Genomic DNA, 56,710 nt, shown 5'->3' with positions numbered 1-56,710 from the left:
GCCAACACCCTGTGCCACATCCCCTATCTGGAGTCGATCTTCCGGGGCCTGGACGCCCTTCTCACCGACGGCGGCGTCTTCGTCTTCGAAGACCCGTACCTGGGCGACATCATCGAGCGCACCTCCTTCGACCACATCTACGACGAGCACTTCTACTTCTTCACCGCCCACTCGGTCTCCGCCCTGGCGGAACGGCACGGCTTCCAGCTGGTCGACGCCGAACGCCTGGCCGTGCACGGCGGCCAGGTCCGCTACACACTGGCCCGCAAGGGCGCCAGAACCGCCTCGGCGGCGGTCGCCGCGCTCCTCGCCGAAGAGGTCCGCCGCGGCCTCACCGACCCGATCACACTCTCGGCCTTCGCCGAACGCGTCACCGCCATCCGCGGACAGCTGACCGCGCTGCTGCACAAGCTGCGCGAGGAAGGCCGCCGCGTCGCCGCCTACGGCGCCACCGCCAAGAGCGCCACCGTCGCCAACCACTGCGGCATCGGCCCCGACCTGATCTCCTTCGTCACCGACACCACTCCGGCCAAGCAGGGCAGGCTCACCCCCGGTTCGCACATCCCCGTGGTCGGCCCGGAACGCTTCGCGGACCCGCACCCGGACTACGCGCTGCTCTTCGCCTGGAACCACGCCGAGGAGATCATGTCCAGGGAGCAGGAGTTCCGGGCAGCGGGCGGCAAGTGGATCCTGTACGTCCCCGATGTACATCTGGCCTGACGCCGACCGCCCCAAGCTCCAAGCAAACAGGCCAGGTCACGGGCTATGTGACCTGGCCTGTTCCAGAGTCCTCTGTGTGGCGCCGTCGGCGCCTTGTCGATGGGTGAGCGAGCCGTCGCGGCGGCCGCTCTCAACACCGGGGTGTTCACGCAGCCACCGGATGAGCCGTTCGGCGTCTCTGCCTTCCCAGAGCGTCAGCGGGAGTCTGGTCTCGGCATCGACCAGGAGGGTGCCGTAGGTGTCGCCGTACAGCCGATGAGCGCGAGGCGTTGGGGCGCTCACGGTCCGTGCCGCCGGCCACAGCCAGATCCGGCAACAGCGCACCACCAAGACACCGCCGGTTCATTTCTTCCTTGTCAGGTCTGTTACCGAAAGCATGGTCGCCACTTTCTGGTGAGCCGACACACGGGGCGTGGGCAGTTCGCTGTACGTCATGTAGCCGCCGTAGCAGTCGCTCTGGGATGTCGCAGCCATGTTGAAGACGGTGCCGAGGATGCGGCTTCCGACGCGTTCCAACGCCTCGGTGGCGGTGCGAACCTGGTCGCGACTGGTCTTGGAGGCACGGACGACCAGTAGCGAGCCCTGGGTCAGTGGGGCGAGTCCGACCGTGTCGGCGACCGGCAGCAACGGGGCGGTGTCGACGATCACCGCTTCATAGGTGGTTGCGAGTTCGCCCAGGACCTCGCCCATGCGGGCGGAGGCGAGCAGTTCGGTGGGGTTGGGGGGCGCGGCGCCGCTGGCGAGCACGGAGAGGCAACTGCCGACCTGCTGCATCACTTCTTCGACGCGGCTCTGCCCGATGAGCACGGTGGTCAGTCCGGCGTCCTCGACGAGGCCCAAGGCCTTGGCTACAGCCGGGCGACGCAGGTCGCAGTCCACCAGGCAGGTGGACATGCCCGCCTCGGCGAGGGAGAGAGCCAGGTTCACCGCGGTGGTGGTCTTGCCTTCGCCGGGCACCGAACTGGTCACCATGATGATTCGGGGGCGGTCGTCGACCTGCGCAAACTGCAGATTCGCGCGCAGTTTACGGAACGCCTCGGCGCGCCAGGAGTGCCCGTCGGCGGTGACGAGCGGCTGTTTGGGTGCGTTCCTGTCGTACGGGATGGATCCGAGGCCTGGCAGCCCGGTGGACTCGCTCAGCGCCTGGCTGGTTTTGATGCTGGTGTCAAGGTTCTCGCGCAGGACGACGAGTCCGGCACCCAGCAGTAGTCCGCCGAGCACTCCGGCAGTCAGGTTGAGCAGCGGGCGTGGCGAGACGGGATCGGCAGGCGGGACCGCCTGCTGGGTGATCCCCAGCGAGACCGGGGAGACAGACACATCCGGTTGGTACGGCAGGCGTGCCGCGCGTTGCGGATTCATCTGCGCAGGCCTCTCCAGTTGCTCGACGACGGCCGTGAAATGCGCGGCGACGGCGTTGGCGATCCTGGCGGCTCGACTGGGGACGGTGTCCCGGACGGTGATGTTGATGAGCACTGTGTCGAGCGGGGCCTCGGCGGTGATCCGGGATGCCAGCTCCTCCGGTGTGGTGCGCAGCTTCAGCCCGCGCACCACGGACTTGGTCACCTGACGGGTCGGGACGATGGCGGCGTAAGACTGCACGCGGGCCTGCGAGAACGTCTGCCCCTGGCTCAGTTGAGTGGTGTCCTCACCAGTGCGGGTGGCGACGAAGAGCTGAGTCCTGGCCTCGTAGACGGGGGTGGTCAGGTTAGTGGCGGCGAGCGCCGCCCCGACCGCGAGAACCAGGCAGACCAACACGGTCGGCCAGCGTCTGGCAAGAACCTTCATAAATCCGTGGAGATCCAACCTGCACCCCTCACAAAACCGAGAAAAAATGCCCCGATGGTGACGTTTTATTCCCTATATGCACTGCTGAAGATAGGTGCTCGAGCACGTCAGTCCGGGTAGCCACCCCATGTCGGCCCGACAAACAGCTCTGGAGGCAGACCCATGTCTGTCGGCGGCCCCTGTCCGCCCGTCACAAGCGGTGCGCACGCCGCGGGAAAGCGAGTGCTACACCATCTGGTGGTTTCTGGGCAACGCCGCACCGTTCGGCAGTCATGCGCGCTGATCGCCCGTGTATCCAGTCTTGGTCAAAGGCCGACGCCGCGCCGCCCGGCCCGTACACGACCAGGGAGAGTGAAGAAGATGGATCGCTTGCCCGCTTCGAACTGCTCGCGGCCTCCCTTCCTCGGTGGCCCGATCCGGACCGTGCGCGGTACCGCACACGCGGCGGAATGGCCCGCCGGCGACGTGCTGGCGCCACTGATGGGCGCCGTTGCCTCCCTCACGGCGAGTACATCAGGCGGCGAGCCTCAAGGTCTTATTGGTCTCTCGGCGTTGCAGAGGCTCGCTCCGGAACCGGAGCGAGCCCCCTGCATCACAGCAAGGGGGCAGGCCGAGCCCCGTCGGCTGTCGCGTGCCATCCGGGCTGCCGGCGGCCGACCGGACCGGTGTGCGGCTCTGGCGGCAGTTCGACCGCGTCACGCCGTCCATGACCGGTGCGGCCGTCGTGCCCCGGATCCTGCCGCTGATGCGGGTGCATGCGGTGTTTGAACGCGTACGAGTCGCTGTGGCAGCTGTGCTCTCGGGGGTGCTGCTCACCTCCTGCGCGGCGGAGGACGCGATGGACCACCCCGCGTCCGCGGGGAGGAGGGCAGCGGAGAGCGAGTCCGTCCCCGCGGACGACGTCGAGCAGTTGCGGGTCGAGGTGCTCGAGGATCTTCCGCATGATCCGCAGGCGTTCACCCAGGGACTGGAGATGGCCGGCAGCACGCTGTACGAGGGCACCGGCCTGGCCGGTCGGTCCTCGGTGCGGGCGGGCCCGCCCGGCGGGCGCCCGACTGTCCACACGGCGCTGCCCGCGCCGTTGTTCGGCGAGGGGATCACCGTGCTCGGCCGGAATCTCTGGCAGCTCACCTGGCGGAACCGGATCGCCATCGAACGCGACGCGCGGACGCTGTCGGAGGTGCGCCGTGTCCCGTACCCCGACGAGGGCTGGGGGGTGTGCCACCAGCGGCCCGGGAACCGGCTGGCGACAAGCGACGGATCGTCCCAGCTGACGTTCCGGGACCCGAGGACGCTTGCGAAAACGGGCGACATCACCGTCACTCAGGACGGCCTCCCGGTGACAGGGCTGAACGAACTGGAGTGTGTCGACGAGGCCGTGTACGCCAACATCCTGCCCACCAACCGGATCGTGCGCATCGACTCCACCACCGGTGCGGTGACGGCGAGCATCGACGCCTCGGGCCTGCTGCGCGAGGACGAACGCGTGCACGGATCCGTACTGAACGGTATCGCGGCCGTCCCCGGTACCGACCAGTTCCTGATCACCGGCAAGTTGTGGCCCAAGACGTTCCGCGTCGTGTTCGTCCCGGCAAAGCCCAGGGCGCGCTGATTCGCTGACGGGCCAACAGCTCGAACACATGACAACCACCCGGCCTGAGGGGCCGTCACACCATGGGCGATCAGCCCTCACACGGACCGTACGGCCGCACCGTGGCGCGCAGCGGACGGACCAGCGGCTGACGCAGCACGGTCGGGGCGAGGTCGCTGCGCGGCTCCCGCAGCCGCAGCACCAGGGTGCGGGTGGAACCCGCAGGGTGCTCCAGATCCAGGGTATAGACCGGATGTCCCCGCTCGGTGGCGGGATGGAGCTGCGCAGGCCGACCGTCCAGGGTGGCTTTGATCAGCTGAGCCTGCTCGCTGGCAAAGTACGACACCAGCAGCCGGTTGTCGCCGGGCCGGGTCGGGTAGGGCGGCCTGTCCACTCGCTGGGTGACGTACGTGGGCAGTCCTGAGGCCGGTGCCCGGTTGGACAGGCGTACGGTCACAGTGACTTCACGGCCTTCCGCCGTGCACCGGCCCGGTTCCCACACCAGGTTGCGATCCAGGTAGTAGTCCAGTTTGGTGCCCGCCGCGTTGGTCACCACCAGCCCGACGAGCGGTGCGGGCGCGTCCGGCAGAGCACCCCCGAAAGGACGCTTCCGCACCTCACGCTGCTCGTCGGGGTGAGCGCTCCACACCTTGATCCGCCCATCCTTCATCTGCTCTCGCAGGGCCGTGAACAGTGCCAGGCGGCGCGCCGGATCGTCCATGGCTCCCATCAGCCGATCGGCGACGGCACGCGCGACATCGAGGAAGAACGCCTTGCGCTCCGGGATGCTCTCGTATGCCGCATAACTGGTGCGCTGAGTGAGAGCGACCACGTTGGCGGCGGAAACGACGGTCCCGTCGGCCAGCGAGGCGGATCCGGACTTCGCGAGCAGACCGGACAACGCACCGGGATCGAGGGAGAGAGCGCCGTCCAGTCGCTGGTCGGCGTGTGCGCGCCAGGCGGCGGCCCAGATACGGGCGGCGTACGGGAAATGCGGGCTCAGATTCGAGTTGACCCACGTGCTGGTCGGAGCGTTGGGGCCGTAGAGCCTGGCGTACTCGTCCGGCAGATCGACCGCGGCACGGATGTCGGACAGTTCGGTGTCGTTGCCGAAGTCCTCGAAGCGCAGCCGGCCCCCCTCCGAGGTGAGCACCGCGAACGCCCCGGGAAGCCCGCCGGTGCCCCGGGCCTCGGCGGCGTTCTCGAACACCACCAGATAACGCCTCGGCCCGTCTGCTCCGAGCATGGGCGGAACCACCCTGGCCGCCATGGCGGCGTCGTCCGTGACGGTGCTGATCGAGCCGAGCTGCTCCGCGAGTCGGGCCCGGGCGGTGTCAGCGGCCGGCAGCCACGTACCGCTGGGCAGCTCGTCGACTTCTGTACGCACTTCCGAGGCGTTACGCGCGGCCCGTGTCAGAAGGGGAGCCGCGCGGCCCAGCGCGGCGAGGTCGAGGTGTCCGCTGTCGCCTCCCGTGGTGGCTCCCAGGTGGGCGGCGGTGCGTGTCAGTGGAGGGAGCACCTCGTGGGTCAGCCGGTCGGATGCTTCGGCGATACCGCGTGCGGTGCGCAGCGGTCCTCCGAGGAGAGGCACATGGGCCGCGGGGTACCAGGCCGGCCCGGTGGTGAGGCGGTGTGCCCGGGCCGCGTGTCCCGCGGCGCGCTGCACGGCGGCCTCGACAGTCCTCAGGTGCGGGGCGGAACCCCAGGTCGGGGCGGCGGCACCCTGCCCCCGCAGAGTCTCCAGACTCCGTTGGGCGGCGAGCAGTTCGCTGCGCGCGAGCACAGCGGTAACGGCGATCCAGCCGACGCCTGCCAACAGCAGGCCCACGACGGTGCACACGGGCAGGAGGACGCGGCGATGGCGAAGCAGACGGCTGACAGTCCGGAGGTCCGGGCTCTTCAAGCGGGGCATTTTCACACGCTGCCCCTAGTAGGCACCGTTACCGCGCAGCACTGCGGGCAAGGTCCGCAAGAGGATCGCCAAGTCCAGTCGGATGGACCACGCGTCAACGTATTCCAGGTCAAGGCGCAGGGCGTCCTCCCAGCCCAGGTCGGACCGGCCGCTGACCTGCCACAGCCCGGTCAGCCCCGGCCGGACCTGAAGGCGACGTCGGGCCTCCCCCCTGAACGCCGAGTCCTCCACTGGCAGCGGCCTGGGACCGACCAGGGACATCTGCCCCTTCAGTACGTTGATCAGCTGCGGCAGCTCATCCAAGGAGTAGCGGCGCAGCCAGCGCCCGACCGCGGTCACACGCGGATCCTCACGAATCTTGAACAGGTGCCCGTCGGCCTCGTTGCGAGCCGCCATGGCCTCGCGCATCCTCTCGGCCCCGACCCGCATCGTGCGCAGCTTGAGCACGCGGAATTCCTCGCCCCGCCAGCCCGTTCGTCGCTGCCGGAAGAGCAGGGGGCCCGGAGTGTCGGCCTTCACGGCGACGGCGGCCGCCAGAAGAACCGGCGCCAGCACCAGGAGCAGAACACTGGCCCCCACCAGGTCAATGACACGTTTGGCCGCGCGACCTCCCCGCGCCGACTGCCGCCGCTGGCTCGGCCGATGGTGTGCCGTCTCTCCGGTAGATACGAACATTCCATACCTCTTTTGCCACAGAACGGGTGAAACGCAATCTGACCAGGTGACATATGACGGAGAAAGGCGGTAATCGACGCATAACTGAGTAATAGATGGAAACACGACACCAACCTGAGCTTCGGCAATGACACTGCTACTTGCCACCCGTCCCCCTGGGGCGGGGCGGCCGAGAGGACGCGCATGCGTGCGGTAGTGACGGGCGGGGCCGGCTTCATCGGTTCCCACCTGTGCGAGCGGCTGCTCCGTGAGGACCACGAGGTGGTCTGCGTGGACAACTTCCTGACATCCAGCCCCGACAACGTCGAACACCTCACGGAAGACCGGCGCTTCCAGCTGAACGACTGGGACATCACCCAGGGACTGGAGGTGCCGGGCCAGGTGGACGCCGTGTTCCACCTGGCCTCCCCCGCCTCGCCCGCCGACTACCTGCGGCTGCCCCTGGCGACGCTTCGTGTGGGGTCGGCCGGCACTTGGCACGCCCTGGACCTGGCCGCCGCGAAGGGCGCCCGCTTCCTGCTGACCTCGACATCCGAGTCGTATGGAGACCCGCTGGTCCACCCCCAGCCGGAGAGCTACTGGGGCAACGTCAACCCGGTCGGCCCCCGCTCGGTGTACGACGAGGCGAAGCGCTTCGGGGAGGCTCTGACGATGGCCTACCGCAGATGCCGAGGCGTGGATGCCAAGATCGTGCGCATCTTCAACACGTTCGGCCCGCGGATGCGCGCGGACGACGGGCGGGCCATCCCCACCTTCATCAGCCAGGCACTGCGTGGCGTGCCCATCACGGTCACTGGCGACGGCAGCCAGACCAGATCGCTGTGCTACGTGGACGACGTGGTCGACGGACTGCTGCGCATGCTCGCGAGTGACCACGGCGGCCCAGTCAACCTCGGCAACCCCCATGAGGTCTCCATGCTCGAGCTGGCCCAGTGGATCGGCAAACTGGCCAGGACAGCCCCCGACATCGCACTGATCCCGCGCCCCCAGGACGACCCGGAGCGGCGGCGCCCGGACATCACCAAGGCCCGCGAACTGCTGGACTGGGAACCCACCACCCCGGTGGAACGAGGGCTGTGCGACACGATCACCTACTTCCGGCGCCGGCATGTCTCAGGAGACTTCACCGAACCGTGCAACCGCCCTCTCTCCTCGTCGCCCATCCCGCAAGCCCGCTCATGACGGTTCCGACCCCCATCCAGCGGACCCCTGCGACGCCCGCCGCGCCCGTGGTCGAGTGTCTGGGCGTGCCCATCACGGCGCACACCCGGGAGAGTGCGGCCCGCCATGTGCTGCACCTGTCTCGGCGGATCCGCGAGTCGCGCCATGCGCAGCCCGACCCTTCAGAGACCGTCACCGCCAGGCAGGGCAGCGACGTCCACCTCTCCAATGCCTACACGCTCGCCCTGGCGGACCGGGACACCGAGCTTCGCGGCGTCCTTCGTTCGGCCTCTCTGAACCTCCCCGACGGTCAGTCAGTCGTCTGGGCCAACCAACTGCTCCACCGCGGCACACCACTGCCAAGCACTCGCGTGTACGGGCCCGACCTGCTTCTGGACGTCTTTGCCCTTGGCCAGAACACCGACGTACGCCACTTCCTCCTCGGCTCCACACCTCATGTGCTGGAGGGGCTCCACCGGGAACTGCGCCGCCGATTCCCCAAGGCTCGGATCGTCGGCACGTGCTCCCCTCCGTTCGGCCCGCTTAGCGCCGATGAACTGCGCCGCCAGGCCGAAGAAATCCGTGCCGCCGACGCGGACATCGTCTGGGTGGGCCTCGGCACCCCGAAACAGGACCGCTGGGCCGCCGACCTGTGTACCCAACTACCCGTGGTGGCCGTGGCCGTGGGCGCGGCGTTCGACTTCGTCGCCGGTGCCAAACGTCAGGCTCCGTCCTGGATGCAGAGCAATGGGCTGGAATGGATGTTCCGCCTCGGCTGCGAGCCACGTCGTCTGTGGCGGCGGTATCTGTTCGGCAACGCCCGTTTTCTGCGTGGGGTGGTACGGCAGGCGACTCGGGTCAGAGCTGCCGACACGATGAATGGATCCGGCGCGGGGTGATAAACCCACGGCTACCGCACGTTTGGGGCTGGCCGATTCGTCGCCGGATTTCTGCGGTGCTGAATTCATTCGCCGTCGACGGCTGGCGAAGCTCCACGCGGACAAGGGCTACGACTACGATCACCTGGGCCGATGGCTTCGCCAACGCCGTTTCCGTCACCGCATTGCCCGCAAGGGCATCGAGTCCTCCACACGGTTGGGACGCTACCGCTGGGTGCTCGAGAGGACGGTCTCCCGGCTGTGGATGCTGACGCCTGCACCGCCGCTGTGAACGCAAGACCGAGCACTTCCTCGCGTTCGCCGGCGTAGCCGCCGCCCTCATCTGTCACCGCCGACTCACCAACTGAAACGACGTCCAGGTCCGTACACCCTTCGACCCCGCCGAGGGTGCCGCCCCTTTATCCGCGGGACTCAGCCGCTGTGGCTCCTATCCGAAAGGCCTGCGCGCATGCATTCCGTCCTGAAACCGTCTGGACAAGGTCTCCGCTCCGGCAGCCCGCGCATGACAGGGCTCCTTACGCGCCTCTCGCAGCGGCTCCACCGCTGCTATGCCGTGCGCAGCAATGTCCGTGTGGGCCCTGATGTGCACATCGGTCTCGGCTCGGTGCTCTGGGCGCCCCGGCAGCTGACCGTCGACGGCAACGTACACATCGGCAAGGGCTGCACCATCCAGGTGGACGGCTCCATCGGCACCGGCGTGCTGATCGCCAACCGCGTCGGGATCGTCGGCCGCACCGACCACGCCCTGCGACAGGTGGGCTCACTCATCTGTGACGCCGATTGGGTGGGCCACCATCCGGAGAGGCTCAGCAAACCGGTGCGGATCGAAGACGACGTCTGGATCGGCTTCGGTGCCGTGGTGCTGAGCGGCATCACGGTCGGGCGAGGCGCGGTGGTCGCAGCCGGTGCGGTGGTCACCGGTGATGTGCAGCCGTATGAGATCGTCGCCGGGAACCCGGCCCGGCCTGTGGGACGACGCTTCACCGACGGGGAAATCGCTGCGCACGAGAGGCTGATCTCCCGTCAGCGTGACCGCGCCAGCATCCGTTCCACACCGTCGGCAAAGCGGCTGCTCATCTCCTCGACAGAGTAACTTTCAGCCGCCGCCCGACAGCCGTCCTGAAGCCGCCGCAGCCGCTCACGGTCCCTCAGCAGTCCGACCACTGCATCGGCATACCTCTCGTCGTCCTCGGCCGGTACGACCAGGGCGTTGCGGCCGTGTTCCAGATAGCCGAACTCCACGCCGTGAAAGGGCCAGTGTGTCGTCACGATCGGCGTGCCCAGTGCGAAGGAATCCACCGCGCACAGCCCCACCGCACCCGGCATCAGCATCACCTCGCAGGCGGCTCCGAGCAGCGCCTTCTGTTCGGTGGAGGCCCTTCCCACCCATACGGCGGGGCGTGACTCCTCCACGAGGCCGCGCTGCACCCCGTCACCGGCCACCAACAGCCGAAAGCCAGGCACCCGTGCGGCGATCCGGTCCACGGCGCGGAGCAGAAAGGGGATGCGCTTGGGGGCGTCGAGACCACCGATGAACAGTGCGGTACGGCCCGGGATGAGGCCGTACCGCTCGTTCAGCACGGCGAGCTGAGCGGGCGCGATGAGATCAGCGGCGGCCATCACCGCCCGGGTGTCGGTCGAGTTGCGAACTACAGTGATGCGGTCACTCGGGAAGCCCCAGCTTTCGAGGTCCCGGCGGCCCTGCTCTGTATAGGCGAAGAACCAGTCCGCCAGCCGCGTCATCGCGGTCTTCACGGCTGCCGCCAACGGCAGTGGGCGGTAGCTGTACGCCTTGCCCTGCCCCCACAGTGCCACCGGTGGTCCCTTATCCAGACGGGACCGCAGCAGCGGCGCATACGACTCCGTGCAATGCAGCATGTGCTGCAGCACCAGGACGTCGGACGTGTGAGCCAGCTCGCCGAGCCGCCGCCAGAGCAGTTGCTTGGGGCCCAACCGTAGGACCTGCTGGGGCAGTTGGACCGCGTCGGCGAGAGCACAGGCGTCCGAGCGATGTGCGATCTGCCCGATGGGGGATCCGAGGGCCAGGATCAGCTCGATGCCGCGCGATGCCATGTCCGCGTGAAGGCACTCGTAGAACGGCACCCGGTAGCTGTGCAGATACGGCTGCACGACGGTGACGCGCGGCCGTCGGTTCATGGCCGCTTCGCCTCCTCACTGCGGAACAGCACCAGATCGCACTGGAGCATCTGTCCGCTGCGCGGGTCGGTGAAGCCGGGGATCGTGGCCATCAGGGTAAATCCCAGCTCCTGCTGAGTGAGCGTGAGTGCCTCGCTGATGAGCAGGCCGTCCTCGTAGAGCGGGACGAACGAGGTCTCGACCTGCAGACCGACGCAGCCCTTGGCGTACGGACCCGCGCCGCGCAGCACATGCGCCTCATAGCCCTGCACATCCAGCTTGAGGAAGACCCGCTCCCCCGGCTTGGTGACCTCGAACCAGAGTTCGTCGAGCCGCCGCAGCGGCACGCTCTCCGTTCCGTTGTAGCGGGCGTGCGGCGCCGCGTCAGCATGACGGTCTAGCATCGGCAGCAGTGAGCTGCTGGCGCCTGCGTTCGCGGCGACGTTGACCGTGGCCGTGCCGGACTCGTCACCGAGCGCGTAAGGCAGCACGATCCACCGGGGGTCCGACTTGGCCCGCCGGCGCAGTGCCTCGGCCGGGCCGGCCAGCGGTTCGAAGGAGACGATGCGCCCCCGGTAGCCGCTCTGCCGCAGCATGCCCCCGTACTCGCCGGAGTTCGCTCCGACGTCGAGCACCGCGTCGACGCGGTGGGCCTCCATGAGCTGCACGAGCTGAGGGCCGGACCAAGTGGCCGGGTAACGGGCGATATCGATGCCGAGTCGGCGTCCGGCATTACGCATCCGGTGCAGGATGGTCACAGCGGAGCTCCTATGCAAACGGTCACAGAAAGAGGGGTGGAAAACGGTCCGACACCATGGCAGCCGTGGTTCTCTGCACGAAGAGAACAGCCACTCCACCACGTACTTCCGCAGTCATCACGAGACCCGCGACAGTCTGACACACCATGGCGACATATCCGACATTTCGCCCTATATGAACTAACTTCCCCTCGTGAACCAGTCGGTGTACGCGCGCGCGATATCGTCCAGCGAGAAGTGCGTACGGATCCGGACCCTCCCCGCTGCGCCGAGAGCCATCCGCTGCTCGTCGTCGCGGGCCAGTGCGATCATCGCCTCCGCGATCCGGACAGGGCTGTCGATGTTGACGAGTAGGCCCGCGTCTGCGACCACCCAGGGCACAGCTCCGCTGCGCCGACCGGCCACGATCGGCAGCCCCATGCCCATGGCCTCGGCGCAGATCATGGAAAAGGACTCGAGACGGGACGGATGGACGAGCACATGCACCTCGGTGGCGAGGCGGTCCAGCATCGCGGCGTGCGGCAGTTGTCCGGCGAACTCGATCCCTGCGGTGAGTTCCCGGTCCGCCGCCCAAGCCCGCGCAGGGCCGCCGGGACCGTGGTCCGAGCCCAGAAGCAGCAGCCGGGCGCGCGGGATCCGTATGCGCACCAGGGTGAAGGCCCGTAGCAGCGCCTTGGTGTTCTTCATCGGTCCCCAGCCCTGGAGAGCTGCGGCGAACACGGGGGTGTCACCGGGCGGCGACGCAGAGGAGAGGGGCAGGGCGTCGGTCCGTACTCCATTGGGGATTACCTCGATCGGTCGGCGCACCCCCAGACACCGCCTCAGGTGCTCTGCCGTGTACGGACTGTTGGCGCTGAGTGCAGTGGCACGGTGCGCGGCGGGCAAGGCCTGAGTGTGGCGCACCCAGCGGTAGGTGCTGCGCATCTCCCAGGCGTAGCGCAGAGGGGTGTCCCTCGCAGTGACGAAGGCGGGACGGCCGCTGGCGATGGCGGCGAGCGCGTATTCGTACGTCCAGTGGGCGCTGACCACATCGGTGGGATGCTCGCGCAGTGCGGCTGCCAACTGCCGTCGCTCGTATCTGAACAGATCGCGTGCCCGGTGGGAGGGGCGCATCGGTGTGACAACGAGTTGCAGGCGCCCCGAGCCGAACATCGCGCGAGATGTCACTTCGTCGCTCATCGCGAAGACGGTGACCCGGTGGCCCTGGTCGAGCCAAGTGCGGGCCAGCCAGCCGGTGGAGGGCCCCCGTGGGACTGCGGGAACCTCGCAGTCCATGGCGGGGCGCAGAGGACTGAGGTCCACCGGGCCGGTGAGGCCGATGTGCATAGGAATTCCTCCAAGGCTTCTTCGCAGCAGAGGCACCGGTGCGCAGCCACACGTCCCCGAGCGGACCGAACGAAGAAGTTCGATCATGTGGAACTACTCGGGGCTCGCCATCACATACAGCGACTGGACATCGTCGTTGCGCTCGGGGAATTCTGGGTATGCAGCGAGCAGATCAGCCTCACAAACTCGGCGTACAATCCGGAACCCGGCCTGCCCCAGGGCCCATGTGAGGAGTTCGAGATCGAACAGATTTCGATGCTGACCCCTCTGATGAAAGAAGTCGTTGATGAGGTGCTGGACGGGTGCCCCATTCAGCGTGAAATTAGGAAACCGCTCACAGCGATCCTTCCAAAGCTCCGCCCCCTTGTCCTGCACATATGCGGCACAGACCTTTTCCAGGTCCGGGCACGACAGCCACACCTGACCGTCGGGCCTCAGGATGCGGCGCATCTCACGGAAAAGCGGAATGAGTTGCTCGTGCAGTTCGAGGTGTTCGATGACGTGCTGCGAGACGATTACCTCGGCGCAGTTGTCGGGCATCGGAAGCCGACGTGCCAGCAGATCGATATCGAAATCCGAGCGGGAGATGTCGCAGTTGAGCCACCCTTCAACCCGCCGCATACCGCATCCAAGGTGCACACGGTGAGTCGCCTCCACCGACAGCTTCGGCCCGGGGCGCAACCGGGCCACAGCACGGGTGGTTTCGTATTTGAGCTGAAAAATCGTCCTCGGATCCAGCCTCAGGCTGGATTTCACCGATTTCACTACCGAATTACCCATTCCATGATTTTCGCTTTCATCGGGGCCGGATGAGTCGCACAGCAAGAGGCTCTGGCACCATGCTAATGTCGCTATGCATAATTCCTTTGTCTGCCACGCAACGCCCTGCCAAATTCGACCATCCGGGTAGCTCCCGATTCATCGGCGGGTTTTGGCACCGACCGGTTTCGGGTCCGCTCCGGGATGCGTGCGAGGCCGATGGGAGCCCCCTTCAGGGCGGGGACACCGGCACAGTCATGGGCCGCTTCGCTCGAGACCTGGACGGCGCAGCAGTCCGATCTCGGCGACCGCCCGGTAGGACGAGAGCCGACTGCGCAGCAGCAGACACCCCAGCAGCACCGGAGACATGGCGAGCACCGCGCCGGGCAGGCCGCCCAGCGCTGAGTTGCCCCAGCTGCCGACTACGGCCAGACAGGCCCCGGCCGCAAGGTGCGTGAGGTGGGCGCGGACCACCGCGCCGGCGCCGAGCGTGTCCGTCCCGTGCCAGCGGATCAGCTGAACGGCGTGGCCGACGGCCAGCCCGGCCGCTGCGGCCGCGATGAACGACAGTGGCTCGCGCGAGCCGACGGCGCCGACGAGCCCCACCCCAGTGACGGCGAGCAGAACCAGCTGGGTGCGGATGAGATCGCGCCGGGCCCCGCGGGCCAGGTCCAGCGCACACCCAGCTGCGTATACGACCTGCAGCGCGGCGCTCACGGCGAACGCGGGCACCAGCGCCACGGCCCCTTCCCAGCCGGGGCCGAGCAACAGGGCGAGCGCAGCGGGTCCGGCACCGGCCAGGGCGCCGAAAGCGACGAAGCCGGCGGAGGCGGCGTACAGCAGATGCTGCGCGGGCCGGGTCAGGGGCAGGCCCTGGCTGCGGCGGTCGGCAAGCAACGGTACGGCTGCCTGGTTGAGCCCCTTGATCAGGACGTTCACCGGTACGTCGGACAGCAGCTGGGCACGGGACCAGAGCCCGGCCATGCCGGGACCGAGCAGTCGGCCCGCCACCCACAGTGGGGCACTGGCCCCGAGCGTGCGCAGCAGCGCGAAGCCGGTGAGGAACCCGGACAGCCCCAGCAGCGAACCGGACGGAGCATCCGAGTTGCGGGACAGAGAGAGCTTTGCCCCCGTTCCGCTCACGGACAGACCGAAGGTGGTGAACGCTGCAACCGGAAGGGCCAGGGCAAGGGCGGCCGGAGAGCCGGTGCGGGTGAGTACGACGGCCGCCACCACGCAGCCGGCCGCCTGCCCGGTGAGTTCGGCGACCGTTGCGTAGCCTGGCAGGCCGACCCGGCGCAGCGCGGACACCAGCACGCAGCCTGTCGGCGCCACCAGATACTGGCAGCCCAACAGCCGGAGAAAGAGCGTCAGTTCGGGCATCCCCCACAGCGCCGCGCACCACGGGGCGGCGACCTCGACGACCGCCCAGCAGGCCACGCCGGTCAGCAGCGAGAGCCGGAGTGCGGCGTGGAAGAGGGCGCGGCTGAGTTGCTCGGCACGCAGGACGCAGGTCGCCAGGCCCGCCGTGGCGATCAGCCCGGGCAACTGGGTCACCGTGAGGGCGATCGCATAGGCGCCGAAGGCGCTGTGCGGCGCCACGCGCGCGGTCCAGGCGGTGTAGCCGAGCTGGAGGATGACGGATACGGCGGCGCCGCCGTAGCTCCAGCCCAGCACGGACAGGACTCGGCCTGCGGATTTCGGGGCATCGGTCATGAGGGGGTGAAGGGGGCGGTCGTCAGCAGGAAGTTCTGGTGGCGTCGGGGAGGGACGAACCCGGGAGGCACGGCGACTGGCCCGCGCGGAGCGATGTGGTGGACGTGGTGGTAGCCAAACTCGGCGGCCGCGGAGCGCAGCCGTTCCAGGGCGGGCCGGTCGAGGCACTCGGCGATCACGATCGGACGGCGGGCGTCCAGAATCCGGGACATGCCGCGCAGCACTTCCGGTTCGAGACCTTCCACGTCGATCTTCACCAGGTCGACGGGCCGGTCGCCGACCGCGAGGTCCGCCGTGGTCACTTCCACGTCGACGGCGCTGCGCCCGGGGGCGTCGGCTTCCTCGCGCAGGGTGGCTGTGGTGATGCGCTCGGGCACGGTGAGACGTGCCCGGCCAGGCTCCTGCGAGAGAGCCTTGGCAACGACGTGCACCCTGGGTCCAAAACCGTTGACGTCAAGATTGCGGCGCAGCATCCGGGCCGCGACCGGGTTGGGCTCGACCGCGACGGCGTGCAGCCGCGGGTTGGCCTGACAGGCCAGCAGGGTGTACAGGCCGGCGTACGCCCCGGCGTCCAGGAAACCGCGCGCGGTGCGGGCGAGCCGGTAGAAGAGCGGATGGGTGGCCTCTTCCCACAGCCGTAGGTCCGTCCAGACCACCGGCCCGGCGAGTACGTCGTCCGGGGCGCAGTCGTACCGGAATGTGCTGCCGTCAGGTGCGTGCAGCTGCCAGACGCCGGTGGGGCGCAGATGCTCCCAGACGGTGAGCGGCACATGGCCGCGTACGGTTCCCGCCCGTACCACCCGCTGAAAGGTGTGCGATCGCATCAGCAGGTCACGGACACCGCGCAGCACGGGTTTCACGGTCATACGTGCACCTCCGTCACCGACGGCACGGCTGCCTCCATGGCGGCGATTGCCGCCCAGGGATCGGCGGGTGGTGGAGGCACGTCGAGATGCCAAGAGAGCATGTGACGCAGCGCGTTGAGGTTGGTGAGCCGGGTGCGCACCCAGTTGTGTCCGGCGATCCCTGCCCTGTGCAGCGTGGCCGGGTCGTCGCGCAGCAGCTCGCGGACGAGGCCTACCGCCTCGTCCGGCGTGTCCGCGAGGTACAGGCCCTGCTCTGGTCCTGGCAGCCAGGGGGTGTTCAACGGCCGAGTGGTGACATGAGGACGCCCCGCATAGAGACTGATCGGCAGCCGGTTGGAGAAGTAGCCGTCGCGACCGGGGCAATGCTCCCAGCTCACGCTGAGCCGGGCGGTACGCAGGGCCTCGACCTGTCGGTCGAAAGGAATGGGGCCGAGCACGCCGTGGCCGGTCCACCCATGACCGTGCACCGCGAACCGGCAGTTGGGCAGCCGCTGCAGGGACCGCACGAACCGTCTGCGCTCCCGAGCGCCGTCGAGCCGCTCCAGCACCCTGAACCGTACGAAGCAGTTGCCGATGTGCATCACGTCGTACAAGGCGTCATCGGGTGGCGGCACGGGCCCGGTGTCCCACAGCCGTTGCGGAACCGTCTGCGCCACATACTGTACGGCCCGTGCGGTGTATCTGCCGAGCAACTCGGCCTGCACCCCGAGGCCCGAGGTGAAGACCGTGTCCGCATGCCGGAGCCAGTAGATCATGGAAGACGGCACGGGCTTGCGGCCGCCCCAGGCATCGCCCTCCCATAGGACGACCACCGGGGAACCCAAAGCGCGCAGCAGACCCGCCACATCGTCCTCGGTCCAGGGGAAGTTACCCGGCGATTGCACGAACAACAGGTCGGGGCGGGCCTCCTGGGCGGCGCGACGGACTTCGCGCAGTGCGGCCTCGCGGCCCGCGTCGAGTAGCGCTGCCGGGACGAGCGGCACATGGATGAGCCGCCCATCGGCGGCGAGGGCCGCGAAGGCGCGGCCGAAGGAGAGCTCGGGGCCCAGCTTGCGGTCGTTGCTCAGATGCAGCACTACGGGGGCGGTCATCGCTCAGGCTCCCGTCAGCGAACGCTCGCGGGCCGGGCTGGGGACAGCGGCCAGCTCGGCGTCGACCATGATCCGGGCGAGTTCCGGAGCGTGCACGGTGGCCCGCCAGCCCAGTTCGCGTTCGGCCTTCGAGGCGTCACCGACCAGGTCGGGAACCTCGGAAGGGCGTAGATAACGCTCGTCGAAGCGGATGTGCCTCTCCCAATCGAGGCCCGCGTGCTCGAAGCAGAAGCTCAGAAAGTCGCGGACGCTGTAGCTGGTGCCGGTGGCGACCACGTAGTCGCCGGGCTCGTCCTGCTGGAGCATGCGACACATCGCGTCGACGTACTCGGGCGCGTAGCCCCAGTCGCGGCGGGCCTCCAGGTTGCCGAGATGGAGGACGTCCTGCTCGCCGCGGGCGATACGGGCAGCGGCGCGGGCGATCTTGCGGGTCACGAAGGTCTCGCCGCGGCGCGGGGACTCGTGGTTGAAGAGGATCCCGTTGACGGCGTGGACGCCGTACGCCTCACGGTAGTTGCGGGTGATCCAGTACGCGTACACCTTGGCGGCCGCGTACGGCGAGCACGGGTGGAAGGGCGACAACTCCGATTGCGGGGGCACGGTCGCCCCGAACATCTCAGAACTGGAGGCCTGGTAGAAGCGGCACGGCAGCCCGGTCATCCGGATGGCTTCGAGGAGACGGGTGGTGCCCAGGCCCGTGGTGGTCCCGGTGAACTCGGGTTCATCGAAGGAGACCCGGACGTGCGACTGGGCGGCCAGGTGGTAGACCTCGTCGGGCTGGATGCCCTCCAGCAGGGCGGCGATGCGGGAGCCGTCGGCCAGATCTCCGTAGTGCAGGCGGAGCCGAGCGTCAGGCTCGTGCGGGTCCTGGTAGAGGTGGTCGATCCGCTGGGTGGTGAAGGTCGAGGAGCGGCGGATGAGGCCGTGCACCAGATAGCCCTTGGAGAGCAGAAGCTCCGCTAGATACGAGCCGTCCTGGCCGGTGATGCCGGTGATGAGCGCGGTTCTGTCGGACACGGCGACTCCTGGGGGGTGTAGGGACGACGTGCGCTGCGCGGCTGTGCGCAGGCCGCCAGCAGGCCGAGGATCACAGCCTGTTCGGGGAAAAGCGCGTACGTGGTCATGAAGATCAAGTGGCCGCAGACGAGCAACCGGAGGAGCAATCTGTCATCGCGATCCGCGCCGACCGCGCGCCAGGCCGTGGCGTACATCAGGAGGAGTGCGGCGACGCCGAGGAGGCCGAGGCGCAGCAGGACCTCCAGGTAGTGGTTGTGGGGTGACACGGTGATGAGCATTCCGTTGACCACCCGGTCGTACCCGGATCCGAAGGGCAAGCCCAGTAGCCAGTCAGGCGGCCCTTCGAGTTGGCGCAGCAGCGCCTGCCAGCCCTCCATGCGCCATACCAACGTCCTGTCGTCCTCACTGGAGGCGGCGAGAGTCGAGGTGGCCTCTTTGGCGGCTCCCCAGGAAACGGCCAGCAGACCGAGCACGCCGAGGGAGCCCAGAACGGTCAGTGCCGCGGCTCGGGATCCGACCTGCCTGCGACGGGACAGCAGCCACCCCATGACCATGATGCCGGTGGCCAGCCAGACGGTGCGGTGCTGGACCAGGACAACGACCACCAGGAGCGGCCAGGCCAGGGCTCTGGCCCGCACGAAGCCGTAACCGCACAGCAGCATCACGGCCGCCTGGCTGATGATCAGGGCTTGGGCGGCATCCACCGGGCGGGCGTTGGTGAGCACTCCGTCGACCGTGATCCAGTCGGAGCTGGAGCCGATGCCTGTTCGCAGCCACCACAGCAGGGCAAGACAGGACAGGGCACAGGCAGCTGTGACCCAGATGCGGGCGACCGCGCGCACCAGGTCCCGGCCGGGAAGGACAGCGACGAAGAACGCGACGCACAAGAACTGGACGAAAGTAGTACGGGCTTCGTTGCCCGCCGTTTGGACGCCGAAGAGTCCGAAGCCGCGGATCAGCGCATAGGCGGTCAGGGCCAGCAGAGCGAGAAGCTCGGCCGGTGCCCTGCGGCCTCGATTCCTTCGGAGCAGGATGAGCGCGGCCGTCAGCAGACACACCGTCAGCACGTCCGTGGGCCTCAGATCCAGACCTGCGCTCTGAGGAACCTGACGCACGCTCTGCTGCGACTGCCAGAGCTGGACGGCGGTGTAGAGGCCGATTCCCCAGACGGGCCAGCGGACGAAACTCGCGATGAGCGCCGCGCAGACGATGAGCGCGGCGCAACCGAGCAGCAGTGTCGTCGGATCGCGTAGCAAGGGATCATCCCCCCGCGGGGGAGCGACGAACGGACGCTCGCACCGCGGTCTTCACATAGGGCGAGAACATCAGCAGTGGAGCCCACGGCCAGGAGTGTCGCAGGCAGTAGATCCACCATTGACGGGGCGGCAGTTCACGCTGCGAGGTAATCCGGCGCAGCGCCTCTCGTACGCCGATGCCCGGTTCACGGGATCCCGTGTGCGGTGGGTTGCGGTCGCAGAAGCCGACGTGGTGCGGCGTCACATAAGCGGGGATGCCGGCCCGGCGGACGCGGAATCCGTGATCGTAGTCGCCCATGCCGTGCTGGAACACCTTGTCGATGTCGCCGACCCGTTCACATACCGTCCTGGGCAACAGCACCACATTGCCGTTGTACGTGTCGCAGGGCTCGGGGCGCCCGGTTGGCTCGACCAGCGCGAGCGCACGGCCGCGCCGCCCCGAGTACGTGGTGCGCCCGCCATCCGAGGCGCGTACCGCGCCGACGACGACCTTACCGGGTCCGACCTCGTGTGCGGTGTCGAGCAGTACTGCGAGTGCGTCCGCTTCCAGCGTCACGTCGTCGTTGAGCCAGAGCTGGTAGTCCCAGGCCGGTTCGCCGGTTCGCCGACTGATGCGGCTCGAGATCCGCATACCGTGGCTCCAGTAGACGTCGGTGCCGACCGTGGTGACGTCCACCTCGGGGTGGGCCACTCGGACGGCCTCGGGTGTGCCGTCGGTGCTGCCGGCGTCGACCAGGTAGGTGCGTACGGTGGTGTCCTCCGGCAGCCCGCGCTGTCCGGCGAGCGCGGCGAGCGCGGAAAGTGTTTTGTTGCGGCGGTTGTGACTGGTCATCAGTACGGCGATCCAGACTGGTGGCACGCGGGACTCCTCAAACTCGAGCACCTCATCATTGCCGGATGAATTTCCCATGAGCGCTCAACCAGACCGGGCGCTGATCCGAACGGTCTCAGCCGATTTGACTCCCGACGATCGCCGCTCCTCATCACCGGCGGCAATTGCATGATCCTTTCCTACCGCATTTCCCATACCGAGCTTGGCGCTGTACAGAGGAAGACGGGATCACAGGACCTCGACATGATCCCCTCGGCAGCGATTGCGGGTATCAAAAATGTACGTGCCGGCCTGCTTGACGAGCGCATAGTCGAAATCATCGTGGTCGGTTGCCACGACGACGACGTCGGCCGCCCTGATCTCAGCTTCGGTCAGTTCCACACAGATGATGTCCGGAGGGAGGAGATAGGGATCGGTGTGCGGCTCCACGGCGGCGACATGAGCACCGAGACCTTGCAGTGACCGGGCTAGCACGATGGCCGGTGACTCACGGATGTCGCCGGTGTTCTTCTTGTAGGCCAGGCCCAGTTGCAGGACCCGGGAGCCATTTACCGATTTACCGCGTTCGTTCAGGCCCCGGCTGATCCGCCGGATGACGTGGTCCGGCATGTGATCGTTGATTTCGTTCGCCAGCGCGATAAACCGGACTTCCTGCTTCAGCACTCTCTTGACCTGCCACGACAGGTAGGAGGGATCCACCGGCAAGCAGTGCCCACCAACACCTGGGCCTGGCCTGAAAGCCATGAAACCGAACGGCTTCGTATCGGCGGCCTCGATGACTTCCCAGATGTCGGCCCCCAGCCCCCTGGAGAAGGTGGCCATCTCGTTTACCAGGGCGATGTTGACGTGGCGGAACGTGTTCTCCAGCAACTTGGTCAGCTCTGCAGTACGGCAGGAGGACACGGGCACGGTGCGCTCAACAACGCGCTCGTAGAAGCGTTCGATGCTGCTCAGCGATGCAGGGCCGATCCCGGAAATCACCTTCGGGGTGTTCTCCAGTTTCCAGTGGGGATTCATCGGGTCGATACGCTCGGGGCTGTAGCCGAGGTGGAAATCCGCACCGGCCTTCAGCCCGCTGCCGTCCTCCAGCAGCGGCTGGAGCAGACTCTCCGTGGTCCCCGGGTATGTCGTCGACTCCAGAATCACGGTTGCCCCGCGGGTGATGTGGGGAGCGATACTCCGGGCGGCGCATTCCACGGAACTCAGATCGGGCACACCGTCGCGCAGAGGCGTCGGCACGGTGATCGCACAGATGTCGAAGTCGGAGATCCGGTTGTAGTCGGTGGTCACGTTGTAGCGGCCGCTGTCCAGAGCGCTGATCAAACGTGTGTTGCTGACTCCCCCGATGAACGAGTCACCGGAGCCCAGACGCTTGACCCGCAACTCATCCGTGTCCACGCCGACAACCGAGAATCCCGCTTCCACCGCACGAACGGCCAGTGGGAGACCTACATATCCCTGACCGACGACGGTCAGCTTGCGCTGGTCTCGGCATGGGCGTTGACCCACACTCATCACCCCGGATCTTCAGGAATCGAGTACTACGATGCCAACGTCGCACTCCTGGCCGCTTTGATTTCACCCTCCCTCCGTGTGTCCTTCGGGGATCACTCTGATTCAGCAACCGGGGTCCAATGCCAGTTACGACGGAGTTCCAGTGGGTGAATCCATCCGTGAGGTCGGGCGCGCAACCGAAGAACCGTCGCTGCCCAGCCTTTGCGTTCCGGACGTGGTCAGTGCGAGGGATGTCGGCTCGGCAGCGATGGGCGCCGTGAGCGGTCCACGCTCGATCGGCACGTGAAGAGAATGGCCCGCAAACTGCGAGACTTGATGGCCCGAAGCCGAGTTCTGTTGGCAAGTACCGCCAACAGCAAATTTCTCGGACCGATCTCAGGAGGCGTGCCGCGAAGTACGTGCGCTCCATCTCAGAGCGTATGCACGAGCCCAGGATCGCCAGGCACGTGAGCGAATCCTGATCAGGACCGACGCCGTGGTCGGGCGGTACGACTTCCCCGCCGACTTCCCACCGCAGTTCCGCCGGTTCAAGGCGTTCGGTGAGCGTCATGCATACCGGCTCCAGGATGTACTGGTGAACCCGCACAGCGGGCTCACCTGGCTGCCTGGCGGCCAAAGGCATGCGGTATCCACAAGGGGGGCGGGCTGACCGCCGAACGGCAGCAGTTCCGCGAAGAGTTACGGCTCAAGGCGGCCGAGAGGTTCGCCTAGTGCTCTGACCGGGAAGGTTCACCGGGGTGCAGGTAGGGACGAGTGGATGGGGCCGCAATCTGTCTACCGTCGTCAGGGCTACGCCAGGGCGATGCTCACCGCGTTGGTGCATCGGGCCACTGCCGAAGCCCGAGTCAAGACCGTGCGGGTGACGATCAGTCCTGACAACACCGCATCCCTGGCCACCATTTCCGGGTTCGGCTTCGTGGAGGTCGGAGAGCAATGGGACGAGGAGGACGGCCTCGAACTCATATTTGAAGTTCCTGTCTGATCAAGCTGCTGTTGAAAGCGGTCTGCCGCCCCAGCGGATGCCTTTCTCGCTGCGGATGCGGGCACGTTCCTTGCGCTGGGCGGCGAGTACATCGGGGTGGCGGGCGTTGGCGTTGCGCCAACGCAGGTAACCGTGCAGGGCCCGGGTCTGCGCGGGTGGCTGCGGTGGTTCGAATTCGCCAGGATGAACTGCCGCAGCGGGCCGAAGTACGCCTCGATCGGGTTGGCCCAGGAGGCGTAGGTCGGGGTGAAGCACAGCTCGACCTTGTTCTTCTTCGCCCAGCGGCGGATGTCCGCGCCGGTGTGGGCTGAGAGGTTGTCCAGAATGATGTAGATCGGGGCGCCGTCGGGCCGGGCGGCACGGATCGTCTTCAGCGCGGCCAGGCTGTTGGCGGTGCCCTTGCGACGCCGGTTGACGCCCCACAGCCGGTCGTCGCCGACGGAGTAGCAGCCGTGGAAGTAGGTCACGCCGTGGGTGCGGCGGTAGGTCGCCGGCAGGCGGTTGGGCTTGCCCTGCTTCGCCCAGCAGGAGCCCGCGGTGGGCCGGATCCCCAACGGCCCGAACTCGTCGAAGGCAAAGACCCGGTCCGGGAAGCGTTCCAGCACGTGCTCGATGCGGTCGAGCTTGGTGTCTCGCTCGGGGTCGGGGGACTCCTTCCATGTCCTGGTGCGCTGGAAGGTGATGCCACGGCGCAGGAGCAGGCACCGTAGGGCTTCCCGGCCGATGCGGATGACGCGTCCGTGCACGCGGCGCAGGTAGGCGGCGAGTTTGCGGATCGACCAGCGAGTGAAGGGCTGGCCGAGCGTGGTGGGGCGGGTGGTGGCCGTCTGGACGACGAAGTCCTCGTCGTCAGGCTTGAGCAGGCGGGGACGGCCTCCCGCCCACCGAGGGTCCAAGCAGTCCAGGCCGATCTCGTTGAACCGGTGGATCACCTCCCGGACGGTGTCCTCGTCGGCCTGGACCAGCTGCGCGATCACCGGCACCCGGTTTCCGCCGGCGGATGCTAACAGCATCATCGCCCGCCGATAGCGCACCGAGCTGGTATTGCCCCGACGCACGATCTGCTGCAGCTTCTGCCCTTCCTGATCGGTCAGCCTGCGCACCCGCACAGGCTCGGCCACCACACCTCCAGCAGTCGGAACGAACGTCACCGCCCATCCAACCGCTCCCACCACCAACCCTGCGAACCTTCCCGGTCAGAGCACTAGGGTGAGGCGAGCTCGGCGATCGCGAAGGACCTGCGCGTCAGCGTCCGGTCGGTGCGGGCGTTGTCGAACGAAGCCGACGTCGAGCACATGATGTGGGATGCGGGCGTCACCGTCGTCTACGCCCAGGAACTGTCTTTCGAGGAGCAGCGCACGCTGTTTGCCGGCGCCCGTATGGTCATCCCTCCGCACGGGGCCGGTCTGGCCAACCTGGTGTTGGCTCAACCGGCCCAGCGTGTGGTCGAGGTGTTCCCTGTCGGCTGGTTCAACGACTGCTACGCCCGCTTGAGCCGCAACCTCGGCATCGACTACGAGTACGTCGTTGCCTCGCCCGCAGGCGAGGGAGGGGGCGTCGTACCGCTGGATCGGTTCGACCTGCTGTTGAAAGAAGCCTCGTGTACGGATTACTGAGTGGTACGCAACCGCGGCCATCAGTCGTGGACTGCTCGAGTACGGCGCCGGAGTGAACTCGGGCTCTCACGTACACAACACACCCTACGGGCAAGTTGTGCGTTATATGTCCTGATTATGCTGCCGTCTGTGCCTCCCACAGACTTCCTGCACAGCACATGCGACCTGTTCTTGCGCGTTCCGGGCTGCCAAAGGGCTCTTCGCGCCGCAGCCCTCCGCGGCCTGGTCCCTCGCGCAGTGTGGAGACGCCTGCATCCCACAGGGGAGTGGGGCCTGCGGGCCCCCGACGGAAGCACTTTCCGCTATGTCAGCAGCGACGCGGACATTCTGGCCCGAAGCCTGATCTGGACCAACATGCGGCACTGGGAAGAGACCACTCACCCGCTCGTCCACCAACTCTCCCGACGCGCACGGCGGTTCGTCGACATCGGCGCCTTCTCCGGCATTTACACCCTCCTCGCCTGCAACGCCAATCCGCAACTGGCTGCCGTGGCTGTGGAACCCAATCCGGTCGCAGCGCGCATGCTGAGCCGCAACGTTGCGGCGAACCGCCTCGAGAGCCGCGTCACCATCATCGACAAGGCACTCTCGGACACGCCCGGGCGCACCCGGCTGAGGATCCCCGCAGACGCGACGGCCGCCTCGCTCCTGGCCGCGCGGACCGCTCAACATGTCATCGACGTGGACGTCACAACGGGCGACGACGTGCTCGGCGGACTGCCCGTCGACGTCATGAAGATCGACGTGGAGGGACTCGAGCCACAGGTGCTGCGCGGTCTGGAGAAGACCATCCGCGCCCACCACCCCGCCATCATCGCTGAGTGTCTCGACAAGGCGGCCCTGAGCAGGCTCCGCGAGACCGCTTTCGACCTCGGCTACCGTCACATTCAGCATCTCGGCAGCACGGGTCCGGTGCCCGTGACCGCGGACCTCGTCCCACCGGCTCGCTATGCGAACTTCCTCATCACCCGGGGCTCAGTGGCCGCAACGCGGCTACTGAGCCCTTCCTAACCTTGCGTCTCCGGGCGGGCCCAGCCCGCTGGCCTCTCCTCGTTGGGCCGCCGCCCCACCAGGCATGTCATCTTCTCGCGACCAGTGATTTGGGGAGTCCGACGAAACGTTCGAACCAGATGCTGGAACCGGGGAAGTAGGACCGCATCTCGGTTGCGGACACCAGCTCGACTTCCTGGACGTCGCGGGTTGCCTGTGCTCGCTCCGCGCGTTGGATGTGCCCATGCGGCCAGTGCTGCGAAATGGCGACGCGAGCCCGGAACGGGAGCCAATGCATCCCCGGAAACAGCCAATGGGGCTCGACGGGAAAATAGCGGTAGGGGGTCTGTACCCAATGGTGGCCCGCATGGGCGTGCACCATGTCTGCGAACTGCTTTCGCCGATAGTGTCCTCCCACATGCTCCAGGACGGAATTCGAGTACACGAGGTCGAATCGCTTGGTGGACAGATGTCCTGGCAGGGAGAGGCTGCATGCGTCCCCGACGACCGACGTGATCCCGGGTTCTGCTTGCCGGGCGGTGCGCGGGTCGAGGTTGACGGTCACCACGTGCGCCGGCCGGACCGGCGCGTGACGCCACGCGACCGGGGTGCCACCGAGATCGAGTACGTGCATGTCGCCCAGGTCGGGAAAGCAACGCAGCAGTTCGTCCCAGCGCTTGGCGCGAGCCTTGTGGGCGAGGGTCCCAGGCCTTATCGGGTCGGCGACATTCTTCTTCAGCATAGTGGTTCCTCGCCGTTCGCATATCGCGCGGCGCCGTATTTGAGGTCTCGTTGCTTCAAAACGGGGGTTCCTCACCGACAGAGCTGTCACACAGCGAGAACACCGCCCAAACACGGCGCTCAGACGCTTTGGTCAGCATACGGAAATCTGCTCAGGAGGCTGCATCATGACGGTGTGTCGCATTTACCGACGTGCTGTGACTTCCATTGAGCTCGCAATGCGTTCACTCTCATCAGCCCCTGTGCACAGGCGCCCATGAGGAAGGAGCCACACCCATGAAAACCGGTACGAGAGATGACCACGACGTCACAGACCCGCCCTCCTCGGCACTGAGCGATGCCTGTACGGCACGGGACGGGAGGATCCACCGCCCCCTCGACCGCTCGGCACGCGTCTTCGTAGCCGGGAAGAGCGGGCTCGTCGGCTCGGCGGTGTGGCGGCGCCTGAGGCGGGAGGGGTTCAGCGATCTGGTCGGGCCCAGGTCGGCGGAGTTGGATCTGCGCGAGCGCCGCGCAGTCCTCGGCTGGTTCGCGGCCGCGCGGCCCAACGTGGTCGTGGTCGCGGCCGCGCGGGTGGGGGGGATCAAGGCGAACGCCAGTCGGCCTGCCGAGTTCCTGTCCGAGAATCTGCGCATTCAGGTGAACGTGCTGGACGCGGCCCTGAAGCACGGAGTCCAGCGGCTGCTGTTCCTGGGGTCCAGCTGCATCTACCCCAAGTTCGCCGAGCAGCCCATCCGCGAGGAGGCGTTGCTGACCGGACACCTGGAGCCGACCAACGATGCCTACGCCATCGCCAAGATCGGCGGCATCCTGCAGGTGCAGGCGGTACGACGCCAGTACGGTCTGCCCTGGATCTCCGCGATGCCGACCAATCTGTACGGGCCCGGCGACAACTTCCACCCCGAGCATTCCCATGTGCTGCCATCTCTGATCCGGCGCTTCCACGAGGCGAAGGAGTCGGCGGCGCGGAGTGTTGTGAACTGGGGAAGCGGGTCGCCTCGTCGTGAGTTCCTGCACGTCGACGACCTGGCCCGGGCCTGCCTGCACCTGCTGGAGCACTACGACGCGGACAGTCCGGTGAACGTCGGCACCGGCACGGACCTGACCATCCATGAATTGACGCAGCTGGTCGCGGATGTCGTTGGGTACCAGGGCAGCATCGAGTGGGACAGAGAGCAGCCGGACGGCACCCCGCGCAAGCTCCTCGACGTGTCCCGGCTCACCGCGCTCGGCTGGGCTCCTCGTATCGGCCTGCGGGAAGGAATCTCCCAGACGTACGCCTGGTACGTGAAAAATCTCGAGTCCGGCACGCTGCGGCACTGACCGACTCCGTGGCCCGCGTCGGGGTCGGGGGCCGGAGGCGAATCACCCGTGCGGTGCGCATCCGTAGTAGATCTACGGCACACTTCGGCCCAGCCTCGGCAGCAAGTGGCGGCCGGTCAGAGAGGCCTGGACGGTGCGGCTCTTGCCAGAATCCCGGGTGATCGGGCTGGTGCCGGGGTAGTTCTTGCGGGTCTTCGCGCTGGCGTAGCGGGGGCGGGCGTCTCGGAACTCGTGGAGCATCCGGGCGCCGGTGATCGGCCCCACCCTGGGCAGGGAGAGGTAGATCCCAGCTCGTTCAGCGGGATGATCAGCTTCGCGTACGCCCCCGTTGCAGCCGTGTAGGCACGGGCTACCGGCTCAGGCAAGGCCAGGTGCGGCGCACGCAGGGGGCCTGGATCGACAGCAGCCGACAATACGCAACTGCAGTAGCCGACTGTCTGTCAGCCATGCACTTACATAGGCTGCTTGTTGTGCCGCACTGGGCTCCGGCTGCCTGGGCTTCGACCGCCTGTCCCGGAGGTCTTGCTTCGAGGCGGTCCGAGCGGCAGCGGCCGACAGCGGGCACCTGTCGACGCCATGAGGTCATGCGTCGGGTGATCCGCCGTCGGCCGCCGGTATTGCTACTTGGCTTCACAGCTGCCCGATGGAGCCGAGTGGTCAGTTGCGCTTCAGTCGCCGGACGGCCATCATCGTGCCGCCTCCGAGCAGGAGCAGCCCTGCCGCTCCGCCCAACAGAACGGTCGAGCGGTCCTCACCGGTCTTGGCGAGGTGAGGCTTGTGCGAGCGTACGGTGATCTCGGCTGAGAGGGTCCGCTTCGATTCCTCTCCCTTGAGACGGAAGGTGTGCTGGCCCGGGTCGATCCACTTGGGGATGGTGACGGTCCCCTCCACTGTGCCGTTGCTGTCGGCGGTGAAGCGGCCCAGCTTGATCGGTTTCGAGAGGAGGAATGCACCCACCCCCTCGCCCGGATCGAATCCGGTTCCTGTGAAGCTGAGGTCGTCTCCTGCATCTGCGGTGGTGGCGCTGAGGGTCAGGCCCGGGGATCCGGGTGGATACGGCTGGGAGTGGGCAGGCTGCGCCCCTACAAGTGGGACTGCGGCCAGGACAGCAGAGGCTGCCGTGGCCGCGAAGGCGGCACGCCACCTCGATGAGGCCGTCATCGCATTCACGCTCCTCAAGTGGAATCAGGCCGACGGCATGGTGCGACCCGCGAGTACGGTATGTGCATAGATGGCACTGAATGGCGCTTGTTAAGCGCATTCGGGAGATAAGGCGCTGTATGGCTTATGTAGATCACTGGGTCGGCTGCCAGTGCCCGCACGGCACGAGGGGCAGCGATGCGCTCGGCGCACTCCGCTCGAGGAAGAAAGTGGCCAGCCATGCGGTGCACCATGGGCCGGGGAACCCGCGGTCTGGCATGTACCTCCGCTACCCAGCTTCGGCGCGATGGTGTTGGCATCCACCCCCGCCCATAGGCCTCGTCAGCGGTGACCCAGGTGACGGGCAGGCTGGCAGCCAAGCACGGGCAGCGTCGCGCAGCGCCTCCGTTGCCCAGACCTGCCGTCAAGCAACCGCTGCAAGCCGTCCGAAGTAAACCCGCCCCAACTGGCGCGATCCCGAACCTCGGTCCAACATCACAGCCGGGAAGAAACGCTATTTGGCGTCCCCGTCCGGAGGAGGTGTCGAGTGAATACTGGCGCCGCGTCGCACGTCTTGGTCTCTCTTCTTCCCTCCTGGAGGGTGTGTGCCCCCGTTCCGCGTACTCGTGGTGTGCACCGGCAACCTCTATCGCTCTCCGCTTGCCGAGTGCCTGCTGCGACACCGGCTGCTCGAGCACCGGCAGGTGGTCCATTTGAGCAGTGCCGGCACCCGCGCCGTCGCGGGTATGCCCATGGCGGCTGCTGTTGCCTCCTTCCTCCTCGGCCGTGGCGTGCAGCCCTGCGTGATGGGCTCCCGCCGACTGACCAAGGAGATGGTCGAAAACGCGGACCTGGTGCTGGGCGCTGCGACGGAACATCGAGAGGCTGCTGTACGGCTGTCCCCTGTGCGTGCGTTGTCCCGTGCCTTCACCTTCCGCGAATTCGCCCGGTTGGTGCGTTCAGAGGACGCCGCAGGAGTGGTGGATCCGGCCGAACGGTTTGTGACCCTCGTCCGGGGCGCGGCTGCTCGCCGTGGTGCCGTGTCGACACGCACGGGTGACGTAGACGTGAACGACCCACTTGGCGCGCCTCCACAACAAGTACATGAGTGCCTGGTTCAGATCGAGGAGGTTGTGGAGCGGATCGTCGCGCCCATGCGGACCGGATAACATCCGCCTTCGTCAACCGCGAGCCAAGTCCTACCGGCTCGGTGGCTCCGGCTTCGTACCCGGCCGTCAGCGACTTCATGAGGTGACGTCGTGCGGTCGCAGCTGCTGAGCGGATCTGGAGCACTTCCTGGTGGTGCGCACGGTATCGCCGGCCTGGGCAACAGGCCGGCGGGCCGTTCGAATCGACTCGGCTCCGGCTGCGGCCGGCACCTGGAGGGCCGCGCCCTCCTTCTCGTAAGGGCGGTGCAGATGGGTGGCGACTGGTGACGGGCCGGTCCCCGTTGGCTGTCCTCAGGCGTCCTGTAGTTTCCCAGGGGTGCGCGTCGTGGTTCCGGTCTCGCGCAGCCAGTTGATCACGGTGCCGTTCGACGGCTTGGTGCCGGCAAGGCCGCGACACGCGCGACGAGCGTTGCCTGCTGGCGCCCGAGCAGATGCGTCCTCAATACGGTTGGCCAGCGAACGCCCGGCTCGTCCGCACCGCGGCATCGACCGCCTTGCGGGACGACATGCAGCAGGTTGCCGAGATGGCCATCAGCACCATCACCCTCGCGGAACTCTCCGCGGGCCCCCACCAGGTACGCGGCGGCAGCGAGCAGAGCGACTACGACGAACACGCCGAGCGGGCCCGCCGCATGGACGTCGTGCAGCGCGCCGAGAACGAATTCGACCCCATCCCCTTCGACGTGGAGGCGGCCAGAATCTGCCCGGCCGTCGTCTCCGCAGGCCGTAAGCCCCGTCGCCGTCTGGCCGACCTGATGATCGCCGCCGTCGCGGCCGCCGAGTAACTGCCCCTATTTACCACCAACCCCGACGACTTCAAGGGTCTCGACGACTTGATCACAATCGTGCCCGTAACGGCGGCCCGAAAGCCTGCACGACCGGTAGGACCGCGTCTGAGCGACCGCCGCAACGCGACCTCGATCCGCCCGACATCGGCGAGCGGCGCGCTCCCGCGTCCGGAGTGCCGCGGGGCCCTGCTGCGACTCCGGCGCCGTGGTAAGCCGGGGCAGTTCCCAGCCAATGAGCGCAGGAAGTGACAGCAGGCGCCTTGACGGCTTTCGTTCGCGAGCGATCTGCGTTTACGCCGGTGAGCTCATCGCTAAGGCGCTAAGGCTCTGACACCTTCTAAGCGCTTGGCCGCAGGTTCGAGTCCTGCCGGGACCGCCCTTGTCCGGTCAGGGCACGCTTAGCGCTTTGACCTGCACGAATTCATGGTTTCCGGGGCCGAGTGCCTGGTCCGCCAGTCGTGCACACCTCCAGGTCGGCCATCCGGGCCGCGCCGTGCGCGACGGACGCTCCGAGGCGGTGTTCACCACCGCCGCGCGAGTGGCGCGCATCGGCTCGCGTGACGCCGGGGGCTCGCCACGACTCGTCCCGGTCAGCGCTCCGCCTGCTCCAGTGATCGCCCCCGCCGGTGCGGGCGACGCTTCGGCACGTCTCAGCCTCGCCGACTGCGCCTGCCTCGGCGCCGCCCCGATGCCGCCCGGGTGCCCGCGCCCGCACAGCCGAGGGCGGTCGGTCGCGCTCTCATCGGCGCGGACACGCTGGAGTCGGCTCAGGTCTCCCTTTCCGGTACATAGTCTGCTTCCTCCAGTCCGAAGGTCCAGGCGACGCCCTGACGGGCGGTCCGGGTCCGCGGTGGCACCCGCAGCCAGTAAGTGCGGTGGGTGCCGTCGGGCTCCGGGGTGGAGTTGACCACCTCGACCATCAACAGCGGCTCGTCTCCATCGAGTTCGATCCGCCACAGCACACCGGCCTCGTCCCGCTGCACGGGCTCGGCCCCGGACTCCTCCAGATAGCGGTCGTAGCCGTAGTGCTCCAGCATCACGCGGCGCAGCTCGGCGTTCTCCTCCTCGCGTATCCGTCGCGGGGTCAGCCCGCCCAGTTGGCCGAGGAATTCGGCGGGGACCGGCATGCCGCGCCAGGCGTGCAGCGCGAATCCGTCGGGGAAGGCGAGCGCCGGTCCGTCCCCGCGGTCGAGCCGACCCGCCTCGTCCCGGTGCAGCTCCACGGGGCGTTCGCAGACGACCGCGGTCTTCTCGTACGGCCACCACCAGCCCGCGGCGCGGGCGACCGTAGCGATCCCGTCGAGCTCTTCCCCGCCGTCCTGGCTGTCGAAGGATGCCAGCCACGCCGCGTCATGCTGCCCCAGGACCGCGTCGAGCAGCACCAGCCGGACAGCCTGCTCATCTCCCGGCACACCGGCCAAGGCCTCGACCACGCCGGCCCGTATGCGCTCGGTCAGCATGACCGTGGTGTCCCACAGCTGAGCGCCCGTCAGGGCCCAGCGCTCGGCCCAGCCGATCGGCCCGAGCCGGTCGAGGACGCGCTCCCGCGCGGCGGCCCACGGCCGGGTGCGCACCGCGTCGCGGACGCTTCGGCCGGCCGTGCCCTCCGCCGTGAGCCGTACGGCCAGTGCCGCGCCCTCGCGGGGCGAGCCCGCCCATACGATGCGCTCCGGCTCGGGCAGGCCCGCCAGCCGGTAGGCCAGGCGCACGCCTCCCTCGGCAGCCGCGCGGTCCGCCGGGCCGGTCGCCGCAACCACCTCGCGCCACAGCATCATCGTGTCCACCTGCGCCGGCTCCATCTGCGTCGTCATCGTGCCGCTCCCCTGTTTTCTCAGTCCGCCACGACGCGCACCGCGCCAGGCACGTACTCACGCTGCCGCACCACCCGGTACCAGCCCTTGACCAGCGGTATCGCCGCGTGCTCCTCGTGCACCACCCGCCCACCGTCCGGGAGATGGAGGTAAGAGGCACCGAACGGCCCGGACTCCCGGACCAAAGTCCCTGGCCCGACCACCGCGTGGGCGTGCCCGGTGACCTCACCCAGCGCCAGCACGAGCCTCCCCCGCGTGTCCCGCGGCTGTCGCGGCAGCCGGTCCGTGCCCGGCGGCACGGCCGCCTCCGCGATGGGCACGATCAGGACATCCCCCTGCCGGTACATGCATGTCTCCCTTCGCCGTCGGCGCCTCGCCGACCGATGACCACGACGCTACGCCGGGGGTCTGACAACGCCCCTCGGACCAGGGCCCGCACGGCCCGTCGGCGGTGTTGTCAGAGCGACTTGGTAGAACTCTCCGCACGAGCAGCGCCCGTCCACCTCAGGAGATCCGCGATCATGTCCCACGTCGAGCATCTGCAGGAACTTCACGGCCTCCCGGCCTTCGACTTCCCCGAGCCCGGAGCGGGTCGGGAGCTGCCGGAGGCGGGCGCCGTGGCCTGGCGGCTGGCCGTCGATCCGTACGGGGACTCCTCGGAGGAGGGGTTCGGTGACCTGTGGGACCGCTTCCTCGACTCCGTGGACCCCACGGGTGTCCGCGCGATCGTCGTGGGTCAATGGGGTGAGCCGTACGACAACGACTCCAGCGGCATCGTGCAGCGCCTCGTGGACGCGCGGGACCGGCTGACCACGCTTCGGGCCGTGTTCATCGGGGACCTGGAGATGGAGGAGGCGGAGATCTCCTGGATCGAGCAGTCCGATGTCACGCCGGTCCTCGATGCCTATCCGCTGCTGGAGGAGTTCGGGATCCGTGGCGGCACCGGACTGCGTTTCCCGGCGGTCCGGCACAAGCACCTGCGCACGCTCTGCTTCGAGGCCGGCGGCCTGCCCGGCGAAGTCGTGCGCGGTGTCGCCGCCAGCGAGCTCCCCGGGCTGGAATACCTCGAAATGTGGCTCGGTGTCGAGGAGTACGGCGGCGACACGACGGTCGCCGACCTCGCGCCGCTCCTGGCCGGCGGACGCTTCCCGGCGCTGCTCCATCTCGGCCTGCGCAACAGCGAGATCCAGGACGAGATAGCCGCCGCCGTAGCCGGGGCCCCGGTCGTCGCCCAGCTGAAGTCGCTCGACCTGTCCCTCGGCGTGCTCACCGACGAGGGCGTGACGGCGCTGCTCGGCGGCCAGCCGCTCACCCACCTGACCTGGCTGGACCTCCACCACAACTTCGTTACCGAGCCGGTGACCCAGCGCGTCCGGGCGGCACTGGAGCCGTCCGGCGTCGAGGTCGACGTGTCCGAGCCCGGCGAGACCTGGGAAGACGACGGCGTCGTCCACCGCTTCACCGCCGTCGCGGAATGAGGCCGTCATGACCTTCGCCGATCACTTCGAGACCTTCCACGGCCTGCCCGTCTTCACCCTGCCCGAACTGTCCGAACTGCGCGAACCAGGTGAGGAGAAGCTGCCGGACGCGGACGCCGTGGCCTGGCGACTGGACTGCTACGAGGCGGGGGAGCTGCCGTTCGACGAGCTGTGGCGGAGCTTCACCGACCGGGTGCCGAGCACGGACGTGCGAGCCCTGGTCATCGGACCCTGGTGGGACGACGAGTACAGCGACCTGCGTCCGGCACTGGAACTGATGCTGGCCGACGCGGGGCGCTTCCCCGCGCTGCGCGCGCTGTTCCTCGCAGACGTCACCGGCGAGGAGTGCGAGATCTCCTGGCTGCAACTCACTGATGTCACTCCCGTCCTGGATGCCTTCCCATTGCTGGAGGAGTTCGGCGTCCGCGGCGGCGACTCACAGGGGTCCGGCGAGGAGCCCCTGTCGCTGCGCCCGGTGCGCCACGAGGCGCTGCGTGTGCTGCGGTTCGAGTCGGGTGGCCTGCCCGGGCAGGTGGTGCGGGCGGTCGGCGCGTGCGAACTGCCCGCGCTGGAGCGTCTGGAGCTGTGGCTCGGAGTGCCGCAGTACGGCGGCGACACGACGGTCGCCGACCTCGCGCCGCTCCTGGCCGGCGGACGCTTCCCGGCGCTGCGCCATCTCGGCCTGCAGGACAGCGAGTTGCAGGACGAGATCGCGGCGGCGGTCGCCTCGGCACCGGTCGTGGCACAACTGGAGTCGCTGAGTCTGTCCATGGGCGCCCTCACCGACACCGGCGCCGAGGCCCTGCTCCAGGGCCAGCCCTTGACCCATCTCAAGCGACTGGACCTGCACCACCACTTCCTGAGCGAGGCCGTGGCCGACCGGGTCCATGCGGCCTTCGGCTCCGCCGGGACCGAGGTGGACCTGTCGGGACATCAGACGCCGCACCGCTGGCGGGACGAGGAGTGGCGCTATGTCGCTGTCTCCGAGTAGTTCCCGGGTGCGGCGCCCCGTCCCCGGTGCCGGCCTTCGGTTCGCCGTCGTCGGCAATCCCGAGAACCGGCGGACGACGATGTTCGCCGACGCCGTCCGCGCGGCAGGCCACCCGGCACCACGCGTGCTCGCGTGGCGGGACGTGCTGCGCGGGCGGTACGCCTTCACGCCGGGCGAGTTCGTACGGATCGACTCCCCCGGCGAGAACGCCGAGGTCGACCAGCTGCTCCGGGGCACCGACGATCCCGCCCGGGTCGAAGGAACGGCTCTGTGGCACCGACGTTTCACCGCTGCGGTCCGGGACGTGACGGGCGCGGCGCACCGTGTGGGCGCGGTGCCTTCCGCCGACCCGGAAGATGTCGCGGTGATGTTCGACAAGCGGCGCTGCCATGCCCGGCTCGTCGCCGCGGGCGTCCCGGTGCCCCCGGCCCTGACGGGTCCGGTCGGCGGCTGGGAGGAGCTCAGGGAGCAGCTGAAGGCCGCCCGTATCTCGCGGGCGTTCGTGAAGCCGGCACACGGTTCGTCGGCCTCCGGTGTCGTGGCACTTACCATGGCGGGCCCCAGCCGGGTGAAGGCGACTACCTCCGTGGAGACCGCTCCCGACGGCCGCCTGTACAACTCGCTCCGGGTGCGTCACTACACCTCGGAGCCCGAGGTCGCGGCCCTCGTCGACGCGCTGGCCCCCGACGGGATCCACGTCGAGCGGTGGCTGCCCAAGGCATCGCAGGGCGGCCGGGCCGCCGATCTGCGGGTGGTCGTGGTCGCCGGACGCGCCACGCATGCCGTCGTACGGACCAGTCGGCACCCCATGACGAATCTGCACCTCGGCGGCGCCCGAGGCGACCTCGACACGGCACGCGAGGCAATCCGGGCCGCGGGCGGCGGCTTCGACGACGCGCTGGAGGTGGCCGAGCGGGCGGCGGCGTGCTTCCCGGGCACGCTGTGTGTCGGCGTGGACATCCTGCCGGCCACCGGATGGCGCCGCTTCACCGTCGGCGAGGTGAACGCATTCGGGGACCTGCTGCCCCGGCTGACCGGCCTGCCCGGCAGCGGCGCCGAGGGCCTGGACACCTACGCCGCGCAGGTGGCCGCCGTACCGGCCGCCGTACGGCGCACAGAACGCGAGGAACACGCCCATGACGCCACCGCCTGACATGAACGAGGTCGTGGGCAGCCACGACCTCCTGCTGGTCACCCTCGACACGCTCCGCTACGACGTGGCTCAGGAACTGGCGGCGGCAGGCCGTATCCCGAACCTGGCCCGACATCTGCCCGGCGGCGTCTGGGAGCGCCGGCACGCCCCCGGCAGCTTCACCTACGCCTCCCACCAGGCGATGTTCGCGGGCTTCCTGCCGACACCGGCCACACCCGGTCCGCATCCGCGGCTCTTCGCCGCCCAGTTCGCGGGCAGCGAGACCACCGCGAACGGCACCTTCGTCTACGACACTCCCGATCTGGTGTCGGGTCTGGCCGACGTCGGCTACCGCACCGTCTGTATCGGCGGCGTGGGCTTCTTCAACCAGCAGGGGCCGCTGGGCTCCGTCCTGCCCGGCATGTTCCAGGAAAGCCACTGGGACCCGGAGTTCGGGGTGCCCTCCCCGACGTCCTTCGAGGCGCAGGTGGCCTGCGCCGAAAGGGTGATGGCCGGCCTCCCCCAGGAGCAGCGTCTGTTCCTCTTCGTGAACGTGTCGGCCCTGCACCAGCCCAACTGGTTCCATCTGCCCGGTGCCACCCGTGAGGTGGGCGACAGCCGGGCTACCCACGCCGCAGCCCTTGAGTACGTGGACCGGCACATGGGACGACTCTTCGCGGCCGCCTGCAGCCGCCGTCCGTGCTTCGCCATCGTCTGCTCCGACCACGGCACCGCCTACGGCGAGGACGGCTACACCGGCCACCGCATCGGCCATGACGTCGTCTGGACCGTGCCCTACGCCCACTTCTTCCTGGACTTCACCGACAAGGCTGCCCGATGACCCTCACCGAAACGGCGGCCCCGCCCGCCGTCCGCCCGTACCAGCACTACGTCTACGCGTATCCGCACAAGACGGCGTACCGCCCGCTGAGCCGGGAGCATGCGTCCTTGCGTGAGCTGTGGGCGGACGAGCCGAAGGACGCCCTCTCGCTCTACTTCCACATCCCCTTCTGCGAGGTGCGCTGCGGCTTCTGCAACCTCTTCACCCGGATCGGGGCGCCCGACGGCCTGACCGCCGCCTACCTGGACGCGCTGGAACGTCAGGCGGCCGCGGTGCGCGAGGCACTGGGCGACGGGGCTCGGTTCGCCAACGCGGCCTTCGGCGGCGGCACTCCGACGTTCCTCGAGGCCGCGGAGCTGGAGCGGCTGTGCGATCTCGCCGAGCGTGGCCTCGGCGCCGATCTGACCGCGATCCCGCTGTCCGTGGAGGCCTCGCCGGCCACGGCGACCGCCGACCGGCTCGCCGTGCTGGCCGAGCGCGGCACCACGCGGCTCAGCCTGGGCGTGCAGAGCTTCGTGGACGCCGAGGCGCGAACCGCCGTACGCCCCCAACGCCGGGCGGACGTCGAGGCGGCCCTCGCCCGGATCCGCGACGCCTCCATCCCCGTCCTCAACATCGACCTGATCTACGGCATCGCAGGCCAGACCGAGGAGTCCTGGCGCCACTCCCTCGACGCCGCCCTCGCCTGGCAGCCGGAAGAGCTGTATCTCTACCCCCTCTACGTGCGCCCGCTTACTGGTCTTGGCCGGCATCACGGCCCGGCGCTCGGCGACGCCGAGTGGGACCAGCAGCGGCTGCGGCTGTACCGCCACGGCCGCGACCACCTGCTCGCGCGGGGCTACGAGCAGGTGTCGATGCGCATGTTCCGCCGTGCGGGCGCCCCCACCACCGGTGGGGAGGACTACGCGTGCCAGACCGACGGCATGGTCGGCCTCGGCTGCGGCGCCCGTTCGTACACCTCCACGCTGCACTACTCCTTCGACTACGCCGTGGACATGCACCGCATTCGCGGGATCATCGACGACTACACCGGCCGCGCGACCGACGACTTCCGCCACGCGGACTTCGGCTGGCAGATGGGCGCGGAGGAGGCCCGGCGCCGTCATCTGCTGCAGTCACTGCTGCAGACCGAGGGCATGCCCGTCGCGGACTACCGGACCCGCTTCGGCACCGCGCCCGGCGACGACTTCGCCACCGAGCTGGCCCGGTTCCGAGACCGGGGCTGGCTGGACGACTCCGCCTCTTTGGACCTCCTGCGGCTCTCCTCCGAGGGCCTGGCCCACTCCGACGCGCTGGGCCCCGAGTTGTTCTCCGCCGCCGTGCGGGAGCGCATGGCCACGTACGAAGCGAAGTGACGGAGCCGCATGGAACTCACGATCCTCTACCGTGGCCCGCTGGCGTCGTGCGACTACGACTGCCCGTACTGCCCCTTCGCCAAGCGCCGGGACACCCGCGCCCAACTGGCAGCGGACCGCGCCGCCCTTGAGCGCTTCGCCACCTGGGCGGCAGCACAGCGGGAGGACCGGCTCTCCCTGCTGTTCACGCCGTGGGGCGAGGGCCTGGTGCGCTCCTGGTACCGGCGTACGCTCGCGGAGCTGAGCCGACTGCCGCACATCAGCCGAGTGGCGATCCAGACCAATCTCAGCTGCCGCACGGACTGGCTGGACACCGCCGACCTGGACACCCTCGCCCTGTGGTGCACCTTCCACCCCGCCCAGACGCCGTACGACCGCTTCCGGGCCAAATGCCACGACCTGGCCACCCGCGGCGTACGCCACAGCGTCGGCGTCGTCGGCCTTCCCGAGCACCTGGAGCAGGCACGTCGCCTCCGCGCCGACCTCCCCGCCCACGTATACCTCTGGGTCAACGCCGCCGAGGGTCACACGTACACGGACGCCGAGGCCGAGCAGTGGTCCGCCCTCGACCCGCTCTTCCCGTACAGCCGCCACCCGCACCGCAGCGCGGGCCTGCCCTGCCGGACGGGCGAGTCCGTCATATCCGTGAACGGCGAGGGCACGGTGCACCGCTGCCACTTCGTCCGGTCGGAGCTGGGCAACCTGTACGACGGCTCCTACCGGCGCGCACTGCGTCCCCGCGCCTGCCCACTGGCAGCCTGCGACTGCCACATCGGCTACGTCCACCTGGAAACCCTGCCGCTGTACGACGTGTTCGCGGGCGGCGTCCTGGAACGAATCCCGGCAACGCTTCCTGAGCGGTTCTCGGCGTGAGGCCCGCAGATCGCCGAGAAACTGGGTTTCGAGAAAACCGCACAGTTGAGGGGACTGCTCGATCAGGTGGCTGTCGTCGTCCGGTCGGCATGACCGGTCCCGCCCGCCTTCGGCCCGACTCCGGGCGGTGGACTGCCTGAACATCGCCGACCTTCTCGACTGTCTACTTCTGCGTGGACCGCTCATCGTGGCCGGGGGGATGTCGACGGGGCTCGGGGGAGCGGAACAGGAAGTCCTCGAAGGCCTCCAGCCCGAGCATCAACAGCATCATGAAGACCGGTAGGAGCAGGGCTATCAAGATCACGGAGCCTCCCGAGGGAAGTGTGATCGGGCTCTGCGGCTGGTTGGTTCTCGCTCGACGCGCTCGCGAGAACGCCGCCCCTCAAGCCGCGCGTCTGAGGGTCACCGCACAGTCACCTCCTGCGTGAAACAGCCGGGTCCCCCTCAGTGTGGGGCTGAACGGAGTAACGCGCATGCCGAGGTCCCGTGTAGTGGGCACTCATCCCGGGCGACCTCGGGGAACATGGGGCCGCAGGGCGCGGAGGGCACCCTCGGGATCGGGGACCGAGAGAGCCAGGCGGCGAAACGGCGCACTGCGGCTCAGTTCGACGCAGAGCACCGCTCCCCCTCCTCGGACCACCGCGAAGTCCTTGCCGTACGGCAGCTGCCGGACCCCCGCGTTCAGCTTTTCGGGAATCCAGACGCCACTCCCGTGTACGCCGCGAAGAGCGCGCCACCAGTCGGGCTCGACATACACGCCACGCAGCGCGGCAACGGGTACGCGAAGACCCCGGCGGCGCGCTGCCAGCTTCTCCCACCAGGCGAGGCGTACGACGATGTCGGCGCCCTCGACCACTACGCGGGCCATGCTCTTCCTCCGGCCAGTACCCACAACGGCAGCACCACCAAGGCAAGGACCGGCACGTCGTGCGGCCTACGCGTACCGATAGATCCCGCTGACGTCCTCCACCTCCCCCGGCGTCACGTCCCACGGCGGCATCCGCTCATTCCGCGCGGCGACCCGGCCGCGCTGTGCGTCACCCCGGGCGAGCGGCTTGGCAGGGAGATAGCGGGCGTTCGGGTGCCGCCGCTGCCAGCGGGACCAGAGGAGGTCGACGAAGGCGTGGTGGATCCAGAAGACGGGGTCGTTGACGGAGGCGCCGCCGACCATCTGGCCGCCGACCCAACGATGGACCCGGTTGTGGGTACGCCAGGAGACGACGCCCCGCCCCGGCCCCCACCCCTCCAGCTTGTTACGGAAGCCCTTGGCCGACGTGGAATTCCAAGGAGCCGTGTCATAGACCGGGTCCTCAAGGGCCAGTTCCAGATCCGCGGCCGTGGGCAGCGCGATCGGATCCTGCCGGCGGCCCAGATCGCGCGCGAGGAACTCGGTGTCGGTGACCCCAACCCGGATGGTCCACGCGCCGTTGCGGTAAGCGAAGGGGCCGGTCATGACCTGCCGGTCGGACCGCCGCCCGGTTCCGCCGAGCAGGTCCTCGGTCCACGGCACTGCCGTCGTGGTGCGGTTACGCGTCCAGTCCCAGTACGGCACGGTCACCGAGTCGTCCACGCGGCGCAGCGCCTCCTCCAGGTCCAGCAGGAACTTGCGGTGCCAGGGCAGGAAGGAGGGCGCCATATGGGCGACGCGCAGCCCGGGCTCACCGTCGGAGCGGTAGTACTCGATGTGCGTGCGTACGAACTGGTCGTACTCACCACGGCGTTTCACCTCGAGCAGCGCGTCGACGAACCGGCGCCGCTCGGACAGGGTGAGCGTGCTGACGTCCTTACGCGTGTACACCACAGCGGTGCTCCCCCTTCTTAGTTCCCGTGTCCCCGCCCGGCGTGCGGCCGCTCGCGTCATCCGGCGCGCCTTCCGGTGCGCCCAGCCCTGCGGTGGGGCCGAGTTCGTCGATGGCCGCGCGCGTGGCGGCGAGCGGAGTCGCGTACGACTGGTAGTGGTCGACCATGCTCACCCAGCTGCCGTCCGCTCGGCGCATCAGATGCAGCGGTCGGCCGTCCACGGCGATGTGCCACGTGCCGGAGCCACCGCCCCCGGACCGCCCGTCGTCGTGCCAGACACCGACGATCCGGCGTCCGCGATACGTCTCCTCGAACCGCGTCTCCTGCACCCCGGCCGCCCTCGACGCCACCACGAACGGTGCGGACGCCATCCCGACCAGCGTCGCGAACGCCACCCGCAACACACGCCGCCGCCCCGCGGGCTCAGCCGCACCGCGCACCGGTCGTAGTGGTGGAAACCTCAATGGTCTGCTGCTCGACAACGATCTGCCTCCTCCTCGTCCCTGTGCGGAACACGCTGAACGCACGGAACACGCTGAACACGGTCAAAGGGCCGATCCCGCATGCGGCGGAATCGGCCCAGGGAGCCCAGGTAGCCCAGGGACGGTCACAAGCACCGATACACAGATCCGGAAAGGAACCCGGGCGGAAAATCCCAGCGAAGGCCTGAGACGAAAGTGCGCTCCAGCCATTCACTTCCGCACGAGTTCTCAGCGCCCCAGCTGGCCATTGCCCACGGTGCCCGTCGTCTTCTCGACGGCCTTGGGCGCCAGGCCCGTCTCCGTGTCGAGCAACTTCTGGCCGTCCAGCCCCGGCGCCTTGACACCCTGAGTGAGGTTGCGCACGTTTCCGTTGAGGTCCGCGGGCTGCCCCCCCACGACGTCGGCGGCGACAGCGGGGGTGGCGAGACCAGCCACGACCAGGGAACCGGCAACGATGGCGGCAGCCTTCAGAGACTTCATCGCGTTCCTTTCTTCGGCAACCCGTAAGTCGCCAGCGGGATTTGCTTCACCGAAGCCAACGAGCCCCGGACACCACGGAAACCCCGAACACCGGAAATTCCGGCCCGCCGCAGAGAAGGTCACCCGAATGAAGGGCGCGTTTTATCCGCGTTTCTCATCCTCCTATGAACGCGACTACCTACACAGGACAACAGGAGTCCGACCGCAGCAGCGGACGCCGTACCGATCCGCAACGGCGTCGGTACGGCGTCCGGGGCCGAGCTGTGCCTGCTTCGCCTCAGGCACAACTCCCGTTCTTAGGAAGACTGTTCAAGGGACAGGCCCGGGATGGGCAGGCCGGGAAGTCCGCCCAGGAGGGCGAGCACTGCGGCCACGAGCTTCTCCGACACGGTCTCGACCGCGTCGACGGCGTCCTCGATGTCACCGGAGGTGGCGGCGGCGACCAAGTCGGTCACGGCCTGCTGCAGGGCGGCGAGCGCATCCTGCAGGCCGTCAGCGGGCAGCTGAGCCGACGTCGCCGGGTCGGCCGGCGTCACGGGCGCCAGGGGCGCGGTGGGAGTCGTCACCCCCGGCGTGGACGGGGTCGACGGGACTGCGGGAGTCACAGGGTTCGCGGCGGCCGCGGCGATGGCCGCCTTGGCGGCGTCGCCGAGCTTCGTCACCTCCGCGGCGGAGAGCGGAGAGTTCTCGGCCTTGAGCACGGCGTTCTGAAGTTCGGTGACCGGGGCCACCACGGAGCTGATGGCGCCCAGCCGCTGGACCTGGCTCTGGAGCGTGGCCGGGTCGTCGGCGGGGGCCGACTGGCGAGTGCTTTCTCGCGCCGTGTCGGCCGCCAGGGTGGTGGGAGCTATGACACCGAGCAGAAACGTGGCGCAGAGTGCAGAGGTCGCGATGCGCCGTGCCGAAAGAGCACGCATGGAGGTTCCTTTCGCAAGGGTGCGTGGGGTCTTGGGGCCACCCTTAAACTGGTCGCCACACACTGCAACCGAGCAGACGCATGGCGTCACCATCCAGCTCCTCGCGACCGGGCATCATCGCTGGTGAGCAGCCATGCCGACCCCCTCCGGACGCCACGCCCCGTTCGGCGCAGCACCCCGACAAACCGGCTGCGCAGCCACCGACACGGGACGGGTGTTTTAGGCATTTCGTCACCCTTGCCTGATGTACGGCGTACTCCGGAATGGGGTGACGCACCGTCAGCCGATTTTGACGTTCCTCGTGAAAGGGCAACGCCGGTCATGCGTCATGCCCGGGGTCTTTCCACTGCGACTCGCACGGAGGTCCGTCCGTCCCATGGCCCATCAGGGCGGGGCGGCCGCCCTTCGACTCGCACGGTGATGGTCAGCCGGTCTGCCGGATCGTTGCGCGGCGCGACGGGGCGGGGGACTTCGCCGCGCGCCCTCCACGTCACCCAGCCGGTGGACGGTGGCGTCGCCCACGTCGTCACCGAGCTGGTGCGGGCACAGCGTTGGTCACGGACGTGGCTGGGGCGCGCGAGAGTCTGCCGCCCCGTCACGGGACGCACTGCCTGGTAGCCCCCGGCCGGCCGGGTCCGCTGACCGACGCGCTCACCCGTGCGCTGCTCGATCCGCCGCTGCGCGAGTCGCTCGGCCGCCAGGGGCGCCGCCACATACTGACCGCGCACGACGTGCGGCACTCGGCCGAGGCGGACGTGGCACGCCGCCGCGCTCGTCGTGGGCCCGGCCGCCACCGCCCAGCGCGTGGCCGCCGCCTTCCTGCGCCGCCTGGAATGCGGCCTCAGACCGGTGGGCATCTTCGCCGGCGACCAGGCAGGCAGTGCAGGACTGCCCGTGCTCAGCACGGATGAGGAGGTGCGGCGGGCCGTCGTCCAGAACGGCGTACGGTCCGTGCTCCTCGTCGGCCCGGTCAGTGAACACGGACCGCTGGTACGGGAGTTGGCCGAGTCAGACGGGGAAAGCGGTGGGGGTTGCATCCGTGGCCGTCGGCGCCGGGGCCGGTGGCGGTCCTGGTGCCGGTACCGACCCCGGCGTCCTGGCGTCCTCTTCCCCTCCGCTGCCCACGAGGCGTCCAGGTCCCGCCAACAGGGCAGCCGCCGCAACAACGCCGGCCGCCGCACACACGGGCCATCGTCTGAGGCACCGATACCGTGCGGCCATGGTGCTCCCGCCTCCGCCTGATCAACGGCGGCCGTAACGGCTGCACTGCCGCCCATTCCTCTGAGCTATTCCCGACATCGAGTCACATATACGGCGACCCCGCCAGCGGAGTCCCTTGCCTGGCCACCCTTTGACCACCCACGCGAGTGAGCCCTGGCCGAGGACGAGTTCGGGGGCCGGACGAGTCTCCGTCCGGCCCCCGAGGGAAGTACTCCCGCGTGAATCCCCGTTACCTCAGCGAAGCGGCTCGACCTCGCCGGTACAGAATGGCGCCGCTCGTCAGCATCAGCGCGGCAGCACCCGAGGCCAGGAGCACCTGCTCATCACCACCGGTCTCAGCGAGCGAGGGCGGCTCCGCCGGGGGCTCAGACGCCGGAGGCTCGGCAGCCGGAGTGGACGGGTGCGGCGTGGGCGTCGTCACCTCCGGCGGAGTGGTGGCAGGCGGTGACGTCGACGGCTCGTCGGGCGGCGTGTGCGAGTCGTCGCCGCCGTCCCCGTAGCCGACGTCGTCGTCGCCATAGCCACTGTCGTCGTCGCCATAGCCACTGTCGTCGTCCCCGTAGCCGACGTCGTCGTCCCCGTAGCCGCTGTCATCGCCGTAATCGACGCCGCGGGAAGCGCCATTCGATCCGCGCTCGTCCGGGCCACTGTTCCGGGGGTACTCGACGGAGGCGTCGACGTCGGCGCTCACACCGACGGAATTGTCGTCGTCGTCCGCGTCAATGTCCACCGAAGCCTCGACGTCGCCGCCCGACAGGGCGCCGGACGATGCCCCGGAGGCTCCCTCGGCACGCGAGTCCGCGAACACCGGGGCGCCGTACAGGGACAGAATGCTCGTCGCGGCGGCTGCCACGACCATTCCCCTGCTCAGGTTCTGTCGCAATCTGGTCGTCTTCCTGCTCGAAATAAGTGGGAGAAGCCGGCATTGAAACCGAAGGAACCGGTCCAAGCCGACCTGTGCCTCAGCCGTTCGGCTGGTCTTCCGACAGCGGCACGGTGGGGGCGAATGAACTGGCTCTCTCGTCAGTTCCTCCCTCTCTTCCTACGACTGCGCCGGGGAGCGGCTTCACGCCTGCCATAGTTTCGCCGCGACTGGATTTTCTGACTGGTCAGATGATGCGACCCGGTGAAGTGCCAGTACCGGCACCCGGGGCACCGATAGATCCGGTCCGGAATCCTCTCGATCAACGGCTGCCTGACAATCCAGACACGAGCCTCGTCCTCAGTACGGAACGAGGCCTTACCCGTTTCCGGACAACGCGGCAGGATGATCGTGTCACTCATGTCCCCTCCGATGTGCGCTACTTCGTGCGATCACCTGCGGCATGACGCCTTTTCAGTTGATCAACCCAAGGAAAGGGAAAGCGCCTCTCCCTCGGCGGATGAGGATTTCACCTCATCCGCCCGTCAGGGAGAGACGCCTTCAGGTCGGGCCACGATCCCCCAGGGAATTGAGAAAAGATGCCCTCTGACCGCCGGCCTGCAATCGAACGATCACCATCCGGCTCCAGGGGGATCAGCCCAGCAGCTCGCTGATGTCAACCCCGGCCGCGGCCGTGGCCGTGGCGGTGTTGGTGTTCTCATTGGTGTTGGTGTTCTCGTTCTCGTTGACGATGACGATGGACGGCTCGTCACCACTGTTGCTCTCGTCGCAGGCGCTGGCAGCCGAGGCAGCTCCCGCGAGGAGGGCCACCGCCGCGACGGTCGAGGCAGCACCGCGCTTCATGGACTTGCGCATTTGATTTCTCCGTTCCATTTCTTCCCCGCTGGAAGAACGCAACCGATGTTGCCTTGACGCGGAAGGCCACACAACTTCAAATGGCCTTGCGCCCGGAACTTCATCCACATGGCCCTGCACAAGCAGGTGATATGGATTACGGACGCCCAGGTCACATCAGGTCGGCCACCCAACGGAGCAACGACACACAAGTTGAGTGCAATTCAATCATCGCCACCTCGAACCCCAGCCCGAATATGCGGGTCGGTAGTCAGCACCCAGCAGCGGTTCTCCAATTCTGCTGACACACGCACTACTTTCAACCATAGGGACTGACGATCTACCGTTCGGCAATGGCACTGCGAGCCAATACAGCAATAGCCGCCGCCCACCCAGGCCCTGTGGGCAGCGGGATGAGCGGCGGCTACGTGCCTCAGACGGGCGCCGACGAGAGGAGCCCTGTCAAGGGTGGCATAACAGCGCCTGCGATGCGGAGCCTATGAGCAACGCTTCTCCCTGGGCGGATGGGGATGTCACCTCATCCGCCCGTCAGGGAAAGACGCTTTCAGGTCGGGACACGATCCCCAAGAGAATCGAGAAAGGGTGCCCCTGACCGCCGAACTAGACTCGAACGATCAAGCGAGGGCTCAGCCCGCCACCGCTTCAACGATCTCCTCGACGATCGAGGCGTCGGCGGCGGCGGTGGCCGTGGCGGTGTTCTCGTTCGCGTTGGTGTTGGTGTTGGTGTTCTCGTTGACGATGACGATGGACGGGTCGTCGTCGTAACCCCCTTCGGAGGCGCTGGCAGCCGAGGCAGCTCCCGCGAGGAGGGCCACCGCCGCGACGGTCGAGGCAGCACCGCGCTTCATGGACTTGCGCATTTGGTATCTCCGTTCTGTTTCTTCCCCGTTGGAAGAACGCAATCGATGTTGCCTTGACGCGGAAGGCCACACAACTTCAAATGGCCTTGTGCCCGGAACTTCATCCACATGGCCCTGCACTGCAGGTGACATCGGTTACGAATGCCCAGGTCACATCGGGTCGGCCACCCAATAGAGCAACGACACACAAGTTCAGTGCAGTTGAATCACCGCCATCTCGAACCCCAGCCCGAATGTGCGGGTCATTAGTCAGCACTCAGCAGCGGTTCTCTAATTCCGCTGACACACGCACTACAACCAAAGGGACTGACGGTCCACCGTTCGGCAATGGCACTACGAGCCAATACAGCAATAGCCGCCGCCCACCCAGGCCCTTGCGGACAGCTGGATAGGCGGCGGCTATGTTTGTTCTCAGAAATCCCCCGGACTCTAAGAAACTCGAGGCCGGATCAGCACCGAGCTTGGCACGCAGTTTATCGAAAACGGCCTGCACGTTCGGCTCGTTGTTGGGCGGTCGCTTGTCGTAAACAGTCTTACCGGCCGGCTTCAGAGGGCGACCGCGGTTGTCGCCCAGCCAACGTCCAGGCTCAGGTAGGCCCGAACCCGCTGGCGTCGAACACCGCACCCCCGAGGGTGGTTGTGGTCATCCCGGCCCCGAAGGCGTCGGCACCGCACACGCACATCCAACGATACGCAGACGAGTCTCCCGCGAGCCGCCCGGCGTTGCGTCGGACTCAACAACGGTCAGGTCTGTCATCAGCGGCCAGTCGGTGCCCCCGAGCCCGGCGACACAACCGCCACAGGTCATCCGCCCGACAGAGGGCAACAGTCATACCGGGCCCGGGAATCAGGAGGCCCTCATTGAGGCCACGACGAAGCTAACGGAGCACCGTCAGGTGGTGCAGATCGTGGTGGCCTCATCTTCGGTCTCGAACGTGGCGCAGACTTGCGGGACCTTGTTCACGGTGACCGTGAAGTTCTGTTCAATGCCGGCCTGAACGGTCTGTCGGTTCTTCAGGACGGAGTTGCCGACGGCGATTCTCGTATCGACGGTCCGCGTCTCGTCGCATGCGATGGTCAGGGTGACCTTACTGGTCACCTCACCATCCTCCTTCTCGATGTCGACGTCACAGGGGAAGCCCTGCTGCACGGCAGCCTGCGCAGGCACGGCGGCGAAGAGCGGTGCGGAAGCCAGCAGCACGGTGGCCGCCGAACGGAGCATGCGGTGAGGCATGAGGTCCTCTCAAGTGTCACTGGGGGGGCAGGCCGCCACAGACGGTCACCCACGACCGTGGCGCGCAAATTCCCTTACGCGCCTTTTCGGGAAGATGTGACCACGGGCACATGAATCACGCAAAACGCGTTGCTCCATTCAGCTGATCACGCTTCGTTGCAGCCCCGCATCCCCCGGCTCGGCGGCCACAGCGGCGCATGCCCACCACTTCCGTGTGCGGGAGTGTCAGCTTCCGTACAGCGCATCGATCTCAGCCGCGTACGCCGCCGTCACCGCGTGCCACTTGATCCTCAGGAACGCCATGAGGAGGCCGTCGTCCTCGGTGAACTCGCCCTCCACGAAGCGGAACTCGCGGATGGACTCGGAGCGGGAGACCGCCTGGTTGGCGTCCACGGCCTTCTGGACATCGGCGCGCATGCGAGGGTCGGAGACCAGTTCGGCCGGGGAAACGTTCTTGCCGACGGAGGTGATGATGACGCCCCTCTTGTCTTGCGGCCGGTGATGGTGAGGTAGCCATCCACGTCGAGGCGGCCCAGGTCATCGCTGGTGAACCAGTCGGCGGTGAGTACGGCGTCGGCAGCGGCCTGGCCGTTCCAGTAGGTGCCGAAGACGATGCCGCCCTTGATGAGGGCCTCACTGTCGTCGGCTATGCGGATGAGCAGGAGCGCGAGCCAGCAGAGCACGACGGTGATGTTGACCGCACACGCAGATCGGTTCGGCCTGCTGAAGAACGCCGTCCTGGGACAGCCGAGCCCGTCCTCCACGCGTGAGGTTGAGCAGCACGGCGAAATCGCGTGGGATCTCGCCTTCCTGGATAGGGCCAAGCCAGAGCTCTGTGAGAGAAGACAGCCGGGGCAGCGCAGTCCTCCGGGAAGCCGTCGCCTCGCGCACACGCTTGGCGGCCTCGTGTGACGCGATCGCCCCGGCGGCGCTGCCCACTGCCTGGAAGTAGTGCTCGGGCAGTTCGCCCATCTCCTCCAACGCCGTGTACATCACGGTGGCCAGACCATCGCGACGCGCCAGGCTGCAAACGCCGCCCTCCAAGGTGAAGCCCGGCCACTTCCCCACCGCCTCGGCCAGCAAAGGTGCTCCGGCCTCACGAGCGATTTCATCGAGCGGTCAAACGAGGTGAGACCCAGTTCCCGACCAGGAGAAGTTCACCCACAGGGTCGAGCGACTGGAGATCGGCCGTCACAGTGATCCGGACTGTGGTGCTCGCCTGCACGGAGCTGTCGCTGATTGCCCCGACGGTGGCAAGCCGCACACACGTCATCAATGTCAATGAGGTGTCGACGAGAGCGGTCCTTGCCCGCTGAGTTTCGAACAGTTCAACCCAAGGACGGCTGAGCCGATGCCGTGGTGTCGTTCCGCAGTTCCCGGGCCAGCTTTTGCAGGCCGGCGTCGCGCGCCCCCTTGAGCAGGACCATGTCGCCGGGCTCCACAAGCATTTGCAGCATCTTTCGCACCTGTTGCCGGCTCGGTACCAGGACGCTGTCCGCACCGTGGGAGCGCGCTGACTCTTCGAGCCATCGTGCTCCTTCCTCCAGCCATGGGGCCTCCTGCCCCCCGACGACGATCAGTGCGGAGATCCCGAGTTCGGCAACCATCCGGCCGATTTCAGCGTGCGCCTCTTTGGAAGCGTCGCCAAGTTTGTGCATCCCGGCGAGGACCGCGATGGTGTCCCGGCCGTTCGCCATCGCAGCCAGAGCCGTCAGGGACGCCCGCACCGCTTCGGGTGCCGCGTTATAGGCATCGTCGATGATGGTGACACCGTCCTGTCGTTCGAAGACCTCCATACGGCCGGGGGTCACGGCCTTAACCTCCCCGAGCGCGGCGGCGATCCAGTCGACCGACAGACCAACGTGGCGTGCGATGGCAGCGGCAGTGAGCGCATTGGTGACAAAGTGCTCACCGACCAGCCGAAGGGTGACCGGCGCCCTCCCTTCGGGCGTGCACAGGGTGAAGTGCGCACGGCCGAACCTGTCGAGGCGCACGTCCTCGGCTCGGACCTCGGCGTCCGGCGCTCGGCCGACAAGAACCACCGAGGCCTTGGTACGGTCAGCCATGCCGCGCACCAGGGGGTCGTCGGCGTTGAGGACCGCGAGGCCGTCGGCAGGCAGGGACTCGACCAGCTCACCTTTGGCCTGGGCGATGGCCTGCTTGCTGCCGAACCTGCCGATATGGGCAGTGCCGACGTTGAGGACCGCACCCACCGTCGGCCGGGCGATCCCAGCGAGGTACCGGATGTCGCCGGGGCCGTGATGGGCCACCTCCAGAACCAGGTACCGGGTGGAGGCGTTGGCCATGGTGATAGTCAGTGGCAGTCCGATCCGGTCATTGAGGTTGCCTGGAGTCGCCAACGTCGGTCCCGCGTGTCCGAGCAGGTGAGCTGTCAGGTCCTTGGTGCTGGTCTTGCCTGACGAGCCCGTCACACCGATCACCATGGTCTTGGAGAGCCGGCCGACCAGGTGCGCGGCCAGGACGCCGAGAGTGGCCTGCACATCCGGCACAACAACGGCAGGCTCCTCGGCCGGATGCTCGGTGAGCACCGCCACTGCGCCCGACCTGACGGCCTGGGCGGCGAACGGGTGAGAATCAGCCCGCGAGCCGTCGGGGCGTTCAACGACGTGAGGGACGAACAGCCCGTGGCCGCTCTCTCGCGGATCCAAGGTGGGAGGCGCGGTGACCAAGGCACCAGGGTCCGGCACGTTGTGGAGTCTGCCGCCGACAACGGTCGCGATTTCTTGCAGGCTCATCGGGATCATGGCCGTTCTCCCATCGGGATCATGACTGGTCCGCTTGGCAGCCGCGCCAGTTCCGGGATTTTTCGTTCCGGAGCGTACAGACCGCCTCCCGAGCGGTGCGCCGGACACACCGGGCTCCAGGCTTGCAGGCACAACAGAGTGTTGATGCCTGATGCTCCCTGCCACGACCGCCTGCTCCCAACCAACCACCCCACGAACGCATCCCCGCAGGCCGCCACCGGTACCCGCGCCAACTGGGAACGGGGATGTACTGGTCCTGCCACGCCCGTAGGTGTGGCAGGAGATCCGCCGGCAAGTCGCCCGACCATCTGCACGCTCCGCCGCGCGAGAATCGCATCGGGACTGCTCACCGCGGGCATTGGCAGCGCGCGGTGTACAGCTGTCCGAGGCCCTCACAGGGCTGAACCTGCTGGCCGGGGGTGATCGCAGCCGCCTTGCGCGAGACGCCTCGGGAACAGGAACCGGGCGTGATATATCACAACACCGCCGCATCCGGCACTGGCTGAAGTGATCGCGCGGACGCGGTTGGCCGTGGGCGGACGGTACCGGCTCTGTCTCGTCCAAGACGCCGCCGAGGTCAGTCTCTGGGGGCCAGGCCCGGCCGACTGTACTTGGGTCCGAAAGGTCTGCATCGCCGCCGACCTCGAACAGCAGGCTGCCCGCACCATCGAAGGCGTAGGCAAGCGTGTGGCCCAGCGGCCTCTGGCGATGACCTCGGAACCAGCACCCTCATCATGGGCACGACCCGATGTCGCTGATCGCCTACGACCACTGAGCCACATTGGAGCTAATCGGCCAAAGGCATCTACTAGAGGATGCCGCCGAGGCCGAGGCTGATACTGACCAGGAGGTCAATGATGCCGTCCATGTCACCCTCCTTCCCTATGTCAAGGCGAAACGCGCTGTCCATCCGATCTTCAAACCGAACAGAGCACAGGACCACTTGGAACCGGCATCCGAGTGACCGACGCGGTGACAAGCAGCTCAAAACCGCCTTCTGCCTCTCCGCGTTCGTCGCCCTACGCGAGCCATCGGCGGCCGTCCCACAAGGCCGCCAGCTTGCGGGCCGTATCCGGGTTGCAGCGCCCGAGGTCCACACGCAGGTTGCTCAGCCCGGCCAGCGACTCGCGCAAAGGCGGTGTCGGCCGAGACCAGGACGCTCTTGAGCTGGTTGATGGCCTGGGTCCGGGACTTGATCGCGGACCCTTTCGCGAGCTTGAGCAACCGCAGCTCTTCGGCCGGGCCGTCGCTCGTCTTCGCGGTCGCGCGACCGGACAGCACGGGGCGGGCCGCGGCTTCCCCGTCGACGGCGTCGGTCTTGCCACGTCGTCGGCGCGCCGCCTTGTCAGGCTGGTTGACCGCGTACTCGTCTGGGTGCACCACCGAGTACGGAGTTATTGCACCAGCGCTCAGGCCACGTCAGTGTCCCACTCGATGGCCTGGAGGCGGTTCTTGAGCCGGTAGCTGTTGCCGTTGATCGGAACGACCTCGCAGTGGTGCAGAAGGCGGTCAAGGATCGCGGTGGCCAGGACTTCGTCGTACGCAGGCGCCGAAGAAGGGAGATGACGGCTCGGCGATCGAGGCTTGGAGCCGCTGCTCCCGGTCGGGAAGAAGCCCGGGCGGCCGCCGGTGCACACAAGCGGCAGCTGATGGACGGCATACGCTGGCGCACCCGCGCCGGTGCTCCCTGGCGGTACGTGCCCGAGCGGTACGGCCCTTGGGAGACGGTCTACGGCCTGTGCCAGCAGCTGCTCGCGGATCGCGGAAGGCACCGATCGGTTCGGCGCGTCGGCCGCCTGGTTGGGCGGGCGGGTTGAGCCCGGTCTGCGGGGAACAGGTGGGTGTGCGCGGGAAGGAACTCCTGCACGAGCTCCTTCGAGCGGTTCAGGACTTCCGCTTCAACCCGCCGCACCCCGCACAACTGCAGTACGGCGCGCCCTAGAGGCAGGGGCGTATCGGCTGTGACGAGCCCGTCCGATCGTTGGTTGACGACCGACACCACGAGGCGGTGGGTCAAGTCGCCGGTGTCGCTCGCCTGGGGAATCGACCCGCTGTCCGGCCGTGATCACCACCGCCGGCGGCGATACCCGACGTCGGTCCCGTCAGACGGGCTCGCCGGGGCCGTTCCGGGCCACCGAGAGGATGACCTCCCGCATCTGCTCGACATACAGCCGCATGTTCTTGTAGGCGATGTCTGTGTCCGGGTAGCGGCCGGCGAAGTACAGTCCCTCGTGGAGTCTGTTGAACCAGGCGCACACTCTGTCCCCGTAGGACACTCTGACCAGGCCGTACGCCTTCAGCTCGGTCCAGCGCTCTGATCCGGGCAGATGCCGGGCATCGATGAACGAGACGATCGAGTACAGGTCGGGCGACGTCGGGCGGAAGTCCGAGCCGAGCAGGCGCAGCACCCGGCTGATGGGCATGCGGGCCATCGGCCTGTTGGCGTGCACCGCGGTGTGGACCATCTCCAGGATGCACCGGAAATCGACTGCCTGTGCCGTGTGAATCTCGATCGGCGCGCCGCCGACGTACCAGCCCACGGAGTCCTGCCATTCGGTCTTCGCGCGTGTGTGGAACGGCACGACTGTCCGGAAGGCGGGTTCGCCGCCGATCTTGTGGACGACGAGGCTCGTGGCAGCCAGGAGGCCGACCGGAACCCCGCCGAAGGGCCGGCAGGCCTCGTCGAACGCGGCGATGTCGTCGGCGTCTACGAGCATGTCGTGCATGAGCTTCTGCGTGGGCAGAGCGCCGCCGGGATCCAGGCCGAGATCGACGGGGAAGTTCGGCAGGTCCCCGCCGCACAGATCGATGAACTCTCGCCAGCGGGCGACGATTTCGTGCGTGTCGTCGATCCGGTCCGCGTCTGCCCGCTCGATTTCGCAGAAGTCCACGTAACTGCCGACCGGTTCCCATTGAATGGGACGGCCCTCGACGGCCGCCGCGCAGAGTTCGTGGATCTCGGCGGGGATCCGTTGGATCGAGTACCCGTCGACGTTGCTGTGGTCGAAGGCCATGTACACGCTCGTGCCGTCGTCCCGGACGATCGCCGCGTAGATGAAGTTCGGCCAGCTGAGCGCGTTCGCCGCGACGTCGAAGCGGTCCTGGAGGCGCTGCACGAGTCTCTCCACGTCGGAGAACTCGCCGACCACCTCGCGATGAAGTACGACGGCCTCGGCATCGAGCGTGAACCGGCGCAATTCGTCGCCGGCCCAGCGGAAGCCGCTGCGCAGCGTCTCGTGCCGGAGGGTCCAGGCCCGCAGTGCGTCCTGCAGTACGTCGAGGTCGACCATGCCCGGGATGTCGAACGCCGTGCCGAGCCAGGTCGGAACGAACAGGCCGTCCTCGCGTACCGACTTGGCCGTCCGGATGTGCGACTCCTGGACATACGCCGGTGGTCGGGAATCTTCGGGCAGACCGGTCGCTGTCTCGATGGCCTCCTGATCGAGCGTCCACTCGACGAGGAGTCCCGGCCGGGCCTCGCAATGCTGGATGTCGGTCATTCGCACGGCAGGCATCTCCGTTCACATGGGGTGCAGAGGGGCGGTGACTCGGACCGGACCGTCTCTTGGCGTCGATGCGGGGCGGACCTGCCGCAAACACCAGCGCGCCCAGGCGTTCCCGTGCAGCCCGGCGAGAAAGAGAAGGCTGGGCGGTCACCGCCGCCGCAGCGCCCTGCGCAGGCCCATGAAGGCGATGAGGGCACCCACCAGGACGAGGGAAGTAACGGTACGAACGGGCGGCTGCCGGCGTCCCAGCCAGTCCAGGAGGCTCGTCGTCGGTGTGGTGGAAGCAGCGCCCGGCCGAAGACAGCCCTGGAACCGATTCCTCTTCCGACGATCTCCTCGTGGTGGGACCAGTTGGACATCGCCTCACCCGTTCTCAGGCAGCGAACCGGGGTCCTTGGCTGCGCCACCAGCCCGTCAGCCTCCGCCACAGCGACGGCCGCCGTCTGTTCTCCTTCTGCGGTTGCGGGATGAAACGCAGTGCAAGCACCAGCAGGTGACGGGACAACAGCGAGCCGGTGCAGGTATGGCCATCGCGCGAGCGGCACTTGTTGTCCGGGGCGGAAAATCCGGGCTGGCAGGTCGCACCGGTCTTGCTGCTCGGGTGCGGCCGACGCTGTCGTCCCGGCCTGGAGCCGCCTTTGCCGGCGCGGCTGTCAGTGGGTGCGGACCGTCGTGGTCTCCTCGCCTCCGCACTCTCGTCTACGTCATAAATGACTGTGAGGGTGACCGTGCTGGTCAGGTCACCGTCGGTCTTCTGGATGTCGGCTTGGCAGGGCAGCTGCTGGGGAACGGCCTGCGCGGGCACGGCCGCGAAGAGGGGCGTGGCAGTCAGCACAGGGGTGGCGGCTGAACGGAGTATGAGGTGAGACATTTGGTCCTCCCACGGGCTTGGCAGGCCGGGTCAGGTAGCGGCCTGCTCTCGCTGCCACTACGGAATGTCCCCTTTGCGGCATTAGGTAAGATATGATCATGCCCCTGGGGAGCCTGCAACACGGATGCGCCGCCCAGCCCAGACATGGCAGGTTCTCGACCTGCCAGCCCAGCGGCGCCATGGGGCCCCTGACTTGAGCGGCACGCCATCCTCCGACGCAGCGCTCCGCCACTGCTGTAGTGCATCCTGGATGAGGCGGTCATTCGCCGCCCCGTCGGAGGCCACGCAGTGATGAGCGAGCAGCTGGCGCATGTGCTCCGCATGGCGCGGACTCCGCACGTGTCGTACAGGTACTGCCCTTCGGACAGAGCGAACACCCGGTCCGAAGACGGGTCGTTGAACTCCTGAGCTTTGAGCGGGGCCCCGCCGTGGCCTACACCGAGAGTCGTACTCCGGGGAGCTGGTGGAGATCACCGAATACGCCCTCGCCTACGACTTACGGCGATAACGCAGTGGACAACTCAGGCAGCTATCACTCTCTGTGCTGGAGTTGCGGTCGCGGTGCGGGCTGCAAGGCCGGGCCTCTGACCCACTCACCGTCCTGGCAACCGGAGTGCGTCAGCCGCAGGGCTTCGGCGGTCCTCGTTGCGGGCGTTGTGTCGCAGAGCGGCGGCGACGCTGGTCGCGCCGGCCAGCCGCAGGGCTCCGATGGCGAGGTTGCGCCCAGGTGGCCATCGCCCGGGACCGTCATGAACCGGTGCCCGGCGACTACGCCGAAGCCCTCGGCTCAGGTGGGACCAAACACACGGCCATAACGGTGGTTGGGCATGACCTGGTGTGACCATTCCGCCGCTTGGAGGGTGTGAGTGCTGGGCGACTCGCCACAGACGGTCCAATGCTCGCGTCGGAAAGACGGGGCATTCCTATGCTCGCGACATCACTATGAAAGCGCTGCCGCCTTGGCGTGCGTCGCATGAGATGGAGGTCCGGTTGCGGAAGAGACGAATCGCACCTACCACCGCGGGCTGGTGGCTTCGGGTCGGAATTACGCTGCTCGGAGTAGTCGTTGCGGCCGGGCTGTCGACATCGATGGCTGTGGCGTCGTCCACGCCGCCAGTTCCCGGCCAGACGGAACCGATTGTCCACGTCTCCAAGAATCGCTCGGACAACGCTTCCAACAATCGCTCGGACAGTGTGTCGAGTGCGAGAACCGGGCTATCGGAAGCGGAAGCCGGGCCGTCGCCCACGCCACCACCCCCCAGCCAGACGGAGGACGCCTACGTCACCAATTCTGACTCGAACACCGTGTCGGTGATCGACACCACCACCAACACCGTCACCGCCACCATCCCCACCGGCAACAACCCCGCGGGCGTGGCAGTCACCCCGGACAGCACCCGCGCCTACGTCACCAACGTCGGCTCGAACACCGTGTCGGTGATCGACACCACCACCAACACCGTCACCGCCACCATCCCCGTCGGCAACAGCCCGTCGGGCGTGGCAGTCACCCCGGACAGCACCCGCGCCTACGTCACCAACGTCGGCTCGAACACCGTGTCGGTGATCGACACCACCACCAACACCGTCT

51 protein-coding genes and 7 pseudogenes (1 of these 58 running past the window's edge) are annotated in these 56,710 nt (G+C 67.9%); 23 read left to right on the top strand and 35 right to left on the bottom strand.

The window, feature by feature from the left end; translation table 11 throughout:
* Positions 1 to 720: the 3' portion of a methyltransferase domain-containing protein gene (locus ACFYO0_RS06190; protein WP_388671435.1), read on the top strand. 270 nt of this gene lie to the left of the window's left edge; the window shows 720 of its 990 coding nt (coding positions 271-990); its start codon lies off the left edge, out of view; the stop codon is at positions 718 to 720.
* A 342-nt stretch (positions 721 to 1,062) separates the two neighbouring features.
* On the opposite strand, the gene ACFYO0_RS06185 is transcribed toward ACFYO0_RS06190, so the two are convergent.
* Positions 1,063 to 2,523 (bottom strand): polysaccharide biosynthesis tyrosine autokinase, encoded by a 1,461-nt coding sequence (locus ACFYO0_RS06185; RefSeq protein ID WP_388671432.1) that lies wholly within the window; start codon positions 2,521 to 2,523, stop codon positions 1,063 to 1,065.
* 613 nt (positions 2,524 to 3,136) lie between these two features.
* Between ACFYO0_RS06185 and ACFYO0_RS06180 the strand changes: the two genes are divergently transcribed.
* The gene (locus ACFYO0_RS06180) at positions 3,137 to 4,117 is read left to right on the top strand and encodes a glutaminyl-peptide cyclotransferase (RefSeq protein ID WP_388671429.1); all 981 of its coding nucleotides are present in this window, start codon (positions 3,137 to 3,139) and stop codon (positions 4,115 to 4,117) included.
* 70 nt (positions 4,118 to 4,187) lie between these two features.
* On the opposite strand, the gene ACFYO0_RS06175 is transcribed toward ACFYO0_RS06180, so the two are convergent.
* Both ACFYO0_RS06175 and ACFYO0_RS06170 read right to left on the bottom strand, forming a co-directional pair.
* Complete coding sequence (locus ACFYO0_RS06175; RefSeq protein WP_388671426.1) at positions 4,188 to 6,008, bottom strand: DUF4012 domain-containing protein; 1,821 nt, start codon at positions 6,006 to 6,008, stop codon at positions 4,188 to 4,190.
* Between the two features lie 15 nt (positions 6,009 to 6,023).
* A pseudogene (locus ACFYO0_RS06170) lies at positions 6,024 to 6,620 on the bottom strand (sugar transferase); the annotation flags it as partial.
* Between the two features lie 246 nt (positions 6,621 to 6,866).
* On the opposite strand from ACFYO0_RS06170, the gene ACFYO0_RS06165 reads away from it, so the two are divergent.
* The 4 genes and pseudogenes from ACFYO0_RS06165 to ACFYO0_RS06150 all read left to right on the top strand — a co-directional run bounded on the left by ACFYO0_RS06165 (position 6,867) and on the right by ACFYO0_RS06150 (position 9,836).
* Positions 6,867 to 7,865: a UDP-glucuronic acid decarboxylase family protein gene (locus tag ACFYO0_RS06165; protein ID WP_388671423.1), complete on the top strand. Its 999-nt coding sequence runs from the start codon at positions 6,867 to 6,869 to the stop codon at positions 7,863 to 7,865.
* Positions 7,862 to 8,743, top strand: coding sequence for a WecB/TagA/CpsF family glycosyltransferase (locus tag ACFYO0_RS06160; RefSeq protein ID WP_388671420.1), 882 nt, complete (start codon positions 7,862 to 7,864; stop codon positions 8,741 to 8,743). The genes ACFYO0_RS06165 and ACFYO0_RS06160 overlap by 4 nt, the downstream gene beginning before the upstream one ends.
* Before the next feature lie 70 nt (positions 8,744 to 8,813).
* Positions 8,814 to 9,090 (top strand): annotated as a pseudogene (locus ACFYO0_RS06155) (IS5/IS1182 family transposase); the annotation flags it as partial.
* A 155-nt stretch (positions 9,091 to 9,245) separates the two neighbouring features.
* Positions 9,246 to 9,836 (top strand): DapH/DapD/GlmU-related protein, encoded by a 591-nt coding sequence (locus ACFYO0_RS06150; protein ID WP_388671417.1) that lies wholly within the window; start codon positions 9,246 to 9,248, stop codon positions 9,834 to 9,836.
* Here the strand turns inward: ACFYO0_RS06150 and ACFYO0_RS06145 are convergent.
* The 11 genes from ACFYO0_RS06145 to ACFYO0_RS06095 form a co-directional block, all read right to left on the bottom strand.
* A complete protein-coding gene (locus ACFYO0_RS06145) occupies positions 9,767 to 10,900 on the bottom strand; it encodes a glycosyltransferase family 4 protein (protein WP_388671414.1) in 1,134 nt (377 codons plus the stop codon). The genes ACFYO0_RS06150 and ACFYO0_RS06145 overlap by 70 nt on opposite strands.
* Positions 10,897 to 11,637 carry an FkbM family methyltransferase gene (locus ACFYO0_RS06140; protein ID WP_388671411.1) on the bottom strand — a complete coding sequence of 247 codons (741 nt, stop codon included), beginning with the start codon at positions 11,635 to 11,637 and terminating at the stop codon, positions 10,897 to 10,899. Before ACFYO0_RS06140 ends, ACFYO0_RS06145 begins: the two co-directional genes overlap by 4 nt.
* A gap of 180 nt (positions 11,638 to 11,817) precedes the next feature.
* Positions 11,818 to 12,963, bottom strand: a complete 1,146-nt coding sequence (locus ACFYO0_RS06135) for a glycosyltransferase family 4 protein (protein ID WP_388671408.1) — start codon at positions 12,961 to 12,963, stop codon at positions 11,818 to 11,820.
* A gap of 93 nt (positions 12,964 to 13,056) precedes the next feature.
* Complete coding sequence (locus tag ACFYO0_RS06130) at positions 13,057 to 13,743, bottom strand: class I SAM-dependent methyltransferase (protein WP_388671405.1); 687 nt, start codon at positions 13,741 to 13,743, stop codon at positions 13,057 to 13,059.
* 234 nt (positions 13,744 to 13,977) lie between these two features.
* Positions 13,978 to 15,438, bottom strand: a complete 1,461-nt coding sequence (locus ACFYO0_RS06125) for an oligosaccharide flippase family protein (protein ID WP_388671402.1) — start codon at positions 15,436 to 15,438, stop codon at positions 13,978 to 13,980.
* Positions 15,435 to 16,304 carry an FkbM family methyltransferase gene (locus ACFYO0_RS06120; protein WP_388671399.1) on the bottom strand — a complete coding sequence of 290 codons (870 nt, stop codon included), beginning with the start codon at positions 16,302 to 16,304 and terminating at the stop codon, positions 15,435 to 15,437. The genes ACFYO0_RS06125 and ACFYO0_RS06120 overlap by 4 nt, the downstream gene beginning before the upstream one ends.
* Entirely contained in the window at positions 16,301 to 17,395 is a 1,095-nt protein-coding gene (locus tag ACFYO0_RS06115; RefSeq protein WP_388671396.1) for a hypothetical protein, read from the bottom strand. Before ACFYO0_RS06115 ends, ACFYO0_RS06120 begins: the two co-directional genes overlap by 4 nt.
* Before the next feature lie 3 nt (positions 17,396 to 17,398).
* Positions 17,399 to 18,412, bottom strand: coding sequence for a GDP-mannose 4,6-dehydratase (gene gmd / locus ACFYO0_RS06110; RefSeq protein WP_388671393.1), 1,014 nt, complete (start codon positions 18,410 to 18,412; stop codon positions 17,399 to 17,401).
* The gene (locus ACFYO0_RS06105; protein WP_388671390.1) at positions 18,355 to 19,668 is read right to left on the bottom strand and encodes an O-antigen ligase family protein; all 1,314 of its coding nucleotides are present in this window, start codon (positions 19,666 to 19,668) and stop codon (positions 18,355 to 18,357) included. Before ACFYO0_RS06105 ends, gmd begins: the two co-directional genes overlap by 58 nt.
* Positions 19,669 to 19,672: 4 nt before the next feature.
* Positions 19,673 to 20,500, bottom strand: coding sequence for a glycosyltransferase family 2 protein (locus tag ACFYO0_RS06100; protein ID WP_388672734.1), 828 nt, complete (start codon positions 20,498 to 20,500; stop codon positions 19,673 to 19,675).
* Between the two features lie 228 nt (positions 20,501 to 20,728).
* Entirely contained in the window at positions 20,729 to 22,015 is a 1,287-nt protein-coding gene (locus ACFYO0_RS06095) for a nucleotide sugar dehydrogenase (protein WP_388671387.1), read from the bottom strand.
* A 757-nt stretch (positions 22,016 to 22,772) separates the two neighbouring features.
* Here ACFYO0_RS06095 and ACFYO0_RS06090 point away from each other — a divergent pair.
* Positions 22,773 to 22,997: a GNAT family N-acetyltransferase gene (locus ACFYO0_RS06090; protein ID WP_388671384.1), complete on the top strand. Its 225-nt coding sequence runs from the start codon at positions 22,773 to 22,775 to the stop codon at positions 22,995 to 22,997.
* Here ACFYO0_RS06090 and ACFYO0_RS06085 read toward each other — a convergent pair.
* Positions 22,998 to 24,118 (bottom strand): annotated as a pseudogene (locus ACFYO0_RS06085) (IS630 family transposase). It lies immediately after the preceding gene.
* Between the two features lie 138 nt (positions 24,119 to 24,256).
* On the opposite strand from ACFYO0_RS06085, the gene ACFYO0_RS06080 reads away from it, so the two are divergent.
* Both ACFYO0_RS06080 and ACFYO0_RS06075 read left to right on the top strand, forming a co-directional pair.
* Positions 24,257 to 24,613, top strand: a complete 357-nt coding sequence (locus ACFYO0_RS06080) for a glycosyltransferase family 61 protein (RefSeq protein WP_388671381.1) — start codon at positions 24,257 to 24,259, stop codon at positions 24,611 to 24,613.
* 237 nt (positions 24,614 to 24,850) lie between these two features.
* Entirely contained in the window at positions 24,851 to 25,624 is a 774-nt protein-coding gene (locus tag ACFYO0_RS06075; protein WP_388671378.1) for an FkbM family methyltransferase, read from the top strand.
* Positions 25,625 to 25,691: 67 nt separating this feature from the next.
* Here the strand turns inward: ACFYO0_RS06075 and ACFYO0_RS06070 are convergent, their stop codons facing one another.
* The gene (locus ACFYO0_RS06070; RefSeq protein WP_388671375.1) at positions 25,692 to 26,345 is read right to left on the bottom strand and encodes a class I SAM-dependent methyltransferase; all 654 of its coding nucleotides are present in this window, start codon (positions 26,343 to 26,345) and stop codon (positions 25,692 to 25,694) included.
* Between the two features lie 275 nt (positions 26,346 to 26,620).
* Between ACFYO0_RS06070 and ACFYO0_RS06065 the strand changes: the two genes are divergently transcribed.
* Positions 26,621 to 27,667 carry a GDP-L-fucose synthase family protein gene (locus ACFYO0_RS06065; protein WP_388671372.1) on the top strand — a complete coding sequence of 349 codons (1,047 nt, stop codon included), beginning with the start codon at positions 26,621 to 26,623 and terminating at the stop codon, positions 27,665 to 27,667.
* A gap of 72 nt (positions 27,668 to 27,739) precedes the next feature.
* Here the strand turns inward: ACFYO0_RS06065 and ACFYO0_RS06060 are convergent, their stop codons facing one another.
* Entirely contained in the window at positions 27,740 to 27,931 is a 192-nt protein-coding gene (locus tag ACFYO0_RS06060; protein ID WP_388671369.1) for a transposase, read from the bottom strand.
* A 393-nt stretch (positions 27,932 to 28,324) separates the two neighbouring features.
* Positions 28,325 to 28,624, bottom strand: coding sequence for an LPXTG cell wall anchor domain-containing protein (locus tag ACFYO0_RS06055; RefSeq protein ID WP_388671367.1), 300 nt, complete (start codon positions 28,622 to 28,624; stop codon positions 28,325 to 28,327).
* 812 nt (positions 28,625 to 29,436) lie between these two features.
* Here ACFYO0_RS06055 and ACFYO0_RS06050 point away from each other — a divergent pair.
* A complete protein-coding gene (locus ACFYO0_RS06050; RefSeq protein ID WP_388671364.1) occupies positions 29,437 to 29,976 on the top strand; it encodes a low molecular weight phosphatase family protein in 540 nt (179 codons plus the stop codon).
* 524 nt (positions 29,977 to 30,500) lie between these two features.
* Positions 30,501 to 30,761 carry a PIN domain-containing protein gene (locus tag ACFYO0_RS06045; protein WP_388671361.1) on the top strand — a complete coding sequence of 87 codons (261 nt, stop codon included), beginning with the start codon at positions 30,501 to 30,503 and terminating at the stop codon, positions 30,759 to 30,761.
* Between the two features lie 770 nt (positions 30,762 to 31,531).
* Here ACFYO0_RS06045 and ACFYO0_RS06040 read toward each other — a convergent pair.
* Positions 31,532 to 32,575 carry a DUF6745 domain-containing protein gene (locus tag ACFYO0_RS06040; RefSeq protein ID WP_388671358.1) on the bottom strand — a complete coding sequence of 348 codons (1,044 nt, stop codon included), beginning with the start codon at positions 32,573 to 32,575 and terminating at the stop codon, positions 31,532 to 31,534.
* Between the two features lie 20 nt (positions 32,576 to 32,595).
* Positions 32,596 to 32,922: a hypothetical protein gene (locus tag ACFYO0_RS06035; RefSeq protein ID WP_388671355.1), complete on the bottom strand. Its 327-nt coding sequence runs from the start codon at positions 32,920 to 32,922 to the stop codon at positions 32,596 to 32,598.
* 174 nt (positions 32,923 to 33,096) lie between these two features.
* On the opposite strand from ACFYO0_RS06035, the gene ACFYO0_RS06030 reads away from it, so the two are divergent.
* From ACFYO0_RS06030 to ACFYO0_RS06005, 6 genes are read left to right on the top strand one after another with little or no spacing between them, the layout of a single operon-like run.
* A complete protein-coding gene (locus tag ACFYO0_RS06030; protein WP_388671352.1) occupies positions 33,097 to 34,053 on the top strand; it encodes an STM4015 family protein in 957 nt (318 codons plus the stop codon).
* A gap of 7 nt (positions 34,054 to 34,060) precedes the next feature.
* Positions 34,061 to 35,044 carry an STM4015 family protein gene (locus ACFYO0_RS06025; RefSeq protein ID WP_388671349.1) on the top strand — a complete coding sequence of 328 codons (984 nt, stop codon included), beginning with the start codon at positions 34,061 to 34,063 and terminating at the stop codon, positions 35,042 to 35,044.
* The gene (locus ACFYO0_RS06020; protein ID WP_388671346.1) at positions 35,025 to 36,197 is read left to right on the top strand and encodes an STM4014 family protein; all 1,173 of its coding nucleotides are present in this window, start codon (positions 35,025 to 35,027) and stop codon (positions 36,195 to 36,197) included. The genes ACFYO0_RS06025 and ACFYO0_RS06020 overlap by 20 nt, the downstream gene beginning before the upstream one ends.
* A gap of 1 nt (position 36,198) precedes the next feature.
* Positions 36,199 to 37,017 (top strand): STM4013/SEN3800 family hydrolase, encoded by an 819-nt coding sequence (locus ACFYO0_RS06015; RefSeq protein WP_388672732.1) that lies wholly within the window; start codon positions 36,199 to 36,201, stop codon positions 37,015 to 37,017.
* Positions 37,014 to 38,372, top strand: a complete 1,359-nt coding sequence (locus tag ACFYO0_RS06010; RefSeq protein ID WP_388671343.1) for an STM4012 family radical SAM protein — start codon at positions 37,014 to 37,016, stop codon at positions 38,370 to 38,372. Before ACFYO0_RS06015 ends, ACFYO0_RS06010 begins: the two co-directional genes overlap by 4 nt.
* A 9-nt stretch (positions 38,373 to 38,381) precedes the next feature.
* Entirely contained in the window at positions 38,382 to 39,245 is an 864-nt protein-coding gene (locus tag ACFYO0_RS06005) for an STM4011 family radical SAM protein (RefSeq protein ID WP_388671340.1), read from the top strand.
* Positions 39,246 to 39,408: 163 nt separating this feature from the next.
* Here the strand turns inward: ACFYO0_RS06005 and ACFYO0_RS06000 are convergent, their stop codons facing one another.
* The 6 genes from ACFYO0_RS06000 to ACFYO0_RS05975 all read right to left on the bottom strand — a co-directional run bounded on the left by ACFYO0_RS06000 (position 39,409) and on the right by ACFYO0_RS05975 (position 42,924).
* Complete coding sequence (locus tag ACFYO0_RS06000; protein ID WP_388671337.1) at positions 39,409 to 39,549, bottom strand: hypothetical protein; 141 nt, start codon at positions 39,547 to 39,549, stop codon at positions 39,409 to 39,411.
* A 195-nt stretch (positions 39,550 to 39,744) separates the two neighbouring features.
* A complete protein-coding gene (locus ACFYO0_RS05995; RefSeq protein ID WP_388671334.1) occupies positions 39,745 to 40,113 on the bottom strand; it encodes a hypothetical protein in 369 nt (122 codons plus the stop codon).
* 66 nt (positions 40,114 to 40,179) lie between these two features.
* Positions 40,180 to 41,046 (bottom strand): tyrosinase family protein, encoded by an 867-nt coding sequence (locus ACFYO0_RS05990; protein ID WP_388671331.1) that lies wholly within the window; start codon positions 41,044 to 41,046, stop codon positions 40,180 to 40,182.
* Positions 41,030 to 41,416: a tyrosinase family oxidase copper chaperone gene (locus ACFYO0_RS05985; RefSeq protein ID WP_388671328.1), complete on the bottom strand. Its 387-nt coding sequence runs from the start codon at positions 41,414 to 41,416 to the stop codon at positions 41,030 to 41,032. Before ACFYO0_RS05985 ends, ACFYO0_RS05990 begins: the two co-directional genes overlap by 17 nt.
* Before the next feature lie 339 nt (positions 41,417 to 41,755).
* Positions 41,756 to 42,007 (bottom strand): hypothetical protein, encoded by a 252-nt coding sequence (locus tag ACFYO0_RS05980; protein ID WP_388671325.1) that lies wholly within the window; start codon positions 42,005 to 42,007, stop codon positions 41,756 to 41,758.
* Between the two features lie 296 nt (positions 42,008 to 42,303).
* A complete protein-coding gene (locus tag ACFYO0_RS05975) occupies positions 42,304 to 42,924 on the bottom strand; it encodes a hypothetical protein (RefSeq protein WP_388671322.1) in 621 nt (206 codons plus the stop codon).
* 563 nt (positions 42,925 to 43,487) lie between these two features.
* On the opposite strand from ACFYO0_RS05975, the pseudogene ACFYO0_RS05970 reads away from it, so the two are divergent.
* Positions 43,488 to 43,613, top strand: a pseudogene (locus ACFYO0_RS05970) (glycosyltransferase family 1 protein); the annotation flags it as partial.
* Between the two features lie 52 nt (positions 43,614 to 43,665).
* A pseudogene (locus ACFYO0_RS05965) lies at positions 43,666 to 43,935 on the top strand (transferase); the annotation flags it as partial.
* 439 nt (positions 43,936 to 44,374) lie between these two features.
* Here the strand turns inward: ACFYO0_RS05965 and ACFYO0_RS05960 are convergent.
* The 8 genes and pseudogenes from ACFYO0_RS05960 to ACFYO0_RS05925 all read right to left on the bottom strand — a co-directional run.
* The gene (locus ACFYO0_RS05960) at positions 44,375 to 45,004 is read right to left on the bottom strand and encodes a hypothetical protein (protein ID WP_388672730.1); all 630 of its coding nucleotides are present in this window, start codon (positions 45,002 to 45,004) and stop codon (positions 44,375 to 44,377) included.
* A gap of 657 nt (positions 45,005 to 45,661) precedes the next feature.
* Positions 45,662 to 45,883, bottom strand: coding sequence for a hypothetical protein (locus ACFYO0_RS05955; protein ID WP_388671319.1), 222 nt, complete (start codon positions 45,881 to 45,883; stop codon positions 45,662 to 45,664).
* Positions 45,884 to 46,509: 626 nt separating this feature from the next.
* Positions 46,510 to 46,743: a hypothetical protein gene (locus ACFYO0_RS05950; protein WP_388671316.1), complete on the bottom strand. Its 234-nt coding sequence runs from the start codon at positions 46,741 to 46,743 to the stop codon at positions 46,510 to 46,512.
* Positions 46,744 to 47,635: 892 nt separating this feature from the next.
* Positions 47,636 to 47,965 (bottom strand): hypothetical protein, encoded by a 330-nt coding sequence (locus tag ACFYO0_RS05945; RefSeq protein ID WP_388671313.1) that lies wholly within the window; start codon positions 47,963 to 47,965, stop codon positions 47,636 to 47,638.
* Positions 47,966 to 48,202: 237 nt separating this feature from the next.
* Positions 48,203 to 48,633 (bottom strand): annotated as a pseudogene (locus tag ACFYO0_RS05940) (long-chain fatty acid--CoA ligase); the annotation flags it as partial.
* Positions 48,611 to 49,060, bottom strand: coding sequence for a hypothetical protein (locus ACFYO0_RS05935; protein WP_388671310.1), 450 nt, complete (start codon positions 49,058 to 49,060; stop codon positions 48,611 to 48,613). The pseudogene ACFYO0_RS05940 and the gene ACFYO0_RS05935, both read right to left, overlap by 23 nt.
* 245 nt (positions 49,061 to 49,305) lie before the next feature.
* Positions 49,306 to 50,742, bottom strand: a complete 1,437-nt coding sequence (gene murF, locus ACFYO0_RS05930; protein WP_388671307.1) for a UDP-N-acetylmuramoyl-tripeptide--D-alanyl-D-alanine ligase — start codon at positions 50,740 to 50,742, stop codon at positions 49,306 to 49,308.
* A 1,409-nt stretch (positions 50,743 to 52,151) separates the two neighbouring features.
* Positions 52,152 to 52,280 (bottom strand): annotated as a pseudogene (locus ACFYO0_RS05925) (ATP-binding protein); the annotation flags it as partial.
* A gap of 24 nt (positions 52,281 to 52,304) precedes the next feature.
* Here ACFYO0_RS05925 and ACFYO0_RS05920 point away from each other — a divergent pair.
* Entirely contained in the window at positions 52,305 to 52,559 is a 255-nt protein-coding gene (locus ACFYO0_RS05920) for a transposase (protein ID WP_388671304.1), read from the top strand.
* 285 nt (positions 52,560 to 52,844) lie between these two features.
* Here ACFYO0_RS05920 and ACFYO0_RS05915 read toward each other — a convergent pair whose 3' ends face one another.
* Entirely contained in the window at positions 52,845 to 54,248 is a 1,404-nt protein-coding gene (locus ACFYO0_RS05915; protein ID WP_388671301.1) for a condensation domain-containing protein, read from the bottom strand.
* A 1,114-nt stretch (positions 54,249 to 55,362) separates the two neighbouring features.
* Between ACFYO0_RS05915 and ACFYO0_RS05910 the strand changes: the two genes are divergently transcribed.
* Positions 55,363 to 55,527, top strand: a complete 165-nt coding sequence (locus ACFYO0_RS05910) for a Scr1 family TA system antitoxin-like transcriptional regulator (protein WP_388672728.1) — start codon at positions 55,363 to 55,365, stop codon at positions 55,525 to 55,527.
* Positions 55,528 to 56,430: 903 nt separating this feature from the next.
* Positions 56,431 to 56,710: YncE family protein (locus tag ACFYO0_RS05905; RefSeq protein ID WP_388671298.1), on the top strand; the 280-nt coding region annotated here is incomplete at its 3' end.

Source organism: Streptomyces sp. NPDC006365 (genome assembly GCF_042870755.1).
GTDB lineage: Bacteria > Actinomycetota > Actinomycetes > Streptomycetales > Streptomycetaceae > Streptomyces > Streptomyces xiangluensis.
The sequence above is the reverse complement of the archived record's forward strand: the minus strand, read 5'-3'. Positions and strand labels throughout refer to the sequence as shown.

Coding starts and splice junctions, on each gene's coding strand:
- ACFYO0_RS06175 (WP_388671426.1), bottom strand. CDS start 6,008: ATGCCCCGCTTGAAGAGCCCGGACCTCCGGACTGTCAGCCGTCTGCTT.
- ACFYO0_RS06165 (WP_388671423.1), top strand. CDS start 6,867: ATGCGTGCGGTAGTGACGGGCGGGGCCGGCTTCATCGGTTCCCACCTG.
- ACFYO0_RS06160 (WP_388671420.1), top strand. CDS start 7,862: ATGACGGTTCCGACCCCCATCCAGCGGACCCCTGCGACGCCCGCCGCG.
- ACFYO0_RS06150 (WP_388671417.1), top strand. CDS start 9,246: ATGACAGGGCTCCTTACGCGCCTCTCGCAGCGGCTCCACCGCTGCTAT.
- ACFYO0_RS06145 (WP_388671414.1), bottom strand. CDS start 10,900: ATGAACCGACGGCCGCGCGTCACCGTCGTGCAGCCGTATCTGCACAGC.
- ACFYO0_RS06135 (WP_388671408.1), bottom strand. CDS start 12,963: ATGCACATCGGCCTCACCGGCCCGGTGGACCTCAGTCCTCTGCGCCCC.
- ACFYO0_RS06130 (WP_388671405.1), bottom strand. CDS start 13,743: ATGGGTAATTCGGTAGTGAAATCGGTGAAATCCAGCCTGAGGCTGGAT.
- ACFYO0_RS06125 (WP_388671402.1), bottom strand. CDS start 15,438: ATGACCGATGCCCCGAAATCCGCAGGCCGAGTCCTGTCCGTGCTGGGC.
- ACFYO0_RS06120 (WP_388671399.1), bottom strand. CDS start 16,304: ATGACCGTGAAACCCGTGCTGCGCGGTGTCCGTGACCTGCTGATGCGA.
- ACFYO0_RS06115 (WP_388671396.1), bottom strand. CDS start 17,395: ATGACCGCCCCCGTAGTGCTGCATCTGAGCAACGACCGCAAGCTGGGC.
- ACFYO0_RS06100 (WP_388672734.1), bottom strand. CDS start 20,500: ATGACCAGTCACAACCGCCGCAACAAAACACTTTCCGCGCTCGCCGCG.
- ACFYO0_RS06095 (WP_388671387.1), bottom strand. CDS start 22,015: ATGAGTGTGGGTCAACGCCCATGCCGAGACCAGCGCAAGCTGACCGTC.
- ACFYO0_RS06090 (WP_388671384.1), top strand. CDS start 22,773: ATGGGGCCGCAATCTGTCTACCGTCGTCAGGGCTACGCCAGGGCGATG.
- ACFYO0_RS06070 (WP_388671375.1), bottom strand. CDS start 26,345: ATGCTGAAGAAGAATGTCGCCGACCCGATAAGGCCTGGGACCCTCGCC.
- ACFYO0_RS06065 (WP_388671372.1), top strand. CDS start 26,621: ATGAAAACCGGTACGAGAGATGACCACGACGTCACAGACCCGCCCTCC.
- ACFYO0_RS06045 (WP_388671361.1), top strand. CDS start 30,501: ATGGCCATCAGCACCATCACCCTCGCGGAACTCTCCGCGGGCCCCCAC.
- ACFYO0_RS06040 (WP_388671358.1), bottom strand. CDS start 32,575: ATGACGACGCAGATGGAGCCGGCGCAGGTGGACACGATGATGCTGTGG.
- ACFYO0_RS06035 (WP_388671355.1), bottom strand. CDS start 32,922: ATGTACCGGCAGGGGGATGTCCTGATCGTGCCCATCGCGGAGGCGGCC.
- ACFYO0_RS06030 (WP_388671352.1), top strand. CDS start 33,097: ATGTCCCACGTCGAGCATCTGCAGGAACTTCACGGCCTCCCGGCCTTC.
- ACFYO0_RS06025 (WP_388671349.1), top strand. CDS start 34,061: ATGACCTTCGCCGATCACTTCGAGACCTTCCACGGCCTGCCCGTCTTC.
- ACFYO0_RS06020 (WP_388671346.1), top strand. CDS start 35,025: ATGTCGCTGTCTCCGAGTAGTTCCCGGGTGCGGCGCCCCGTCCCCGGT.
- ACFYO0_RS06015 (WP_388672732.1), top strand. CDS start 36,199: ATGAACGAGGTCGTGGGCAGCCACGACCTCCTGCTGGTCACCCTCGAC.
- ACFYO0_RS06010 (WP_388671343.1), top strand. CDS start 37,014: ATGACCCTCACCGAAACGGCGGCCCCGCCCGCCGTCCGCCCGTACCAG.
- ACFYO0_RS06005 (WP_388671340.1), top strand. CDS start 38,382: ATGGAACTCACGATCCTCTACCGTGGCCCGCTGGCGTCGTGCGACTAC.
- ACFYO0_RS05995 (WP_388671334.1), bottom strand. CDS start 40,113: ATGGCCCGCGTAGTGGTCGAGGGCGCCGACATCGTCGTACGCCTCGCC.
- ACFYO0_RS05985 (WP_388671328.1), bottom strand. CDS start 41,416: ATGGCGTCCGCACCGTTCGTGGTGGCGTCGAGGGCGGCCGGGGTGCAG.
- ACFYO0_RS05980 (WP_388671325.1), bottom strand. CDS start 42,007: ATGAAGTCTCTGAAGGCTGCCGCCATCGTTGCCGGTTCCCTGGTCGTG.
- ACFYO0_RS05975 (WP_388671322.1), bottom strand. CDS start 42,924: ATGCGTGCTCTTTCGGCACGGCGCATCGCGACCTCTGCACTCTGCGCC.
- ACFYO0_RS05960 (WP_388672730.1), bottom strand. CDS start 45,004: ATGGTCGTGGCAGCCGCCGCGACGAGCATTCTGTCCCTGTACGGCGCC.
- ACFYO0_RS05955 (WP_388671319.1), bottom strand. CDS start 45,883: ATGCGCAAGTCCATGAAGCGCGGTGCTGCCTCGACCGTCGCGGCGGTG.
- ACFYO0_RS05950 (WP_388671316.1), bottom strand. CDS start 46,743: ATGCGCAAGTCCATGAAGCGCGGTGCTGCCTCGACCGTCGCGGCGGTG.
- ACFYO0_RS05945 (WP_388671313.1), bottom strand. CDS start 47,965: ATGCTCCGTTCGGCGGCCACCGTGCTGCTGGCTTCCGCACCGCTCTTC.
- murF (WP_388671307.1), bottom strand. CDS start 50,742: ATGATCCCGATGAGCCTGCAAGAAATCGCGACCGTTGTCGGCGGCAGA.
- ACFYO0_RS05920 (WP_388671304.1), top strand. CDS start 52,305: ATGACGGCTCGGCGATCGAGGCTTGGAGCCGCTGCTCCCGGTCGGGAA.